Annotated in this window: 50 protein-coding genes (2 of these 50 running past the window's edge); 27 read left to right on the top strand and 23 right to left on the bottom strand. The window is 68.7% G+C overall.

Annotated features, from left to right (window positions below):
* From ACW172_RS01765 to ACW172_RS01740, 6 genes are all read left to right on the top strand, one after another.
* Positions 1–656 carry the 3' portion of a FliH/SctL family protein gene (locus tag ACW172_RS01765; RefSeq protein ID WP_492033481.1) on the top strand. It extends 1 nt beyond the left edge of the window, so only the last 656 of its 657 coding nucleotides appear in the window; its start codon straddles the left edge of the window (only 2 of its three bases are visible, at positions 1–2); its stop codon occupies positions 654–656.
* Positions 656–985 carry a flagellar motor switch protein FliN gene (gene fliN, locus ACW172_RS01760; RefSeq protein WP_492033480.1) on the top strand — a complete coding sequence of 110 codons (330 nt, stop codon included), beginning with the start codon at positions 656–658 and terminating at the stop codon, positions 983–985. The genes ACW172_RS01765 and fliN overlap by 1 nt, the downstream gene beginning before the upstream one ends.
* A 40-nt stretch (positions 986–1,025) precedes the next feature.
* Positions 1,026–2,417, top strand: a complete 1,392-nt coding sequence (gene flbD / locus ACW172_RS01755; protein ID WP_492033479.1) for a sigma-54-dependent transcriptional regulator FlbD — start codon at positions 1,026–1,028, stop codon at positions 2,415–2,417.
* A gap of 3 nt (positions 2,418–2,420) precedes the next feature.
* On the top strand, positions 2,421–3,329 hold the full coding sequence (gene bla, locus ACW172_RS01750; RefSeq protein WP_492033478.1) for a class A beta-lactamase: 909 nt from the start codon (positions 2,421–2,423) through the stop codon (positions 3,327–3,329).
* A 14-nt stretch (positions 3,330–3,343) separates the two neighbouring features.
* Positions 3,344–5,446 (top strand): flagellar biosynthesis protein FlhA, encoded by a 2,103-nt coding sequence (gene flhA, locus ACW172_RS01745; protein ID WP_492034922.1) that lies wholly within the window; start codon positions 3,344–3,346, stop codon positions 5,444–5,446.
* Positions 5,447–5,540: 94 nt separating this feature from the next.
* Positions 5,541–6,107: an SRPBCC family protein gene (locus ACW172_RS01740; protein ID WP_492033477.1), complete on the top strand. Its 567-nt coding sequence runs from the start codon at positions 5,541–5,543 to the stop codon at positions 6,105–6,107.
* Position 6,108: 1 nt separating this feature from the next.
* On the opposite strand, the gene ACW172_RS01735 is transcribed toward ACW172_RS01740, so the two are convergent.
* Positions 6,109–6,873 carry a hypothetical protein gene (locus ACW172_RS01735; protein ID WP_492033476.1) on the bottom strand — a complete coding sequence of 255 codons (765 nt, stop codon included), beginning with the start codon at positions 6,871–6,873 and terminating at the stop codon, positions 6,109–6,111.
* A gap of 89 nt (positions 6,874–6,962) precedes the next feature.
* Between ACW172_RS01735 and ACW172_RS01730 the strand changes: the two genes are divergently transcribed.
* The 6 genes from ACW172_RS01730 (at position 6,963) to ACW172_RS01705 (ending at position 11,169) form a co-directional block, all read left to right on the top strand.
* Positions 6,963–8,507: a sensor histidine kinase gene (locus tag ACW172_RS01730; protein ID WP_492033475.1), complete on the top strand. Its 1,545-nt coding sequence runs from the start codon at positions 6,963–6,965 to the stop codon at positions 8,505–8,507.
* 20 nt (positions 8,508–8,527) lie between these two features.
* Positions 8,528–8,929 carry a response regulator gene (locus ACW172_RS01725; protein ID WP_492034921.1) on the top strand — a complete coding sequence of 134 codons (402 nt, stop codon included), beginning with the start codon at positions 8,528–8,530 and terminating at the stop codon, positions 8,927–8,929.
* Complete coding sequence (locus ACW172_RS01720) at positions 8,926–9,966, top strand: histidine kinase dimerization/phosphoacceptor domain -containing protein (protein ID WP_492033474.1); 1,041 nt, start codon at positions 8,926–8,928, stop codon at positions 9,964–9,966. The genes ACW172_RS01725 and ACW172_RS01720 overlap by 4 nt, the downstream gene beginning before the upstream one ends.
* 8 nt (positions 9,967–9,974) lie before the next feature.
* Positions 9,975–10,412 (top strand): NUDIX domain-containing protein, encoded by a 438-nt coding sequence (locus ACW172_RS01715; RefSeq protein WP_492033473.1) that lies wholly within the window; start codon positions 9,975–9,977, stop codon positions 10,410–10,412.
* Complete coding sequence (locus ACW172_RS01710) at positions 10,397–10,888, top strand: hypothetical protein (RefSeq protein ID WP_492033472.1); 492 nt, start codon at positions 10,397–10,399, stop codon at positions 10,886–10,888. Before ACW172_RS01715 ends, ACW172_RS01710 begins: the two co-directional genes overlap by 16 nt.
* A 92-nt stretch (positions 10,889–10,980) precedes the next feature.
* On the top strand, positions 10,981–11,169 hold the full coding sequence (locus tag ACW172_RS01705) for a CsbD family protein (RefSeq protein ID WP_492033471.1): 189 nt from the start codon (positions 10,981–10,983) through the stop codon (positions 11,167–11,169).
* 54 nt (positions 11,170–11,223) lie between these two features.
* Here ACW172_RS01705 and ACW172_RS01700 read toward each other — a convergent pair whose 3' ends face one another.
* The 3 genes from ACW172_RS01700 to ACW172_RS01690 all read right to left on the bottom strand — a co-directional run bounded on the left by ACW172_RS01700 (position 11,224) and on the right by ACW172_RS01690 (position 13,582).
* The gene (locus ACW172_RS01700; RefSeq protein ID WP_492033470.1) at positions 11,224–11,757 is read right to left on the bottom strand and encodes a hypothetical protein; all 534 of its coding nucleotides are present in this window, start codon (positions 11,755–11,757) and stop codon (positions 11,224–11,226) included.
* Positions 11,758–11,834: 77 nt separating this feature from the next.
* Positions 11,835–13,025, bottom strand: coding sequence for a vWA domain-containing protein (locus tag ACW172_RS01695; RefSeq protein ID WP_492033469.1), 1,191 nt, complete (start codon positions 13,023–13,025; stop codon positions 11,835–11,837).
* A 20-nt stretch (positions 13,026–13,045) separates the two neighbouring features.
* Complete coding sequence (locus ACW172_RS01690) at positions 13,046–13,582, bottom strand: GNAT family N-acetyltransferase (protein WP_492033468.1); 537 nt, start codon at positions 13,580–13,582, stop codon at positions 13,046–13,048.
* A 75-nt stretch (positions 13,583–13,657) separates the two neighbouring features.
* Between ACW172_RS01690 and ACW172_RS01685 the strand changes: the two genes are divergently transcribed.
* The 8 genes from ACW172_RS01685 (at position 13,658) to ACW172_RS01650 (ending at position 21,122) form a co-directional block, all read left to right on the top strand.
* Positions 13,658–14,575 (top strand): histone deacetylase family protein, encoded by a 918-nt coding sequence (locus ACW172_RS01685; protein ID WP_492033467.1) that lies wholly within the window; start codon positions 13,658–13,660, stop codon positions 14,573–14,575.
* A 42-nt stretch (positions 14,576–14,617) separates the two neighbouring features.
* A complete protein-coding gene (locus ACW172_RS01680) occupies positions 14,618–15,265 on the top strand; it encodes a histidine phosphatase family protein (RefSeq protein WP_492033466.1) in 648 nt (215 codons plus the stop codon).
* Between the two features lie 40 nt (positions 15,266–15,305).
* On the top strand, positions 15,306–15,554 hold the full coding sequence (locus ACW172_RS01675) for an exodeoxyribonuclease VII small subunit (RefSeq protein ID WP_492033465.1): 249 nt from the start codon (positions 15,306–15,308) through the stop codon (positions 15,552–15,554).
* Complete coding sequence (locus ACW172_RS01670; protein ID WP_492033464.1) at positions 15,554–15,916, top strand: tRNA-binding protein; 363 nt, start codon at positions 15,554–15,556, stop codon at positions 15,914–15,916. Before ACW172_RS01675 ends, ACW172_RS01670 begins: the two co-directional genes overlap by 1 nt.
* A 44-nt stretch (positions 15,917–15,960) precedes the next feature.
* Complete coding sequence (locus ACW172_RS01665) at positions 15,961–16,833, top strand: polyprenyl synthetase family protein (RefSeq protein WP_492034920.1); 873 nt, start codon at positions 15,961–15,963, stop codon at positions 16,831–16,833.
* A gap of 118 nt (positions 16,834–16,951) precedes the next feature.
* Positions 16,952–18,862 (top strand): 1-deoxy-D-xylulose-5-phosphate synthase, encoded by a 1,911-nt coding sequence (gene dxs, locus ACW172_RS01660; protein ID WP_492033463.1) that lies wholly within the window; start codon positions 16,952–16,954, stop codon positions 18,860–18,862.
* 35 nt (positions 18,863–18,897) lie between these two features.
* On the top strand, positions 18,898–19,443 hold the full coding sequence (locus ACW172_RS01655) for a DUF2239 family protein (RefSeq protein ID WP_492033462.1): 546 nt from the start codon (positions 18,898–18,900) through the stop codon (positions 19,441–19,443).
* Positions 19,440–21,122, top strand: coding sequence for a methyltransferase domain-containing protein (locus ACW172_RS01650; protein ID WP_492033461.1), 1,683 nt, complete (start codon positions 19,440–19,442; stop codon positions 21,120–21,122). Before ACW172_RS01655 ends, ACW172_RS01650 begins: the two co-directional genes overlap by 4 nt.
* Here ACW172_RS01650 and ACW172_RS01645 read toward each other — a convergent pair.
* Genes ACW172_RS01645 through kduI form a run of 3 tightly spaced genes read right to left on the bottom strand, consistent with a single transcriptional unit; the run spans position 21,119 to position 23,758 of the window.
* Positions 21,119–22,138, bottom strand: coding sequence for a PfkB family carbohydrate kinase (locus ACW172_RS01645; RefSeq protein ID WP_492033460.1), 1,020 nt, complete (start codon positions 22,136–22,138; stop codon positions 21,119–21,121). The genes ACW172_RS01650 and ACW172_RS01645 overlap by 4 nt on opposite strands.
* Before the next feature lie 20 nt (positions 22,139–22,158).
* The gene (gene kduD, locus ACW172_RS01640; RefSeq protein ID WP_492033459.1) at positions 22,159–22,917 is read right to left on the bottom strand and encodes a 2-dehydro-3-deoxy-D-gluconate 5-dehydrogenase KduD; all 759 of its coding nucleotides are present in this window, start codon (positions 22,915–22,917) and stop codon (positions 22,159–22,161) included.
* Positions 22,918–22,924: 7 nt separating this feature from the next.
* Complete coding sequence (gene kduI, locus ACW172_RS01635) at positions 22,925–23,758, bottom strand: 5-dehydro-4-deoxy-D-glucuronate isomerase (RefSeq protein WP_492033458.1); 834 nt, start codon at positions 23,756–23,758, stop codon at positions 22,925–22,927.
* A gap of 169 nt (positions 23,759–23,927) precedes the next feature.
* On the opposite strand from kduI, the gene ACW172_RS01630 reads away from it, so the two are divergent.
* The gene (locus ACW172_RS01630) at positions 23,928–24,590 is read left to right on the top strand and encodes an RpiB/LacA/LacB family sugar-phosphate isomerase (RefSeq protein WP_492033457.1); all 663 of its coding nucleotides are present in this window, start codon (positions 23,928–23,930) and stop codon (positions 24,588–24,590) included.
* Between the two features lie 164 nt (positions 24,591–24,754).
* Here the strand turns inward: ACW172_RS01630 and ACW172_RS01625 are convergent, their stop codons facing one another.
* Both ACW172_RS01625 and ACW172_RS01620 read right to left on the bottom strand, forming a co-directional pair.
* On the bottom strand, positions 24,755–24,934 hold the full coding sequence (locus ACW172_RS01625) for a hypothetical protein (RefSeq protein ID WP_492033456.1): 180 nt from the start codon (positions 24,932–24,934) through the stop codon (positions 24,755–24,757).
* 135 nt (positions 24,935–25,069) lie between these two features.
* Complete coding sequence (locus ACW172_RS01620; protein ID WP_492033455.1) at positions 25,070–26,122, bottom strand: LacI family DNA-binding transcriptional regulator; 1,053 nt, start codon at positions 26,120–26,122, stop codon at positions 25,070–25,072.
* A gap of 167 nt (positions 26,123–26,289) precedes the next feature.
* Between ACW172_RS01620 and ACW172_RS01615 the strand changes: the two genes are divergently transcribed.
* Both ACW172_RS01615 and ACW172_RS01610 read left to right on the top strand, forming a co-directional pair.
* A complete protein-coding gene (locus ACW172_RS01615) occupies positions 26,290–27,108 on the top strand; it encodes a 2-keto-4-pentenoate hydratase (protein ID WP_492033454.1) in 819 nt (272 codons plus the stop codon).
* Between the two features lie 91 nt (positions 27,109–27,199).
* Positions 27,200–28,492 carry an MFS transporter gene (locus ACW172_RS01610; RefSeq protein ID WP_492033453.1) on the top strand — a complete coding sequence of 431 codons (1,293 nt, stop codon included), beginning with the start codon at positions 27,200–27,202 and terminating at the stop codon, positions 28,490–28,492.
* 70 nt (positions 28,493–28,562) lie between these two features.
* On the opposite strand, the gene ACW172_RS01605 is transcribed toward ACW172_RS01610, so the two are convergent.
* Positions 28,563–29,825, bottom strand: a complete 1,263-nt coding sequence (locus ACW172_RS01605; protein WP_492033452.1) for an MFS transporter — start codon at positions 29,823–29,825, stop codon at positions 28,563–28,565.
* A gap of 182 nt (positions 29,826–30,007) precedes the next feature.
* Between ACW172_RS01605 and ACW172_RS01600 the strand changes: the two genes are divergently transcribed.
* Positions 30,008–32,620: a glycoside hydrolase family 3 C-terminal domain-containing protein gene (locus ACW172_RS01600; RefSeq protein ID WP_492033451.1), complete on the top strand. Its 2,613-nt coding sequence runs from the start codon at positions 30,008–30,010 to the stop codon at positions 32,618–32,620.
* Between the two features lie 16 nt (positions 32,621–32,636).
* Here ACW172_RS01600 and ACW172_RS01595 read toward each other — a convergent pair whose 3' ends face one another.
* The 8 genes from ACW172_RS01595 to ACW172_RS01560 all read right to left on the bottom strand — a co-directional run bounded on the left by ACW172_RS01595 (position 32,637) and on the right by ACW172_RS01560 (position 47,918).
* Positions 32,637–33,833, bottom strand: a complete 1,197-nt coding sequence (locus ACW172_RS01595; RefSeq protein WP_492033450.1) for a carboxynorspermidine decarboxylase — start codon at positions 33,831–33,833, stop codon at positions 32,637–32,639.
* A gap of 10 nt (positions 33,834–33,843) precedes the next feature.
* Entirely contained in the window at positions 33,844–35,049 is a 1,206-nt protein-coding gene (locus tag ACW172_RS01590; RefSeq protein WP_492033449.1) for a saccharopine dehydrogenase family protein, read from the bottom strand.
* 441 nt (positions 35,050–35,490) lie between these two features.
* On the bottom strand, positions 35,491–36,531 hold the full coding sequence (locus ACW172_RS01585) for an alpha/beta hydrolase (protein ID WP_492033448.1): 1,041 nt from the start codon (positions 36,529–36,531) through the stop codon (positions 35,491–35,493).
* 17 nt (positions 36,532–36,548) lie between these two features.
* Complete coding sequence (locus tag ACW172_RS01580) at positions 36,549–40,454, bottom strand: LamG-like jellyroll fold domain-containing protein (RefSeq protein ID WP_492033447.1); 3,906 nt, start codon at positions 40,452–40,454, stop codon at positions 36,549–36,551.
* A gap of 29 nt (positions 40,455–40,483) precedes the next feature.
* Positions 40,484–42,580, bottom strand: coding sequence for an alpha/beta hydrolase family protein (locus ACW172_RS01575; RefSeq protein ID WP_492033446.1), 2,097 nt, complete (start codon positions 42,578–42,580; stop codon positions 40,484–40,486).
* 13 nt (positions 42,581–42,593) lie between these two features.
* The gene (locus ACW172_RS01570; RefSeq protein WP_492033445.1) at positions 42,594–44,060 is read right to left on the bottom strand and encodes a glycoside hydrolase family 28 protein; all 1,467 of its coding nucleotides are present in this window, start codon (positions 44,058–44,060) and stop codon (positions 42,594–42,596) included.
* Positions 44,061–44,140: 80 nt separating this feature from the next.
* Complete coding sequence (locus ACW172_RS01565; protein WP_492033444.1) at positions 44,141–46,993, bottom strand: TonB-dependent receptor; 2,853 nt, start codon at positions 46,991–46,993, stop codon at positions 44,141–44,143.
* Between the two features lie 403 nt (positions 46,994–47,396).
* A complete protein-coding gene (locus tag ACW172_RS01560; protein WP_492033443.1) occupies positions 47,397–47,918 on the bottom strand; it encodes a PAS domain-containing protein in 522 nt (173 codons plus the stop codon).
* Between the two features lie 164 nt (positions 47,919–48,082).
* On the opposite strand from ACW172_RS01560, the gene ACW172_RS01555 reads away from it, so the two are divergent.
* A complete protein-coding gene (locus ACW172_RS01555; protein ID WP_492033442.1) occupies positions 48,083–49,033 on the top strand; it encodes a hypothetical protein in 951 nt (316 codons plus the stop codon).
* A gap of 134 nt (positions 49,034–49,167) precedes the next feature.
* Here ACW172_RS01555 and ACW172_RS01550 read toward each other — a convergent pair whose 3' ends face one another.
* From ACW172_RS01550 to hfaA, 4 genes are all read right to left on the bottom strand, one after another.
* A complete protein-coding gene (locus ACW172_RS01550; protein WP_492033441.1) occupies positions 49,168–52,089 on the bottom strand; it encodes a M16 family metallopeptidase in 2,922 nt (973 codons plus the stop codon).
* 121 nt (positions 52,090–52,210) lie between these two features.
* Positions 52,211–53,464 (bottom strand): holdfast anchor protein HfaD, encoded by a 1,254-nt coding sequence (hfaD, locus tag ACW172_RS01545; protein ID WP_492033440.1) that lies wholly within the window; start codon positions 53,462–53,464, stop codon positions 52,211–52,213.
* Complete coding sequence (gene hfaB / locus ACW172_RS01540) at positions 53,388–54,416, bottom strand: holdfast anchoring protein HfaB (RefSeq protein ID WP_492033439.1); 1,029 nt, start codon at positions 54,414–54,416, stop codon at positions 53,388–53,390. Before hfaB ends, hfaD begins: the two co-directional genes overlap by 77 nt.
* The gene (gene hfaA / locus ACW172_RS01535) at positions 54,409–54,882 is read right to left on the bottom strand and encodes a holdfast anchoring protein HfaA (RefSeq protein ID WP_492033438.1); all 474 of its coding nucleotides are present in this window, start codon (positions 54,880–54,882) and stop codon (positions 54,409–54,411) included. Before hfaA ends, hfaB begins: the two co-directional genes overlap by 8 nt.
* A gap of 115 nt (positions 54,883–54,997) precedes the next feature.
* On the opposite strand from hfaA, the gene ACW172_RS01530 reads away from it, so the two are divergent.
* Together ACW172_RS01530 and ACW172_RS01525 are read left to right on the top strand one after the other, a co-directional pair.
* Positions 54,998–55,777: a rhomboid family intramembrane serine protease gene (locus tag ACW172_RS01530; RefSeq protein ID WP_492033437.1), complete on the top strand. Its 780-nt coding sequence runs from the start codon at positions 54,998–55,000 to the stop codon at positions 55,775–55,777.
* A 71-nt stretch (positions 55,778–55,848) separates the two neighbouring features.
* The gene (locus ACW172_RS01525; protein WP_492033436.1) at positions 55,849–56,277 is read left to right on the top strand and encodes a CBS domain-containing protein; all 429 of its coding nucleotides are present in this window, start codon (positions 55,849–55,851) and stop codon (positions 56,275–56,277) included.
* Between the two features lie 264 nt (positions 56,278–56,541).
* Here ACW172_RS01525 and ACW172_RS01520 read toward each other — a convergent pair whose 3' ends face one another.
* A protein-coding gene (locus ACW172_RS01520) for a hypothetical protein (protein WP_492033435.1) crosses the window boundary here: on the bottom strand, positions 56,542–56,885 show its 3' portion. It continues 46 nt past the right edge of the window; 344 of the gene's 390 nt are visible here — the last part of the coding sequence; the start codon falls outside the window, past its right edge; the stop codon is at positions 56,542–56,544.

The following is a 56,885-nucleotide window of genomic DNA, read 5'->3' as shown; positions in this document are numbered from 1 at the left end:
TGATCACTTCAACCGCCAACACCCGCCCCTTCAGCTTCGACACCGAGTTCGACGATGCCGGCGGCGTGACCCCGGGTCAGGCCTTCCGTCCGACCAAGCGCGCCTATCTGCCCGCCGAGGTCGAGGCCCTGGTCGCCCAGGCCCGTCTGGAAGGCCGCGAGACCGCCCTGGCCGAGGTCGAGAGCCTGCACGCCATGGCCGTGGTCACCCTGGGCCAGGCCGTCGCCGCCGCCGCCCCCTCGCTGGGCGCCGTGGCCCAGGCCCACCGCGAACAGTCGGCCGAACTGGCCCTGGCCGCCGCCCGGGTCATCGCCGCCGGCGCCCTGGAGCGCTTCCCCGCCGCCCCGATCCAGGCCGCGCTCGAGGCCCTGGGCGCCGAGATCGACGCCACCCCGCGCCTCGTCATCCGCGCCCGCGGTCTGGACGAGGCGGTGCAGGCCAGGCTTCAGGCCATCTGCGTCGACGCCGGCTTCTCGGGCCTGGTGTCCTTCCGCGACGAGCCGGGCATGGCCGCCGCCGCCTTCCAGCTGGAATGGGCCGACGGTCGCGCCGACTTCGATCCCGCCGAGGCCGCGACGCGCATGGCCGAGGCCCTGAACGCCGCCCTGGCCGCCGAGGCCGGACACGCTGAAACCATCAATGGAGGCCACTTCTGATGGCTGAGGATTTCGCCCTGGAGGAATTCGGGACCTCCACCGCCCTGGCGACCATGGAGGACGCCGGCGACAAGAGCGCCGCCGATCTGGCGCCCGTCTTCGACGTGCCGGTCAATATCTCGGCCGTGCTCGGCAAGGCCCATATGACCGTCGCCCAGCTGCTCAAGCTGAACCGCGGCAGCGTGCTGGAGCTGGACCGCAAGGTCGGCGAGGCCATCGATATTTTCGTGAACAACCGTCTGGTCGCCCGCGGGGAGGTCGTCGTCGTCGAGGACCGCCTGGGCGTGACCATGACGGAAATCATCAAGACCGAGGATTCGGCGGCCTGACGGCGGCCGGGTTCTGAGTAGGGATTAAGGGAGAAGACCGATGCGGCTTCTGGTGGTTGGCAGGCTGAGCGGACAGCTCGCGGCGGCGGTGAAGATGGCCATGGCGCACGGCGCCAAGGTCCAGCACGTCGAGCGCACCGATCAGGCGACGGAACAGCTCCGGCGCGGGCAGGGGGCCGACCTGCTGATGGTCGACTACAACCTCGATATCGGGGGCCTGATCGCCAACAACGACGCCGAGCGGATCTTCGTCCCGGTCGTGGCCTGCGGCGTCGACAATGACGCGGACAAGGCCGCCGCCGCCATCCGCGCCGGGGCCAAGGAGTTCATTCCGCTTCCGCCCGAGGCCGATCTGATCGCGGCGGTCCTGTCGGCCGTCGCCGATGACGAGCGTCCGATGATCTCGGCCGACCCGTCGATGCAGGCGGTGGTCAAGCTGGCCGACCAGGTCGCCCGTTCGGAAGCCTCGATCCTGATCACCGGGGAAAGCGGCGTCGGTAAGGAAGTCATGGCGCGCTATCTGCACGTCAACTCCAAGCGCTCGGACCGTCCCTTCATCAGCGTCAACTGCGCCGCCATTCCCGACAACCTGCTCGAGAGCGAACTGTTCGGCCACGAGAAGGGGGCCTTCACCGGCGCCGTCGCCCGCCGGATCGGCAAGTTCGAGGAGGCCGACGGCGGCACCCTGCTGCTGGACGAAATCTCGGAGATGGACGCCCGCCTCCAGGCCAAGCTGCTGCGCGCCATCCAGGAACGGGTCATCGACCGCGTCGGCGGCACCAAGCCGGTTCCGGTCAACATCCGCATCATCGCCACCTCCAACCGCGATCTCGCCAAGTCGGTCGCCGAGGGCAGCTTCCGCGAAGACCTCCTGTACCGTCTGAACGTCGTCAACCTGCGCCTGCCGTCGCTGCGCGAGCGTCCAGGCGACGTCGCCGTCCTCGCCGACCACTTCGTCAAGAAGTACGCCGCCGCCAACGGCGTGCCGGTCCGTCCGCTGTCGGCCGATGCCCGTCGGGCGCTCGCCGCCCACCGCTGGCCCGGCAACGTGCGTGAGCTGGAAAACGCCATGCACCGCGCGGTGCTTCTGGCTGTCGGCAACGAGATCGACGCTGAGGCCATCCGTCTTCCTGACGGTCAGCCGCTGACGGGCGTTGTCGCGGCGACCGACTCGGGCCCTGCTGCGCGCGCCGCCCAGACCGCCGACGCCGTGTCGCGCGCCTATGTGGGCCAGACTGTTGCTCAGATGGAAAAGACCCTGATCCTGGATACCCTGACCCACTGCCTGGGCAATCGCACCCATGCGGCCAATATCCTGGGCATCTCGATCAGGACCCTGCGCAATAAGCTGAACGAATACGCCGACGAGGGCACGGCCATCATGGCCCCCCAGAACGGCGTCGCCGCCAACTACGGCCAGAGCGCGGCCTGATTCATGCCTCTGGTCACGGACCGCAGAAGCGTCCTCGCCGGCCTGACCCTGTTCGGTCTGGGCGGCTGTGAGCGCGAGAAGCAGAGCGCGGCCGCGACCGCGCCCCTGCCGCCGCGCGACGTGGCCTTCGACCTGTCCGACCTCGAGCGCGAGAACGGCGGCCGCATCGGCCTGAGCATCCTGGACGGCCACCGCGCGTCCTGGCGGGCCGACGAGCGGTTCGTCTACTGCTCGACCTTCAAGCTGTTCCTCGCCGCCGCCATGCTCGAGAAGATCCAGCACGGCGATGACAAGGCCGACCGCGCCGTCCCCGTGACCGCCGCCGACATGGTTCCCCATGCGCCCGTCACCGAAGCGGCCGTCGGCCAGACCCTGACCCTGACCGATCTGATGGCCGCCGCCGTCAAGGTCAGCGACAACCCCGCCGCCAACATCCTGATCCGCGAACTCGGCGGCCTCCCGGCGCTGGAGGCCTGGTATCGCCGCGCCGGCGACGACACGACCCGCGTCGACCGCATGGAGCCCATGCTCAACGTCAAGGACGGCGACAAGGACACCACCCAGCCCTTCCGCGCCGCCTCGAACCTGAACTGGATCCTCGAGGCCTATCAGCCCCTGGTCTTCCAGTCGCGCTACCGCCCGCTGTGGGACTGGCTGATCGACAGCCCGACCGGCGAGAAGCGAATCAAGGCCGGCGTCCCCGACGGCTGGACCGTGGCCCACAAGACCGGCACCGGCGGCACGGGCCAGACCAACGACATCGGCGTGGTCTATCCGCCGATGGGCGACCCCATCCCGGTCGCCGTCTTCTATGAGGCGCCCGAGAGCCTGGCGCCCGAGAAGCGTGACCAAGTCATCGCCACGGCCGTGCGCCGCGGCCTGGCCGCCCTGGGTCATGGAGTCGCCGAATGAGCGACGCGACCCTGATGAAGGACGGCATGGCCCGTCCGACCGGCAAGGATATCCAGAGCTGGCTGATGCGCGGCGAGGTCGCCATGGCGCTCGGCGTCATCGGCGTGATCATGCTGCTGATCCTGCCGATCCCGAAGTTTCTTCTGGATGTGCTGCTGGCCCTGTCGCTGACCTCGTCGGTGCTGATCCTGATGACGGCGCTGATGATGAAGCGCCCGCTCGACTTCGCCATCTTCCCGACGGTGCTGCTGGTCTCGACCCTGTTCCGCCTGGGCCTGAACCTGGCCTCGACGCGTCTGATCCTGACCCACGGGCACGAAGGCCACGACGCCGGCGGTCAGGTCATCAATGCCTTCGGTCAGCTGATGATGGGGGGCAGCTTCATCATCGGGATCATCATCTTCGCCATCATCCTGGTGGTGAACTTCGTGGTCATCACCAAGGGCTCGACCCGGATCGCGGAAGTCAGCGCCCGCTTCACCCTGGACTCCATGCCGGGCAAGCAGATGGCCATCGACGCCGACCTGTCGTCCGGCCTGATCAACGAGGAGCAGGCCAAGCTGCGCCGCAAGGAGCTGGAGCAGGAATCGACCTTCTTCGGGGCCATGGACGGTGCGTCGAAGTTCGTGCGCGGCGATGCCGTGGCGGGCCTGATCATCACCTTCATCAACGCCATCGGCGGCATGCTGATCGGCGTCATCCAGCACCAGCTGCCCTTCCAGGAAGCGGCCTCCACCTATGTCCAGCTGACCATCGGCGACGGTCTGGTCACCCAGGTCCCGGCCATCATCATCTCGATCGCCGCCGGCTTCCTGGTGTCCAAGGCCGGCGTCGAGGGCACGGCCGACAAGGCCCTGGTCCAGCAGCTGGCCACCAACCCGGTGAGCCTCGGCATGGTCTCGGGCGCCGCCGGCCTGATCGGCCTGATCCCGGGGATGCCGATTATCCCCTTCGCGGCTCTCGCTCTGGGCACCGGCTTCATGGCCTGGCGTCTGGGCCGGGCCCGGCTCAAGCCCGAGCCGACCGAGGCCGAGAAGGCCGCCGCAGCCGTGGCGGCGGGCGGCAAGCCCAAGGAGGAGGTCGAGGAGCCCATCGGCACCGCCCTGACCATTGACGAGGTCAAGATCGAGCTGGGCTACTCCCTGCTGTCGCTGATCAACGACCTCGAAGGCCGTCGCCTGACCGACCAGATCCGCGCCCTGCGCCGCGCCCTGGCCCAGGAATACGGCTTCGTCATTCCGTCGGTCCGCATCCTCGACAACATGCGTCTGCCCACGCAAGGCTATGCGATCCGCATCAAGGAGATGGAGGCCGGGGCCGGCGAGGTGCGTCTGGGCTCCCTGATGGCCATGGACCCCACCGGCCGTCAGGTCGAACTGCCCGGCGAGCACACCAAGGAGCCCGCCTTCGGCCTGCCCGCGACCTGGATCGACGAAAGCCTGCGCGAGGAGGCCACCTTCCGCGGCTACACCATCGTCGACCCCTCGACGGTCCTGACCACCCACCTGACCGAGATCCTCAAGGAGAACATGGCCGATCTGCTGTCCTATGCAGAGGTCCAGAAGCTCATCAAGGAACTGGGCGAGGAGGAGAAGAAGCTGGTCGACGAACTGGTGCCATCGGTCGTCACCGTCACCACGCTGCAGCGGGTGCTTCAGGCCCTGCTCAAGGAAAAGGTCTCGATCCGCGACCTGGGCGCCATCCTCGAAGGCCTGGCCGAGGCCGCGCCGCATTCCTCGTCGGTCACCACCCTGGTCGAGCACGTCCGCAGCCGTCTGGCGCGTCAGCTGTGCTGGCAGCACAAGGGCGACGACGGCGCCCTGCCGATCGTCACCCTGTCGCCGGAGTGGGAAGCCGCCTTCGCCGAGGCCCTGGTCGGGACGGGCGAGGACAAGCAGCTGGCCATGGCCCCGTCGCGCCTTCAGGACTTCATCCGCAACGTCCGTGACGTCTTCGAACGCGCCGCCATGGCGGGCGAGACCGCCGTCCTGCTGACCGGCCCCCAGATCCGCCCCTACGTCCGCTCCATCATCGAACGCTTCCGCGGCCAGACCGTGGTGATGAGCCAGAACGAGGTCCACCCCAAGGCCCGCCTGAAGACCATCGGCCAGGTCTGATACGGGATTCAGGGGCGCGTCGCGGCGTCGCGCCCCGCTGGACAGCCCGCATCGCCCGTGTCGTCATGGCCGCCGGTCCTTCAGGAGCCGTGACATGATGCGTCAGTTCGCCCTCGCCGCCGTTCTTTGCCTCGCGCTCGCGCCGCCCGCCTCGGCCCGGATGGCCGGCTTTCCCGCCGTGACTGACGCTTCCCGCACCGAGGCGAACGGCGAGCGCATCATCAGCCTCAGCGCCGTCGTCCCGGTCCCTCCCGCCGAGGTCTGGGAGGTGCTGACCACGCCCGAAGGCTGGGTCGCCCATCTCGGCGTCGCCAGGGCCGCGATCGATCTCCGCATCGATGGGGTGATCGAGACCAGCTACGACGCCGCCGTGGCGCTCGGCTCGCCCGGGACCATCAAGAACCAGATCGTCGCCTATGTCCCCGGTCGGCTGCTGGCGATCCGCAACATCCAGGCGCCGGACGGCTTCACCCATGCCGAAGAGTTCGGCCGCACCGTCACCGTCATCACCCTGACCCCGGTCGACGGCGGGACCCGGATCGACCTCCAGGGCGTCGGCTTCGTCCCCGGAGCGGCCTTCGACGCCCTCTATGGCCAGTTCCACGCGGGCGACGCCTGGACGCTGCAGCAGCTCCACGACGGCCTGACGCCCAGGCCCTGATCTAGTTGACCACGCTCCACCCGCCGGCCGAGGCGTTGCGGGCCGCGTCGTTGGCGGGGCGGGCGATCAGGCCGGACTGGGTGATCCAGACCTCATAACGGGCCCCGTCGGCCATCGGCATATAGGCGGCGCCGCCGTACAGGGTGTCGACCGCGTCGACGTAGCGGCGATAGCGGCGCGCGGCGTCCCAGGCGTTGATCTTCCACGGCACGGTCGCGCCCATGACCTTCACGGCCTCGTCGCCGCCGGACAGGGCGTGGACGCTGCGGGCGCCGGTGCGCTCCTGTTCGATGTTCTCGTAGCGGCCAGCCAGCCGTTCCAGCCGGTACTGGGTGTCGAGGCCCAGCACATTGGCCCACGGCTTCCACTTCAGCACCTGGGCCTCGATGCGCCAGTCGTCGCCGTTGACCGGATAGACGGCGATCCGCTCGGGCTCGTCCTTCGACACGGGCGGCTGGATGACGGTGACCTCGAAATACTGGGGCGCCAGCTTCCTCAGCTGGATGGTCGCCACCGGCCGTTCATAGGTCAGCCGGGCATAGGTCTGGACGTTCAGGGCCAGCAGGGTCACGGCCAGCGCCGCCCACAGGAAAACCCCGCCGCCGATCATCTTCAGGATGCCGCTGAACGGCTTGCCCCGGAACAGCGAAACCAGCCCGTTCAGCACGAACAGGGCGCTCACAAAGGCCACCAGGGCCGGAACGACCCACCACCAGGACACCATATCGATCGCGCTCCCCAACGCCGTGACAAACGTCTCGGCCAACCCTTTGGCCTGTCCCTACAGTCGCTTGCGACCCCTCCGGTTGCGTGACGACGCTGGACAGCGACCAAACCCCGGCTAAAGCTTCTCTCATGTCAGTGGAATCCGCCAGCCGCTTCCCCTCAATGGGGCGTTTCTCGAAGTGGCGCGAGTTCCTCAGGACCTCGTCACTGGCCCGTTCGGTCGTGCTTCTGCTGACCGCGGCCCTGGTCCTGCTGCTGCTGGTCAACGTCTCGACCTTCATCATGATCAGCCGCACGGCCGCCTTCAACGCCCAGGTCGACCAGACCTGGCAGTCGCGCCGCGTGGCCCGCAGCATCATCCTCAACATCCAGGGGGCCGAGACCGCGCATCGCGGCTTCCTGCTGACCGGGCAGCCCGGCTTCCTGGTGACCTTCGAGAAGAACAAGGCGGCGCTTCCCGGCGTCTTCGCCGACTTCGAACGTCGCGCCGCCGGCGACGAGGTGTCGCTCGCCTCCGCCGAGGCCCTCACCCGGATCGCCCGCGACAAATACATCGAGATGTCCGCCACCCTCGACCTCGCGCGTCAGGGCCGCATCGGCCAGGCGGTCAGCCGGGTGCGCACGGGGCAGGGACAGGCTCTCACCGAACAGCTCAACGCCGAGATGACGCGCCTGGACGCCCACATCGGCCAGACGCTGGTGGAGCGTCGCGCCCGCTCCGAACGCGGCGCCTTCCTCACCGTGACGATCAACGCCATCGCCGGCCTGCTGATCCTCGTCCTCGCCGTGATCATCCTGATGCTGGTCCGGCGCTATCTGGCCGAGATCAACGCCGCCAAGGCCGAGCTGGACCGCGTCAACGCCGGGCTGGAGGAGACGGTCAAGGCCCGCACCGGCGCCCTGGTCCGCGCCAATGAGGAGGTCCAGCGCTTCGCCTATATCGTCAGCCACGACCTGCGCTCGCCGCTGGTCAACGTCATGGGCTACACCTCCGAGCTGGAGCAGGCGGGCAAGACCATCGACAAGGCCATCGCCAGGGCGGAGACCGAGCGCGAGGTCGATGCCGAGGTCGTCGCCGCCGTGCGCGAGGACATCCCCGAGGCGGTGGGCTTCATCCGCGCCTCGACCGAGAAGATGGATCGGCTGATCAACGCCATCCTCAAGCTTTCGCGCGAAGGCCGCCGCAACCTGACGCCCGAGAGCCTGGACATGACCGCCATGGTCGGCCGTATCGCCGACAGCATGCGTCACCAGACCGAGGAAAAGGGCGCCTCGATCGTCGTCGAGACCCTGCCGGCGTTCGAGAACGACCGGCTGTCGATCGAGCAGGTTTTCGGCAATCTGATCGACAACGCCGTCAAATATCTGGACGCGGCCCGGCCCGGCCATATCGTGGTCTCAGGCCGGATCCTGCCCGGCGGCTGGGTCGAATATTCCGTCGCCGACAATGGCCGCGGCATCGCTCCGCGAGACCACGAACGGGTTTTCGAACTGTTCCGCCGCGCCGGCCGTCAGGACACGCAAGGCGAGGGTCTCGGTCTGGCCTTCGTGCGCAACAGCGTTCGCCGGCTGGGCGGCGACATCACCCTGGAGTCCGCGCTCGGCGAGGGCTCGACATTCCGCCTGAAATTCCCCAAACGCCTGATCCTCGACGAGGCTGGAGACGTACTGTGAGCACCCCTGTGAAGATCGTCATGGTCGAAGACGACCATGGCCACGCCAAGCTGATCGAGAAGAACATACGCCGGGCCAACATCTCCAACGAGATCGTGCATTTCGATTCCGGCCAGCCGGCGCTGGACTATCTCTTCTCGGACGAAGTGCGCTCCAACGGCCCGATGCTGATCCTCCTGGATCTCAACCTGCCCGACATGCAGGGCACGGACATCCTTGCCGAGGTCAAGAAGGACGACCGCCTCAAGCGCGCGCCCGTCGTCGTCCTGACCACCACGGACGACAAGACCGAGATCCAGCGCTGCTACGACCTCGGCTGCAACGTCTACATCACCAAGCCCGTCGACTATGAGAGCTTCGCCGGCGCCATCCGCCAGCTGGGCCTGTTCCTGTCCGTGATGCAGGCGCCCGAGATCGAATGACATCGGAAAAGCCGCCGGTGCGGCTCCTCTACATCGACGATGACGCCGGCCTGTCCCGGCTGGTCCAGAAGGAGCTGGGCCGGCACGGCTATGAGGTCACCTGCGCCGTCGACGGGGATGCCGGGCTGGAGGCCCTGGCGGCGGCGACCTTCGATATCTGCGCGCTCGATCACTATATGCCGGGCCGCGACGGCCTCGACGTCCTGCCCGACATCCTGGCCCTGCCCAGCCCCCCGCCGGTCGTCTATGTGACGGGCGCCCAGGAGGGCCGCATCGCCGTCGCCGCCCTGCGCGCCGGCGCCGCCGACTACGTCATCAAGGACGTCTCCGAAGACTTCACCGCCCTGCTGCGCTCGGCGCTGGAAGACGCCCTGCTGCGCCGACGCCTCCAGCGCGAGAACGACGAGGCGGTCGAACAGGTCCGTCTGGCCCGCGACCGCGCCGAGGCCATGCTGCGTGAGGTCAATCACCGGGTCGGCAACTCCCTGCAGCTGGTCTCGACCTTCATGTCGCTGCAGCTACGCCATCTGGCCGATGACGGCGCCCGCCACGCCCTGCGCGAGGCCCAGGCGCGGATCGAGGCCGTGGCCCACGTCCACCGCCGCCTCTACACCTCCGGCGACATGTCCTCGGTGGCCATGGACGAATACCTGGCCGGCCTGATCGACGAACTGTCCAAGTCGCTGGGCCCGGACGAGGGCTCCCCGACCCTGGTGCTCGAGGCCGCGCCGATGCGGGTCTCGACCGATCAGGCGGTGTCGCTCGGCGTGGTCGTCACCGAACTGGTCACCAACGCGGTCAAATACGCCTATGCGCCGGGGCAGGGGGGCGAGATCCGCGTCATCCTCAGGCCCGACGCCGACGGCCGCGCCCTGCTGACCGTCGAGGACGACGGCCCCGGCATGGGCGAGGGCGCGCCCAAGGGCACGGGCCTCGGCGGCAAGATCATCTCGGCCATGGCCTCGGGCCTCCGCTCGGTCGTCGAGTTCGATCAGGCGCACAAGGGCGTGCGCGCCCGTCTGGCCTTCGACCTCTGACCATGGGCATGGCCCTGCAGTTCGGGCGGGCCGACGAGGGGATCCTCTATCGCGAGCGCCCCACCGCCTTCGGTCTCGTCTTTCATGACCAGAAGCTGGCCTGCGTCCGCGTGGCCCGCGACATCCCCTATCACGACCTGCCCGGCGGGGCCGTCGAGGCCGGCGAGACCGAGCAGCAGGCCCTGATCCGCGAGTTCCTCGAGGAGACCGGCATGACCGTCCGCCCGGTCGGGCGCCTGACCGGGGCCGGCCAGTATTTCCGCAAGTCCGACGGCGAGCCGATCAACAACATCGGCGGCATCTGGATCGCGGAAATGATCTCCATCGACCCGGCCGCCAAGGTCGAGGCCGACCACGAACTGGTCTGGCTTCACCCCCGCACGGCGCTGGCCGACCTGCGCCACGACGCCCACGCCTGGGCGGTGGCGAAATGGCTGAGGACATAGTGCTGCCGATCCGGCACGTGCCGCTGGCGCGCTGGCCTCACGTCGGGATGCTCGTCGTGATCGGCGTGGTGACGACGCTTCTCTGGTGGCGGGGCGAGGCCTGGACAGCGCTCGTGTGTCTGCCGCCTGCCGTATTCGCGATCTGGCGCGTCGTGTGGCCGCCGGAAGTCGTGGTGGATGCAGATGGCTTCTTCTATCCAGGAATGGCGCTCGGCAAGGGCGCCTTCTATTGGTGGAGCGACATTCGGGAGCTGTTTCTGGGCGGTGATCGGGTCTCGCTCCAGACCATGAAGGGCACGGTCTGCTGGACGTTTCGACCGGAGGCGAATCTAAAGTCGCCTGCAGGCTTCCTGATGCGAGGAGCAGGCGTGGACGGGTGCATCCAGTGGCCCCGGGATCCGGCCCCCGAAGTGCTGACGCTAATGGAAGCCTACCGTTCGGCGGCGATGGCGGATGCAGAGCGTACGCTGCCGTAAACACCGTTCGGTTCGGGAACTCGCGCCCCTCACCGGGGTTTGAATATCCGAAGCGCCGCCTCCCTCGCGACGCAGTGCAAACGGAGATTTCCATGCCCGATCAGGATCGTATCGACGGCGCCGTCAAGAACATCGGCGGCAAGATCAAGGAAGCGGCCGGCAAGATGACCGGCGACGAGAAGCTGAAGGCCGAAGGCAAGGCCGACCAGCTGACCGGCAAGGTCCAGAACGCCTTCGGCGGCGCCAAGGACTCGCTCCGCGACGCCGACCGCCGCAACTAGACCTCAGGTTTAGACCCAAAAGACGCCGTCCGTTCGCGGGCGGCGTTTTTGCGTTCAGTCCCCGCCCAGCCGGAACCGCAGCCCATCTTCAGCGGGCCTGGGGCCGGTCGCGGGGGTGCAGCGGCGTTCGAAGTTGACGCCGCCGCTGCCGGTGGCGGAGGGGCGTTCCTCGCAGACCTCGGCGGCCGGGGCGCCAGCGCTTGACGCCATCGCCCGCTGCGGCGGGGCGCAGGTCAGTTCATAGCCGCCCGCGCCGTTCGACACCTGACGGCAGCCCTCGACCCCGCTGGGCTGCAGGCCGGGCGGCAGGCGGTCGCCGAGCGCCGCGGCCAGCTGGGTCCGCACCCGCGCCTGGCACAGCTCCATCGACGCCTCCTTGCGGATCATCGGGCTGCATTGCGACCGCTCCCACGAGAAGGGATCGGCCAGGGCCCAGCCGGGCAACTCAGGCTCACGCGGCGCGGCGCGCGGCGGCGCGGCCTCGGAGGCTTCCGGCGGCATTTCGGCGTCCGCCGCCGGCGGCGGGTTCCAGGAGATCATCCCGGCGGCCTGTTGCAGCATCAGGGCGGCGAAGACGGCGGTCGGCATCACGGATACTCCGGAAAGAGACCCCCAGACTGCACCCGCCGGACGCGAAAATCTACCGCGTGAGGGTCCGCGTCGCCCTAGCGCGTCAGCGCGCGCATGGCTCTGTCCAGCCCATCCAGCGTCAGCGGGAACATCCGCTGGTCCATGACCTCGTCGATCAGCTTCACCGAGGCCGTATAGCTCCAGTATTTCTCCGCGACGGGGTTCAGCCAGACCGACTTGTCCCACTGCTGCCGCGCGCGTCTCAGCCAGACGGCGCCGGCCTCCTCGTTCCAGTGCTCGACCGAGCCGCCGGGCATGGTGACCTCATAGGGGCTCATGGTCGCGTCGCCGACGAAGATGGCCCGCCAGTCGCCCGGATATTTGTTGAGCACCTCCCAGGTCGGGGTCTGCTCGGAATGCCGACGGCGGTTGTCCTTCCAGACCCCCTCGTAGAGGCAGTTGTGGAAGTAGAAGAACTCCAGGTTCTTGAACTCGGTCCGGGCCGCGGAGAACAGCTCCTCGACCAGTTTGATATGGCCGTCCATCGAGCCGCCGACGTCGAGGAACAGCAGGACCTTGATCGTATTGCGCCGCTCGGGCCGCATCTGGATGTCCAGCCAGCCCTGACGCGCCGTACCGTCGATGGTGCCGTCGATGTCCAGCTCGTCCGGGGCCCCTTGCCGCGCGAAGCGGCGCAGACGGCGCAGGGCGACCTTGATGTTGCGCGTGCCCAGTTCGACCGTGTCGTCGAGGTTCTTGTATTCGCGCTTCTCCCAGACCTTGACCGCCCGGCCCTGTTTGCCGGGTCCGCCGATACGCACGCCCTCGGGATTGTAGCCGCCGTGGCCGAAGGGAGAGGTCCCGCCGGTGCCGATCCATTTGGACCCGCCCTCGTGGCGCTCCTTCTGTTCCTCCAGACGCTGCTTCAGCGTCTCCATCAGCTTTTCGAACCCGCCGAGCGCCTCGATCTCGGCCTTCTCCTCGTCGGTCAGGTATTTGTCGGTTAGCAGCCGCAGCCAGTCTTCCGGGATGTCCGTGGTCAGGTCGTCGCCGATGCCGACGCTCTCGACCCCCTTGAACACCTTGCCGAACACCTGGTCGAAGCGGTCGTAGTGCTTCTCGTCCTTGACCAGCACCGCCCGCGACAGGTGGTAGAAGTCCTCGATCCGGCCGCCCGGCCCCGAGCCTGGCAAGCCCTTGTCCATGGCCTCCATCAGGTGGAGCCATTCCTTGGTCGAGACCGGAACCTTGGCCTCGCGCAGGGCGGTGAAGAAGGGCAGGAGCATCGGGCGAACCTGAACCTCGATCAGTCTCGCCGCAAGATGAACTCGTGGTCGCGCCAGTCGCCGACCGGATAGAGGTATTCGCCGGCCTTGGCGAAGCCATAGGCCTCGTACAGCCTCTGGGCCTTCACATTGCCGCTCCAGACCCCGATCCACAGCGGGCCGTCAGTCTCGGCCTCCATCCACTCCAGCGACAGCTTCAGCAGGGTGGTGCCCAGGCCCAGCCCCTGGGCGTGCGTACCGACATAGAGCCGGCGCAGCTCCATATTGGCGGGCGTCGCCTCAGGGTGGGGCAGGCCGTTCGGCCCCGCGTTGGCGAAGGCCAGCAATTCGCCCTCCCGCTCCGCCACCCACCAGGCCGCGCCCGGCTCCGCCAGCTTCCTCGCGGTCGCCGCCACGCCGAAACTCGATTCCAGATAATCCTCCAGATCGGCGGGCGGGTAGGGGATGCCGAAGCCGTCGACGAAGGTCGCCACGAAGGTCTGGCGGCCCAGCGCCGACAGGGCTTGCGCGTCTTCGGCGCGGCCGGGGCGAATGGTGACGTCGGTCAGAGTGCTCATGGCGGGGGATTACCGCGCCCGAAGGCCCTCGTCATCCGCGACAATCCTGATCGGAGGTCCTAACGTATTTATCGCATGGTCTCCCTGTTCACCCATTCGCACATGGTCGCCCACAATGCGGGCGACGGGCATCCCGAGCGGCCGGCGCGGCTGACGGCCGTGCTCGACGCCCTGGCGGATGCCGGTCTGGCCCGCGACCGGCGCGAGGCGACCGAGGCGTCCGTCGCTGATCTGGAACGTGTCCATCCCGCGGACCATGTCGCCCGCCTGCTGGCCGCCGAGCCCATGGTTGGCTTCAACCAGCTCGACGCCGACACCGTTCTGGCCCCCGGCAGCCTGCGCGCCGCCCGTCTGGCCGCCGGAGCCCCGGTCGACGCCGTCCGGGCCGTGGCGGCGGGCGAACTGACGCGCGCCTTCGCTGCCGTCCGCCCGCCCGGCCACCATGCCGAGCCCGACCGGGCCATGGGCTTCTGCCTGTTCTCCAATGTCGCCGTCGCCGCCCGCGTGGCCCAGTCTCTCGGCATGGCCCGGGTCGCCGTGATCGATTTCGACGTCCACCACGGCAACGGCACCCAGGCGGCGTTCGAGGCCGACGACAGCCTGTTTCTCGCCTCCATCCACCAGTCGCCGCTGTATCCGGGCAGCGGCGCCGCGTCCGAGACCGGCGTCGGCAATATCGTCAACGCTCCCATCGCGCCCCATGCGGCCCGCGAACACTGGCGTGCGGCCTTCGCCGGGACCCTGATGCCGGCGCTCGACGCCTTCGCCCCCGACCTGATCCTGATCTCCGCCGGTTTCGACGCCCACCGCCGCGATCCGCTCGCCCACCAGTCGCTGGAGGCCGAGGATTTCGCCTGGGCCACCCGCGCCGTGGTCGAGGTCGCGCGCCGTCGATGTGGCGGCAAGGTTGTGTCCTCGCTCGAGGGCGGTTACGACCTAGAAGGGCTCGGCCGGTCGGCGGTCGCCCATGTTCAGGCTTTGGGGGAGGACTAAGGGACGCAGAACGCAGGGTAATTCCGCGCGCATCCTTTCATCATGACCCTCCCGGCCCGCACTCTCGACACCCCCGATTCCCTGCCTGCCGCTGGCGAGGCGCGCGTTCCGGCGACCAAACCCGGGGCCATCGTCCTGACCCGGCACGGCGAACCGGCCTTGTCGCGCAAATGCATGCTGACCTCGGATCAGTACCGCGACTGGTGGGCCCGCTATGAGGTCGGCGGTCTGCGCCCCGGCCAGACTCCGCCGCCCGAGCTGCTGGCCACCGCCGCCGGCGCGGGGGTGATCTTCGCCTCGACCCGCCAGCGCGCCCAGGAAACCGCCGCCGCCATCTCGGCAGGGCGCGAGGTGACTTCAGACGTCCTCTTCATCGAGGCGCCCCTGCCGCCGCCGCACTTCCCTGCCTGGTTCAAGCTGCCGCCGAAATACTGGGGCGCCGTCGCCCGCTTCTGGTGGCACGCCTTCGACCATCACGAAGGGCAGGAGACCCGCGCCGAGGCCGAAGACCGCGCCGCCCGCGTCGCCGACCTCCTGATCGAGCGGGCCGCGACCGGCGAGGACGTCCTCGTCCTCGCCCACGGCTATTTCAACCACATGGTCGGCGCGTGTCTGAAGGCGCGCGGCTGGGCGCTCGTCCACAATCAGGGCTTCAAATACTGGTCACAGCGTCGCTACGAGAAGCGATGAGGCTTGGCGCGGCCGCCGCGCCCCGCCATAACGGTCCGTGATGACCGACGCCGCTCCCTCCACCGCCGATCTTTCCTTCGAGGACGCCCTCGCGCGCCTGGAAAACATCGTCTCCCGCCTCGAGTCGGGTCAGGCGCCGCTGGAGGAATCGATCACCCTTTATGAGGAGGGCGCGCGTCTGAAGGCCCATTGCGAGGCCCGGCTCAAGGCCGCCCAGCTGCGCGTCGAGAAGATCGTCGTCGGCGCCGACGGCCAGGCCAAGGGCGTCGAGCCCGCCGAGTTCAGCTGATGTCGGGCGTCGCGACAGCGGTGGCTGAGCGCATCGTCTTCGACGACTTCATGAAGGTCGACATCCGCATCGGCCGGGTGCTCAAGGCCGAGGCCTTCCCGGAGGCCCGCAAGCCGGCCTTCAAACTGACCATCGACTTCGGCCCGGACATTGGCGTCAAACGGTCCTCGGCCCAGATCACCAAACTCTACACGATCGAACAGCTGGAAGACCGCAAGGTCGCCGCCGTGGTCAACTTCCCGCCGCGCCAGATCGGGCCCTTCATGTCCGAGGTCCTGACCCTGGGCTTCCCGGACGCCGACGGCGAGGTCGTTCTCGTCGGGGTCGACCGCGACGCCGTGATCGGGGGGAGGCTGTTTTGACCACCGCGAAGCCCCACGCCGCCAACTCGCCCGAACAGTCGGTCATCGACCGTGTCGCCGAGGTCGCCGACCTCGTCACCGTCGCCCTGGACCAGCTTCTGCCCCGCGCCGACGGCCCCGAGTCCCGTCTGACCGAGGCCATGCGCTATGCGGCGCTCGGACCGGGCAAGCGGCTGCGGCCCTATTTCGCCATGGAGGCGGCGCGGCTGTTCGACATCGAGGAGCGGCCGGTGCTGCGCGCCGCCTGCGCCCTGGAATGCGTCCACGCCTACAGCCTTGTCCACGACGACCTGCCGGCCATGGACAATGACGACATGCGTCGCGGCCGTCCGACCCTGCACATCGCCTATGACGAGGCGACGGCCATCCTCGCCGGCGATGCGCTGCAGACCGCCGCCTTCGACATCATCCTGCACGAGGACACGCACGAGGACGCCAATGTCCGCTGCGAACTGGCCCGGCGCCTGTCCTATGCGTCCGGCGCGCGCGGCATGGCCGGCGGCCAGATGATCGACCTGCTGGGCGTGCGCGACGACCTCGGCGGCGTCGCCCGGATGCAGCGCCTCAAGACCGGCGCCCTGTTCACCTACGCCTTCGAAATCCCGCTGATCATCGCCGACGCGCGCGAGATCCATCAGCAGGCCCTGATCAATTTCGCCCACGACATCGGCCTCGCCTATCAGATCGTCGACGACCTGCTGGACGTCGAGGGCGACGAGGACATCCTCGGCAAGGCCGCCGGCGGCAAGGACGCGGCCATGGGCAAGACCAATTTCGTCACCTTGCTGGGCGTCGAACAGGCCCGCCACCGCGTCGCCCATCTGGCCGATCAGGCCCGCAGCCATCTGGACGTCTTCGGCCACGACGCCCTCAACCTCCAGGCCAGCGTCGACTACGTTCTGAACCGGCGTTCCTGATCCGTTTCTGGACGGATTGTCCACGGCGGGAACATCCTGTCTGCCTGAGGCTTGCCTAAAGTCCGTGGCGGCCACATGGACACTCGCGCCTTTTCCGATCTCGGACTACATAGTTGAAATGCCTGAGACCCCTCTGCTCGACACCGTCAACGTCCCCGCCGATATGCGCGGGTTCGACATCGCCCAGCTCAAGCAGCTGGCCGAGGAGGTTCGGGCCGAGACGATCGACGCGGTTTCGGTCACCGGCGGCCATCTGGGCGCGGGTCTGGGCGTGGTCGAGCTGACCACGGCGCTCCACGCCGTCTTCGATACGCCGAAGGACATCCTGATCTGGGACGTCGGCCACCAGTGCTATCCGCACAAGATCCTGACCGGTCGTCGCGACCGCATCCGCACCCTGCGCCAGCCCGGCGGCCTGTCCGGCTTCACCAAGCGTAGCGAGAGCGAATACGACCCCTTCGGTGCGGCTCACGCCTCGACCTCGATCAGCGCCGCCCTCGGTTTCTGCGCCGCCCGCGACCAGAAGGGCGAGACCAACAAGGTCGTCGCGGTCATCGGCGACGGCTCCATGTCGGCGGGCATGGCCTATGAGGCGATGAACAACGCCGCCGAGACGACCAAGCAGCTGGTCGTCATTCTCAACGACAACGACATGTCGATCGCCCCTCCGGTCGGCGGCATGAGCGCCTATCTGGCCAAGCAGGTCTCGGGCGGCGCCTATCAGAACTTCCGCCGTCTGGGCCGCTCGGTCGCCCAGCACATGCCGCGTCCCTTCCGCGAGGCCGCGCGCAAGGCCGAGGAATACGCCCGCGGCATGGTCGTCGGCGGCACCTTCTTCGAGGAACTGGGCTTCTACTACATCGGGCCGATCGACGGCCACGACATGGACAATCTGGTCCCCATCCTGAAGAACGCCGCCGCCATCACCGACCGTCCGGTGCTGGTCCACGTCGTGACGCAGAAAGGAAAGGGCTACGCCCCCGCCGAATCCAGCGCCGACAAGCTGCACGCGGTGGTCAAGTTCGACGTCGTCTCGGGCAAGCAGTCCAAGTCGGTCTCCAACGCCCCCAGCTACACCAAGGTCTTCGGGACCGAGCTGATCAAGCGGGCCGAGCGCGACCCCTCGATCGTGGCCATCACCGCCGCCATGCCCTCGGGCACGGGTCTGGACCTGTTCGGCCAGGCCTTCCCGGCCCGGACCTATGACGTCGGCATCGCCGAGCAGCACGCGGTCACCTTCGCCGCCGGCCTCGCCGCCGACGGGATGAAGCCCTTCTGCGCCATCTATTCGACCTTCCTGCAGCGCGGCTATGACCAGGTCGTCCACGACGTGGCCATCCAGTCCCTGCCGGTGCGCTTCGCCATGGACCGCGCCGGTCTGGTCGGCGCCGACGGCGCGACCCACGCGGGCTCCTTCGACATCGGCTTCATGGGCGCGCTTCCGGGCATGGTCCTGATGGCCGCCGCCGACGAGGCCGATCTGGCCGCCATGATCGCCACCGCCTGCGAGATCGACGACCGCCCCTCGGCCTTCCGCTATCCGCGCGGCGACGGCGTCGGCGTCGAGATCCCCGAGCTGGCCGCCCCGCTGGAGATCGGCAAGGGCCGCATCGTGCGCGAGGGGACGGCCGTCGCCATCCTGTCGCTGGGCACCCGCCTGCAGGAATCGCTCAAGGCCGCCGACCTGCTGGCCGCCCGCGGCGTCTCGGCCACCGTCGCCGACGCCCGCTTCGCCAAGCCGCTCGACGCCGACCTGATCCTGCGTCTGGCCCGCGAGCATGAGTGCCTGATCACGGTGGAGGAGGGCGCCATGGGCGGCTTCGGCGCCTTCGTGCTTCAGCTTCTGGCCGAGAAGGGCGCGCTCGACGCCGGCCTCAAGGTCCGCACCCTGCACCTGCCCGACGTCTTCCAGGACCAGGACACCCCCGCCGGCATGTATGCCACCGCCGGCCTCAACGCCGACCAGATCGCCGCCTCGGCCCTCGTGGCCCTTGGCGTCGCGGACGGGCGGGGTGCGGTAAGGGCCTGATTGCCGTTCTGGTAATATCCGGGTAAATTCTCCGGATGACCGTCAGCTGCACCGCCTTCGCCGGAGACCGCCGTATCGCCTCGGGCGCGCCGCGCGACGTCGTCCCGGCCGTCAAGGCGGCGACCGAGGCCGGTGAGAGCGTCCTGATCTTCGACGACGCCGATGCGAAGCCTGTCGAGTTCGACCTGCGCGGCGACCTCGACGCCGTCCTCGCCCGCCTGCCGGTTCCGGTCGAGGAGAAGCGCGGCCCGGGCCGTCCGAAGCTCGGCGTCACCGCCCGCGAGGTCACCCTTCTGCCGCGGCACTGGGACTGGCTGGCGGCCCAGCCCGGCGGCGCGTCGGTCGCCCTGCGCAAACTCGTCGAGGGCGCCCTGCGTGAGGCCGAGGGCCCCGACCGCGCCCGCAAGGCGAAGGAAGCCGCCTATCGCTTCATGACCGCCATGGCCGGCGACCGCCCGGCCTATGAGGCCGCCGTCCGCGCCCTGTTCGCCGACGACTGGCCCGGCTTCGACGCCGCGACGGGCGGCTGGCCCGCCGACGTCCACGAGATGGCGGCGCGCCTGACCGGTCCGGCCCGTTGAGCGACCCCGACGCCCTTCTCAAGACGGCCCGGGCGCTGGAGGCTGCGGGCGACGACGCGGCCGCTTTCCAGACCTTCAAGGCCTGCGCCCAGACCCATCCCCACACCGCCGCCGCCTGGCTCGGCGCCGCCCGCATCCTGATCCGTCAGGGCGACCGGGGGCTGGCGACCCAGGTGCTCAGCACCGGCCTGCGCGCCGTGGGCGAGACCGACCGGGGCCGCTTGGCCGCCGCCTTCGCCGCCCAGCTCGGCGCCTTCTCCGGCCGGACGTATCACCCGAAGCTGGAGCAGGATCTTCTCGCCTGTTTCGCCGAACCCGCCGTCGAGCATCAGGCCCTCGCCCGCGTCACCGCCGAGCTGCTGCTGGCGCGCGAGGGCTCGGGCGCAGCCCCGGCGGACCTCGACGCCGTCGCCGGCGACCCGCTGTGGCTCGCCTTTCTCTCCCTGTGCCTCAATGTCGAGGCGGCGACGGAGGCGCGGCTGGTCATCCTGCGCGCCTGTCTGATGTCCCGGGTGGGGGAGGGGAGCGTTCCCGCGGCGCTGGAGCCCCTGACCTGCGCCCTCGCGCTTCAGGCCTTCGCCGGCGAGTATCTGGCGCCCGGTTTCGAGGCCAGTGACCCTCTGCTCCGGACCCTTTCGTCGCCCCTCGCCGACCTGAGCCCCGGCCCCGACCTCATGGAGCGGCTGGCCGCCGTTCCCGGCGGGCTCGGAAGCCTGCTGATCAAGCGCACCCTCGACGATCTGGTCGTCGAGCGGCGGCTGGCCCGCGCCTTCCCGACCCTGGCCGAACACAGCGATCATGACACGGAGGACGCCGTCTCCGCCGCCGTGCGTCATCAGTACGAGCTCAACCCCTATCCCCGGTGGTCAGAGCCGCCGACCCCCGATCAGCGTCCCCTGGCCTCCGTCATCGCCGCGCTTGCGGGGATCACCGACCCCGGCCCGATCCGTCGCCTGCTCATCGCCGGCTGCGGCACGGGCTATGAGGCCATCGACCTGGCCCGCACCGATCCGGACCTGCGCATCACCGCCATGGACCTCAGCCGCCCCAGCCTCGCCTATGGCGCGCGCATGGCGACCGAGCTCGGCGTCCGCGCCATCGACTTCCGTCAGGGGGACATCCTCGATCTGGACCGGTTGGAGGGCGCATTCGACGTCGCCGTCTCAACCGGGGTCCTGCATCACATGGACGACCCGGCGGCGGGTCTGGCCTCGGTGGTCGGGACCCTGCGCCCCGGCGGCGTCATCCGCCTTGGCCTCTATTCGGAGCGCGCCCGCGCCGCCGTCCGCGCCGCCCAGGCCGAGATCCGTTCATGCGGCCTGACGCCGACCCCCGACGACATCCGCGCCTTCCGCCGCATCGTCCTCGACGCTTCGCCGGCCTCGCCGCTCGCGCCCCTGCGGACCAGCGACGACTTCTACAGCCTCAGCGGCTGTCGCGATCTCGTCTTCCATGTGCAGGAACGAGCCTATGACCCCTTGGGCCTCATGGACCTGCTGGCGGGCGCCGGCCTGACCCTCGTCGGCTTCGATGCGCCGGAGGAGGCCATCGCCCGGTTCCGCGAGCGTCACGGTCCGTCGGCGAATGCGCTCGACCTGATCCTCTGGGACGCGGTCGAGGCCGACCATCCCGGCTTGTTCGCCGGGATGTATCATTTGTGGGCCCGCAAGCCTGATTAGCGTTTGATGTCGAACCCGTCGGCGTCCATCGCGGCGCGGACCTCGGCGGCGGTGAACAGGTTGAAGTCCCCGTGCACCGAATGCTTCAGCCCCGCAGCCGCCAGGCCGAAGGCCAGGGCCTCTTCATCCGACCAGCCGCTCCAGACGCCGAACAGCACGCCCGAGGCAAAGGCGTCGCCGCCCCCGACCCGGTCGATGACGCCCGTCAGGTGGATCGGATCGGCGTGCACTTCACCATCCCGCGTCAGCATCACCGCCGACAGGGCCTGATCCGCCACGCTCTCCTGAATCCGCAGGGTGCAGCAGATGCGCTCCAGCTTGGGGAAGGCCTCGAAGGCCGCCAGCGCCGCCATCCGCCGCCGCTCATGCGGATCGTCGGACACGAAGGTCTTGCCCAGCACCAGGGCGAAGTCGCGCTCGTCGGCGAAGGCGATCGAGGCGGTCGACAGCATATGACCGAGCGTCTTGGGCGGATCGCCCGCCCATTCGCCCCACAGCTTGCCGCGGAAGTTTCCGTCGAAGGAGACCTTCACCCCGGCCCTGGCGGCGGCGTCCACGGCCTGGATCGCGGCGCGGGTGCCGGTCGGACCGACCGCCGGGGTCACGCCCGAGACGTGCAGCCACTCGACGCCCTCCAGTAGGGCCGGCCAGTCGAAGGCTGTGTCCACATGCTGGACGAAGGCCGAGCCGGCGCGGTCGTACAGCACATCGGCCGGACGGCGCACCGCGCCCGGCGTCATGAAATACAGGCCCATGCGGCCGAGCCGGAACTCCACGCCCGAGGTCTCGACCCCGTGGCGGCGCAGCTCGTCGCGCACGCCATAGCCCAGCGCATTGTCGGGCAGGACGGTGGCGGCGGCCACGGGCGCGCCGAAGCGGGCCAGGGACACGGCCACATTGGCCTCGGCGCCGCCGGGGCGGACCGTCAGGGTGTTGCCCTGCATCAGCAGCTCGCCCTCGGGCGGGTTCAGACGCAGCAGCATTTCGCCGAAGCAGAGGATCTTTTTCGCGGTCATGTCAGGACGCTAGCGCGGTATCAACGCGCCAGCCAGCCGCCGTCGACCGGCAGGGTGATGCCCTGCACATAGTCCGACGCGCTCGACGACAGGAAGACCGCGGCGCCGCCGATGTCCGACGGATCGCCCCAGCGTCCGGCCGGGATGCGGCCCAGGATCTCTTTCGAGCGCACCGGATCGTCCTGCAGGGCCTGGGTGTTGTCCGTGGCGAAATAGCCGGGGGCGATGGCGTTGGCGTTGATGCCGTGCTTGGCCCACTCATTGGCCATCAGCTTGGTCAGGCCCGCGACGCCGGACTTGGACGCGGTATAGGACGGCACCCGGATGCCGCCCTGGTAGGACAGCATGGAGGCGGTGTTGACGATCTTCCCGCCGCGATTGCCCGCGATCATGGTCTTCACCACGGCCTGGCTCAGGAAGAAGACGGTCTTCAGGTTGACGTTCATCACGTCGTCCCAGTCCTGCTCGGTGAAGTCGACCGCGTCGTTGCGGCGGATGATGCCGGCGTTGTTGATCAGGATGTCGATGGGGCCCAGGCCCTTTTCGGCTTCCTCGATGATGCGGCCGATCGGCTCCATCGACATCAGGTCGGCCTGGATGGAGAGGGCGCGGCGGCCCTTGGCCAGGACCTTGCCGACGGTGTCGTCCGAGGCGCGGCGGGCGACCGAGGCGATGTCGGCGCCGGCGTCGGCCAGGGCCAGGGCGATGCCCTGACCGATGCCCACATTGCCGCCGGTGACGAGGGCGACCTTGCCTTCAAGGCTGAACGGATTGGTCATGACAGGCCTACTTGAGTTGACAGATATCGAGCACGTTCATGTCGGTATAGTCGACGTTCTCGCCGCCCATGGCCCAGATGAAGGTGTAGTTGGAAGTTCCGGCGCCCATATGGATCGACCAGGGCGGGCTGATCACGGCCTCACTGTCGGCCATGACGATATGTCGCTGGGCGTCGGGCCGGCCCATGAAGTGATAGAGGCGGTTCTCGTCGCCCAGTTCGAAATAGAAATAGGCCTCGGAGCGACGCTCGTGCACGTGCGGCGGCATGGTGTTCCACACGCTGCCGGGCTTCAGCATCGTCAGCCCCATGACCAGCTGGCACGACTTGCACACGCCGGGGATGATGTACTGGTAGATGGTCCGGTCGTTGGAGGTTTCCAGCGACCCACGCTCCATCGAAATGGCCTGGTCGATGGAGATCTGCTGCACCTCATAGGCCGCATGGGCCGGGGTGGAGACCAGGTAGAAGCGCGTGTCGCCCGCGAAGCTGACCTCGGCCGAACCCATCGGGATATAGAGGCCGTCCTTGGGCTTCAGGGTGAAGGTCCGGCCGTCGACGGTGACGGTTCCCTCGCTCTGGCCGACATTGATCGCGCCCAGCTCGCGGCGCTCCAGATAGGGCTTGCCCGCAGCTGAGGCCGGCTCGATCTGGACGGGCAGGCTGACGGTTCCGCCCGCCGGTTCAGCCCCGCCGATCACCATCCGGTCCATATGGGTGTAGTTGAGCCGCACCTCGCCCGGTGCGAACAGGTCCTGGATCAGGTAGCGGTCGCGCAACTCGTCGGTCGTGGCGCCCGCCATCGACGAGGGATGGGTGGCGTGGTAGGTTTTGCGGTACATTCGGTGATCCTCCCACCTGTCGTTGCGACGGTTGGTAACCGGTGTCATATTCAAATGCAAATACAGGAGCGGTGGTGTAGACCGCCATCTTGATCCCGATACCCCCCAACGCACGCCGGGCGAAGTTCATAACGAACGCGGCCGTCTGCATCCGACCAAGAGGAAACCGATGAAAATCGCCCTGATCGTTGAAAACAGCCAGGCCGCCAAGAGCGCCACCATCCACGACGCCCTGACGTCGGTCGCCGTGCCCCTGGGCCACGAGGTCTTCCACTACGGCATGTACGCGCCGGAGGACAAAGCCTCCCTGACCTACGTCATGAACGGCCTGCTGACCGGCATCCTGCTCAACTCGGGCGCCGCCGACTTCGTCGTCACGGGCTGCGGCACCGGCATGGGCTCCATGCTGGCCGCCAACTCCATGCCCGGCGTCTTCTGCGGCCTGGTCATCGACCCGACCGACGCCTTCCTGTTCGGCCAGATCAACGACGGCAACGCCATCTCCATGCCCTACGCCAAGGGCTTCGGCTGGGCCGCCGAACTGAACCTGCAGGACGTCTACAAGAAGCTGTTCGAAGGCGAGCGCGGCCTGGGCTATCCCAAGGAGCGCGCCGAGATCATGGCGAAGAACCGCGGCATCCTGAAGTCGCTGAAGGCCGTGACCTGCCACGACATGCTGACCGTCCTGAAGACCGTCGACCAGGACCTGCTCAAGGCCGCCATCGCGGGTGAGAAGTTCCAGGAATACTTCTTCGCCAACGCCACGGACGCCGGCATCCGCGACTACATCCAGTCGGTCCTCGCCACTGCGCCGGTGCTTGAGCCCGCCTGAGGCTTTTCAGGCTGAGGCCTGAACGAACGACGCCGGAGACCTGCGGGTCTCCGGCGTTTTTTGTGCTCCGGGTAGAACGCCACGCCACGGAACTTTTCTGGTCTCATGCCTGAAAGCGGACCCTTAGAATGTCTGAGAAGGGTGGGAAGCGGACACGCGGTTGATCACTTACTGACGTCTTCCGGTCCATATCCAACGCCAAACAGCGAGAACGCGCCTATCACAGCGAAGAATCCGAGAAACAGAACCCAGCCTTCCCAAGTTCTGGGAAATAGCGGCTTGCCAATACCCGGCCCGAACCAGTCGAGCGGGTGATTAAAGCGAAAGCGGCGGCGGGTTTTCATAACGCGAGTATGTCTGGTCGCCGCGTCCTCGCCAATGTCCGCAATGGGTCGGATGCCGACAATCGCTCATGCGCCGATAGCATACATCGAGTGAGTTTCGCGGAACGCGCAATACCGGTCGGATCGCGACCGGCCCTAGTTCGGCGTCGCCGGAATGTCCGACTTGCGCACCACCAGCGAGGGCCGGACCTCCGGCTGGTCCAGCTTGGCCGGGTCCTGACCGCGCATCGGGGCCAGCAGCTTCTCGGCCGCCATCCGGCCCATGTCGCGGATCGGCAGGCGCACCGAGGTCAGATTCGGCCAGACGCGCGAGGCCATGGGCAGGTCGTCGAAGCCCACCACCGACAGATCGCGCGGCAGCTCCAGCCCGCGCTCGCGCGCCGCCTGCATGACCCCGATGGCCATGTCGTCGTTCAGGGTGAAGATGGCGGTCGGCGGGGTCGGCATCGCCAGCAGGGCGTGCCCGGCCTCGACCCCCGATTCGAAGGTATAGGCGCCCTCGATCTCGTAATCCGGGTTCATCGGGATGCCGCGCTCGGCCAGGGCGTCGCGGAAGCCGCCCCCGCGCACGGTCGAGGAGCGGAACAGGGCAGGGCCGCGCACCAGACCGATTCGGGTATGCCCCAGGTCGGCGAGACGCCGGGCGGCCTCGGCGGCGCCCAGATGGTCATTGGTCACCACCATCGACCCCGGCTCGTCCAGTGAGATCGATGCGATCCGGACATAGGGACAGTCGAGTTCGCGCAACAATGCGATGACCCGCTCGTCCTCCGACATCGACGGCGGCATGATCACGCCGAACAGCCGTTGGCGCTCGATGAAGCCCCGGATGTCATCGATCAGGGTCTCGGAATTGCGGTTGCAGGGGTGGACGACCAGCTCCAGCCCGGAGCCCTTCAGGGCGTCCAGCACGCCCTGCTGCATGTTCACGACATAGGTCGGCGAAGGGTTGTCGTAGATCAGCCCGACCAGGAAGGACCGGCGGAAGGCCAGGCCCCGCGCCTGCGGGTCCGGGGTGAAGCCCAGCTCCGCGATCGCCTTCTCGACGCGCTCGCGGGTGTCGCCCTTCACGAAGGGCGACTGGTTGATGACGCGCGACACCGTCTTCTTGGACACCCGGGCGACCCGGGCGACATCGTTGATGGTGGCGCGCTTGCCGGACTTCGCGCCGCGCGGATCGTCTGTCACCCAAGCTTCCTCGTTATCGTGTTTCGCCAAGGCATAGCCGTGTCCGGAGCAAAGCGCCACGGGTGTCGCAAGAACCGCATTGACACCGGTTTCCATGCCCGCCCATATTCCGCGCCTTATCGAGGGTCTTTCGTGTTCGCGACGACGTTTTCAAAGGGAGGGGCGCAATGAACGCCTCCAGTGCCGCCGCCGCTACGGGCGCTCAGGATCCGGCGGCCACCGCCGAGGCCTTCGTCTCGGCGCGTCTGGCCGCGCGGGCGACGCCTGACTATCCGGGCGTGCTGCCGACCACCATGGACGAGGGCTATGCGGTCCAGGAGATCGCCATCGGCCTGTATCCCGACCAGATCATCGGCTGGAAGGTCGGCGGCGTCGCCCCGGCCCGTCAGTCCGCCCTGGGCACGCACCGTCTGGCCGGCCCGATCTTCGCCCGCAACAAATGGCCCATCGAAGGCGACGTCGTGGTCAAGGCGATCGAGGGCGGCTTCACGGCTATCGAGGCCGAATTCCTGGTCCGCATCGGCCCGAACGTCGATCCGGCCAAGACCGAATGGACCATCGAGGAGGCGACCGCCGCCGTCGACGGCGTCTTCATCGGCCTGGAAATCGCCGGCAGCCCCCTGTCGGCCATCAATGATCTGGGCCCGCCCATCGTAGCCTCCGACTTCGGCAACAACGCCGGCATCTTCGTCGGCCCGGCCCTGACCGACTGGCAGACGCAACTGCCGGCGATCCAGGTCGAGAGCATTATCGACGGAGTGTCGGTTGGAACCGGCGGCTCGCCGTCGCTCGAGGGCGGCGCCCTCGAATCGGTGCGCTTCCTGCTGGGGCACTGCGCAAAGCGCGGCCGTCCGCTGACGGCGGGGATGCTGGTTTCCTCCGGCGCCGTCACCGGCGTGCACCGGATCCATGCCGGCAGTGACTTCACCTGCGACTTCAAGGGCGTGGGCATCATCAAGGGCACGGTCGTCAAGGCTGAAGCCTAGAGCTATCATCGTAGCGCCAACCCGCCGGCCCGCATGACGCGGGGACAGGTCGGGACGCGCGAGGAATACAGTACGGGAACGGGGTTTCATCATGACCGACACGACGACCACGCCGCCGCCGATCACGGTGAAAGCGCCGGCGCCGGGCAAATACCGCTGGATCATCATGTGGCTGCTGTTCGCGGCCATGGTGATCAACTACGTCGACCGTCAGATGATCGGCTTCCTGAAGCCGACCCTGTCCAAGGAGATGGGCTGGTCCGAGACGGACTATGCCGACATCGTCTTCTACTTCCAGGCCACCTACGCCCTGTTCTACGCGATCTGGGGCCGGCTGATGGACAAGATCGGCGCCCGCTTCGGCCTGGGCATCGCCTTCCTCATCTGGCAGATCGGCCACATGTTCCATGGCGCGGCCAAGGACCTCAGCCACTTCATCTTCGCCCGCATGCTGCTGGGCGTCGGCGAGGCCGGCGGCTTCCCCGGCGGCATCAAGGCCGTCGCCGAATGGTTCCCCAAGAAGGAACGCGCCTTCGCCACCGGCCTGTTCAACGCCGGCACCAACATCGGCGCCATCGTCACCCCGCTGATCGTTCCGGTCCTGGTCCTGGCCTTCGGCTGGCAGATGGCCTTCGTCATCACCGGCGTCCTGGGCCTGATCTGGCTGCCGATCTGGCTGCTGGTCTACCGCAAGCCGCGCGACCAGAAGCGCCTGTCCGCCGCCGAACTCGCCTATATCGAACAGGATCCGGCCGATACCGAAGCCAAGATCGGCTGGGGCAAGCTGCTCACCGTCAAGGAAACCTGGGCCTATGCCGCCGGCAAGTTCCTGATCGACCCGATCTGGTGGATGTTCCTGTTCTGGCTGCCGGACTTCCTGGGCAAGCGTTACGGCCTGGACCTGAAGACCTTCGGTCCGCCGATCGTCGCCATCTATCTGCTGTCGGACTTCGGTTCGGTCGGCTTCGGCTGGCTGTCCTCGCGGATGATGCATATGGGCGTCAGCCTGAATGCGGCGCGCAAGATCACCATGCTGATCTGCGCCCTGCTGGCCGTGCCCGTCATGTTCGCCGCCATGGCCTCCAGCCTGTGGATCGCCGTCCTGATCATCGGCGTCGCCACCGCGGCCCACCAGGGCTTCTCGGCCAACCTCTACGCCCTGCCGGGCGACGTCTTCCCGCGCAAGGCCGTGGGCTCGGTCGTCGGCATCGGCGGGATGATCGGCGGCATCGGCGGCATGGTCTTCTCGAAGTACGTCGGCCAGATCCTGGAGACGATCGGCACCTACACCCCCATCTTCATCGTGGCGGGCTCGGTCTATCTGATCGCCCTTCTGGTCATCCACCTGATCATGCCGAAGTACGCCCCCGCCAAGGTGGATTAGCCAAGGATCAGGGTCGGACTTCAATCCAACGACTGACGGCGCCGCTCCCCGGAGCGGCGCCGTTTTCGTATCAGGCGGCGGCCACGGCCGGCCTGGGCCGGAAGCCGCCGATGAAGACCAGCGACGCCGCCACCGCGAAGGCCCCGGCCAGCAGGAAGGCGGGGTTGTAGGTCCCCGTGGCCTCCCGGATCGCCCCGGCGCCGAAGGCCGCGACCGCCGCCCCCATCTGGTGCGCCACCAGCACCCAGCCGAAGACGATCGGGGCGTCGCGCTCGCCGAACGACTGGTTGGCCAGCTTGACCGTCGGCGGCACCGTCGCGATCCAGTCCAGGCCGTAGAAGACCGCGAACCCCGTCAGACTGGCCGGGCCGAAGTCGATGAAGGGCAGGGCCAGCAGCGACAGCCCTCTCAGCCCGTAATAGACGGCCAGCAGCCGCCGGGGATCGTACCGGTCGGTCAGCCAGCCCGAGGCCGTGGTCCCGATCAGGTCGAAGAAGCCCATCATCGACAGCAGGCCCGCCGCCGCCACCGGCGCGATGCCGTGGTCGCCGCAGAAGGCGATCATATGGGTCCCGACCAGCCCGTTGGTCGTCAGGCCGCAGACGAAGAAGGTCCCGGCCAGCAGCCAGAAGACCGGCGTCTTACCCGCGCGCACCAGAGCCTCGATGGCCAGCCAGGGCGTTGCCGCCTGTTTCATCGGCGGGGCGGGCGGGGTGTCGGCGGCCTCGCCGAAGCGCCGCGTCGCCCGGTCCTCGGGCCGCTCGGGCACCAGCAGGGCCACCAGCGGGATCAGCACCGCGCAGCTGGCGCTGACGGTCAGCACCACCGGCTTCCACGCCCCCGTCTCCGAAAGCCAGGCCAGCACGGGCAGGAAGACCAGGGCCCCGGTCGCCGTCGAGGCGCTGAGCAGCCCCATGACCAGTCCCTGCCGCGTGGCGAACCAGCGATTGACCACCGCCGCCCCCAGCACCGAGGCCACGGCGCCCGATCCGATCCCCGACAGCAGGCCCCAGGTCAGGATGTAGTGCCAGGGCTGGCTCATCCACTGGCTGGCGAAGGTGGCGACCGCCATCAGGGCCAGACCCGCCAGCATGGTCCGCTTGATGCCGAAACTGATCATCAGGGCCGCCGCGAACGGTCCGACCGCCCCGTACAGCAGGATGCCGATCGCCGCCGCCAGCGAGATGGTCGCCCTGTCCCAGCCGAAAGCCAGTTCCAGCGGGACCATCAGCACCCCGGGCGCGGACCTCAGCCCGGCTGAGAACAGCAAAGCAAGAAAGGTCACCGCGACCACCAGCAGGGCGGGGTGGAAACGCTTGGGCAGGGTCGGCATCGGCAGCCTCGCTCGGAGAAGGCGCGACCCTAACCGCAACCGCCGCGATGGCCGAACGAGGAAACTTCGCCGCGCCTGTGAGCCGGCTTATGGATCGGGTGCGCTGCCATTCCGATGTGGCGCGTCATTTGTATGATGATATGGTCATTCCAGACGCGACGAACGCGCATGGGAGACGCCGGATGATCCTCAGACCCTTGCTGACGGCGCTCGCCCTCGCTCTCGCCCTGACGGCTCCCGTCGCCCGCGCCCAGACCGCGCCGGCCCAGCCCTCCGCCGAGGCCCGCGCCGCCGAACTGGTCGCGCGCATGACGCTCGCCGAGAAGGCCTCCCAGATCCAGCACGACGCCCCGGCCATCCCGCGCCTCGGCGTGCCCGCCTACAACTGGTGGAGCGAGGGTCTGCACGGCGTCGCCCGCGCCGACGTCGCCACCGTCTTCCCCCAGGCCATCGGCATGGCCGCCACCTGGGATACCGGCCTGATCCATCAGGTCGCCGACGTCATCGGCACGGAGTTCCGCGCCAAATACCTGGCCGGCCTCGCGCCCGACGGAAGCTCGCGCCAGTATCGCGGCCTGACCGTCTGGTCGCCCAATGTGAACATCTTCCGCGACCCGCGCTGGGGCCGGGGGCAGGAGACCTGGGGCGAGGATCCGTATCTGACGTCGCGCTTCGGCGTCGCCTTCATCGAAGGGCTGCAGGGTGACGATCCCCTGCATCCCAAGACCATCGCCGCCGTCAAACATTTCGCCGTCCACAGCGGTCCCGAGGCCGGCCGCCACCGCGACGACATCCACCCTTCGGCGCGCGACCTGACCGAGACCTATCTGCCCGCCTTCCACGCCGCGATCACCGAAGCCCACGCCCGGGCCCTGATGTGCGCCTACAACGCCGTCGACGGCCTGCCGGCCTGCGCCAGTCCGGCCCTGCTGCACGACCGGCTGCGCACCGACTGGGGCTTCGACGGCCATGTCGTCTCCGACTGCGCCGCCGTCGCCGACATCTATCTGCCGACCTCCCACGCCACCGTCGCCACGCCCGAGGAGGCGGCGGCCCTCGCGCTGAAGTCGGGCACGGACCTGTTCTGCGACTTCGTCGCCAACGGCACCGCCCGGCCCGAGACCACCGTCCGCGCTGTCGAGCAGGGCCTCGTCAGCGAGCAAACCCTCGACGCCGCCCTGATCCGCCTGTTCACCGCCCGCTACCGCCTCGGCACGCTGGATGCGCCCTCCGCCGGCGCCTTCGCCGACATCAAGGCCACCGACTTCGATACCCCCGAGCACCGTGCCCTGGCGCTCGAGACCGCGCGCCGTTCGCTGGTTCTGCTCAGGAACGACGGCCTCCTGCCGCTGAAGAGCGCGCCGCGCCGCATCGCCGTCATTGGCCCCAACGCCGACAGCCTCGACGCCCTGACCGGCAATTACAACGGCACGCCCTCCGCCCCCGTCACCCTGCTGGCCGGTCTGAAGGCGCGCTTCCCCGACAGCCAGGTGACCTTCGTCGAGGGCACGGGCTGGGTCGCCCCGCCGCTGGAGGACATTCCCGACGCCGCCTTCTGCCGCGACGCCGCCTGCGCCCAGCCGGGTCTGCGCGCCGAAGAGTTCTCCGGCCCCGAGCTCGACGGAACCTCCGTCGTCCGCGACGACGTCAACGTCGCCTTCAGCTGGGGTCGCCCGACCCGTCAGGAGCGCCAGACCTCGATCCGCTGGACCGGCTTCCTCAAGGTGACCGAGCCCGGCGAGTACCGCTTCCGCTACACCGGCGACAGCGGCTACCGCGTCTATGTCGACGACAGGCTGATCGCCGACGTCTGGGACGCCGCCTGGCCCACGTCGGACACCGCCGTCACCCTCGAGGCCGGCCGCACCTACGCCTTCCGTGTCGAGGCCTCCCAGAAGGGCTCACGCGCCACCCACCGCCTGCGCTGGAGCCGCCCCGGCACGGGCGACGCCACGGCTCTGGCCGCGGCCCGTGACGCCGATCTGATCGTCTTCGCCGGCGGCCTGACCGCCCGTCTGGAAGGTGAGGAGATGTCCGTTCAGGCCCCGGGCTTCGCCGGCGGCGACCGCACCAGCCTCGACCTGCCCGCGCCGCAGGAACAGCTGCTGGAGCGCCTCCACGCCCTCGGCAAGCCCGTCATCCTCGTCACCATGAACGGCTCGGCCATGAGCCTGAACTGGGCCAGTCAGAACCTGCCCGCCGTCATCGAGGCCTGGTATCCGGGCGGGGAGGGCGGCCGCGCCGTCGCCGAGCTGATCGCGGGCGACTTCAGCCCCGCCGGCCGTCTGCCCCTGACCTTCTACCGCTCGGCTGACGACCTCCCGGCCTTCACCGACTATTCGATGGACGGCCGCACCTACCGCCGCTTCACCGGGACGCCGCTGTACCCGTTCGGCTACGGCCTCAGCTACACCCGCTTCGCCTATGGCGCGGCTCGACTGGATCACGCCCGCATCGCCGCCGGCGCCCCGGCCCGGGTCTCAATCGAGGTCACCAACGCCGGTGATCGCGACGGCGACGAGGTGGTTCAGCTCTATATCTCCCGCCCCGTGGCGGGCGCCCCCATCCGCAGCCTCGCGGGCTTCCAGCGCATCGCCCTGAAGGCCGGTGAGGCCCGCCGCGTCACTTTCGACATCCCGGCCGTGGCTCTGGGCGTCGTCGATGACGCAGGCAAACGTCAGGTCCCCGCGGGCGACGCCGCTCTGTGGATCGGCGGCGGCCAGCCGGGCACGGGCGCGCAAGGGTCTGCCGCGACCCTGACGATCACCGGCTCGACGGAGGTCGCCGCCTTCTGAAGCTTAGGCCAAAAACCTAGGAAAGCCGGTCCCGGAACTCGGTCCAGCCGAACGCCTTGACCACCTTCAGCGCGTCCGTCGCCGAGTTCCACAGCACGATGGCCGGCAGGGGCACGCCGTTGAAGGTGTTGGTCTTCACCATCGAATAGTGGGCCTGGTCGAGGAAGGCGATGCGCGTCCCGGCGACCGGCGGCGTGGCGAAGACATAGTCGCCGAGGATGTCGCCGGCCAGGCAGGACGGCCCGCCCAGACGGTAGCGCACGCCCTCGGCCGGTTCGCCCAGCATCGCCGGCCGATAGGGGGCCTCGATCACATCGGGCATGTGGCAGGTCGCCGAGATGTCGGTGATGGCGATCGGCAGGCTGTTCTCGAAGGTGTCCAGCACCTCGCCCACCAGAATGCCCGTATCGAGCGCGATGGCCTCGCCCGGCTCGATATAGACCTCGACCCCGTGGGTCTCGCCCAGCGCCTTCAGGAAGGCCGCCAGACCGTCGCGGTCATAGTCGGCGCGAGTGACGTGGTGACCGCCGCCCAGATTGACCCATTTCACATGCGCAAGCAGCGGCGTCAGCTTCGGCTCGATGGCGCCCCAGACGCGCGACAGCGGCTCGAACCCCTGTTCGCACAGGGCGTGCAGATGCAGGCCGTCGACACCCTCCAGATGCTCGGGCTTCAGCTGCGAGATGGGGAAGCCCAGCCGCGAACCGAACTGGCAGGGATCGTATTTCGCGACCTCGGCCTCGGAGTGTTCGGGGTTCAGACGCAGGCCGATGTCGAACACCGATCCCGCCGCCCGCGCCTCGGCGATCAGGTCGGCGAAGCGCGCCACCTGGGTCGGGGTGTTGAAGATCACGCTGTCCGAAATCCGCAGGATCTCGGGCAGGTCCTCGGGCTTGTAGGCCGGGGAGTAGGTGGTCAGGTGGCCCTTGTAGAACTCCCGCGCCAGCCGCGCCTCCCACAGGCCCGAGGCGCAGACCCCGTCCAGATACTCGCCGACCACATCGGCCAGCGACCACATGGAAAAGGCCTTGAGCGCCAGCAGCACCCGCGCGCCGCCGCGCACCCCGACATCCTTCAGGACGCCGAGGTTGCGCCGCACCGCCGCCTCGTCGACCACGAAGGCCGGCGAGGGGACGCGGTTCAGATCGAAACGGGCGAAGGCGCCGGGATCGCCGGCCTTCGTTTCCATGGCGGCGGTCGGGGTGTGCGACATGTCGGTCCGATCAGAACGCCAGAGGCGCGTCCAGTTCCTGCACCTTCCAGGGCAGGCCGTGCTTGTTCAGCATGTCCATGAAGGGATCGGGATCCAGCTGCTCCATGTTGAACACGCCCTCGCCCTTCCAGGCGCCGGTCACCATCAGGGCCGCGCCGATCATGGCCGGGACGCCGGTGGTGTAGCTGACGGCCTGGTTGCCGGTCTCGGCATAGGCTTCTTCGTGGTCGCAGATGTTGTTGATGTAGACCGTCTTCTGCACCCCGTCCTTCAGGCCGGTGGCGATGGTGCCGATGTTGGTCTTGCCCTTGGTCAGCGGGCCCAGCGACGACGGCTCGGGCAGCAGGGCCTTGAGCAGCTCCATCGGGATGATCTCGCGGCCTTGGAACATCATCGGCTCGATCGACAGCATGCCGACGTTGCCCAGCACGTCGAGGTGCTTGAGGTAGCTGTCGCCGAACGTCATCCAGAAGCGGATGCGCTTGATCTCGGGATAGAACTTGGCCAGCGACTCCAGCTCCTCATGGTACATGAGGTACATGTTCTTCGGGCCGACGCCCTCGAAGTCATAGACCTGCTTGTTGGTCAGGGCCGGGCCTTCGATCCACTGGCCGTTGTCCCAGTGGCGCGACGGCGCGGTCACTTCGCGCAGGTTGATCTCGGGGTTGAAGTTGGTCGCGAACGGCAGGCCGGTGTCGCCGCCGTTGCAGTCCAGGATGTCCAGCGTCTCGATCGAGTCGAGCAGGTGCTTCTTGGTGTAGGTGGTGAACACCGAGGTCACGCCGGGGTCGAAGCCCGAGCCGAGCAGGGCCATCAGACCGGCTTCCTTGAAGCGCTCCTGATAGGCCCACTGCCAGCTGTATTCGAACTTGGCCTCGTCGCGCGGCTCGTAGTTGGCGGTGTCCAGATAGTTGACCCCGGCCGCCAGACAGGCGTCCATCAGGGTCAGGTCCTGGTAGGGCAGGGCCAGGTTGACGAGCAGAACCGGGTTGACCTGTTTGATCAGGGCCGTGGTCGCCGCCACGTCGTCGGCGTCGATGGCGGCGGTGTCGATGGTCACGCCGAAGCGTTCCTTCACCGAGGCGGCGATGGCGTCGCACTTGGACTTGGTCCGGCTCGCCACGGTGATGTGCGAGAAGATGTCGCTGTTCATCGCCATCTTGTGGACCGCGACCGAACTCACGCCGCCGGCGCCGATCACCAGAACCCTGCTCATCTCACGCACTCCATGAAGTCAAAAAAGGAAGTCTGAAACCCTGACGGTCGCCGCCGCCTTCGTCGAAGCGCGGGGCCTTAGCACGGTCCGTCCCGCTTCGCTAACCCGCGAGGAGACCGATTCCGCCGACGGTATAACCGCCGACCCGTGAAGGGGATATGTCCGTGGCCAGAAGCGAAATCGGCCTCGCATCCCCGACGCCGCCCTCACAGGGTTTGAACCCTTTTCGCGCCATTCGGTTCGGCGCCCTTTCAGGGTGTGGGATACTGCCGGATCGCCTTGCCGCCCGTGCCCGGGCGCGTGCAGGCGGATGCACTTGAGTGCAAACCGAGTGCAAAGGATCTGCGAAATTTTAAGCCTTTGAAATCAACCGAAAGGATCACACTTCTAAGGTCTAACTTTCAAAATTGCACCTTTTGCACTCGCCTTTTTTGAGTGCAATCAGGCCGGATTGAAGAAGCCCGACCGCCGGGCCCAGGCCTCGAAGGCGTCGGGCCAGTGGGAGGCCGGCCGGTCGCCGGGAAGGCTGAAGCCGAAGCCGTGTCCGCCCTCCTGATAGATATGCATCTCGCAGGGAACGTCGGCGGCCTTCAGCGCCTGGAACATGTTCAGGCTGTTGGCCACGGGCACGGTGCGGTCGTCCGCCGCATGCACCAGGAAGGTCGGCGCCAGACCCGGCTTCACGCGCTCAGTCAATGATTGACGCGCCTCGGCGTCCGGGCCCGGGAACTGGCCCGCGCCCGAGCCCACGCTCATCAGGGCATAGCCGAGGCAGACGAGGTCCGGCCGGGCCGAGGTCTGGTCCACCGCGTCCACCGGCTCATAGACCGCGTCGTCGTATCGGGTCAGGGAGGCGGCGGCCAGATGCCCTCCGGCGGAGAAGCCCATGACCCCGATCCGCTTGACGTCCAGCGCCCACTCGGCCGCCCGCGACCGGACCAGCCGCACCGCCCTCTGGACGTCCTGCAGCGGGGCGTCATAGCCCGCCGCCCAGCCGTCGCCGGGCAGGCGGTAGTTCAGGACGAAGACCGTCACCCCGCACTGGTTCAGCCGCCGCGCGGCGCCAGCCCCTTCCTTGTCGATAGCCAGCCGGACATAGCCGCCGCCGGGCGCGACCACCATGGCCGAGCCGTTGGGGTTGGCCGGTCGGAAGACCTCGAGGAGGGGCTGGGAGACGTGCATCACCGCCCGGTCGTGGGCCGCGGGCGAGCCCCGCTCCAGCACCAGCCGACGCGCCGTCACCCCCCGCGATCCCGGGACCTTGCCCTCGGGCCAGATGGGGAAGGACGCGTCGGACAGCAGCCCCCTGGGCTCGTCCGGCGCCGGGATGACCACCGGCGCCGATGGCGTCCCCGTCAGGTCCGGCCCGGCCGCCGGCCAGGTCTGCGGCGCGCGCGGCGCGGGCGCGGTCTGGGCCTTGGCGCCGAGCGCGACGCTGGTCGCGGCGGCAGCGCCGAGGAGGGTGCGGCGGTTCCACATCATGGCGGGTCCTCAGAAGGTCAGGGGAGGGTGACGACGTTGTTGGCGGGACTGATCTCGACCGGTTCGCCGTTCAGCGCCAGCCTCACGCGCAGCCCGGTCAGGCTTGTACGCGGCAGCGCCACCCGAACCGTCGCCGTCTTCGGCAGCAGGTCCTCGGGCGCGGCGAGCGCAGGGAAGGGCGCACGGCCTACCACCTGCCCCGAGGCGTCCTCGATCCGCACCTCGCCGGCCGGAGAGGCGACGCCGCCCAGACCATGCACGGTCACCCGCGCCGAGCGGCCCGCAACCACCACATCCCCCGGATCCAGCCCGACGTCGGGCCGCTGGGCCATCGGCGTCCCGGCCTCGGTCAGGGCCAGATCCAGCACCACCGCCTGCTTCGGCGGCAGGGTCAGGGCGACCTCCGCCCCCGGTTCGAACGTGATCGTGGAGGTCGCCGGCGCTTCGGCGTGATCGTCGCCGTCGGCGTCCACGCCCTGGCTCAGAGACCACCGTCCCGGCGTCACCCCGGCCCCGATCAGGGTCGCCTGAACCGGCCGGTCGGTGACGTTGAAGGCGATGACCTTGAACCGCTCGGGCGTCGCCTCGGGCAGCAGGATGGCCACGCTGTCGGCCCCGGCCCCCGATCCTGGAGAGCCGCCGTCAGACCCGGCGAACCGCCACGACACGACGTTGCCGGGGAAGATCTGGCCCCGCCGCGCGCCGACCCCGCCGAGGCGCGAGCGCTGCAGCATCTCCGACGGCATCTGGACCCGGTCGGTCCACAGCTCGCCGGTGGTCATCATCCCCATCCTCTGGGTCCCGGACTGGATCTCGGCGGCGTAGAGGGTCTCCAGATAGCGCTTGTCGCCCGTGGTCTGCCAGGCGCCGAAGCGGGCCATATTGACCGGGCTGCCCTGACCGCCGGTGTTGGATAGCCGGTAGCTGTCGGGCGCGCCCGCCGCCGTCACGAACATCGGCCCCCAGACGTCGCGCTTGCCCAGCACCGACATGGCGTCCGGCCCCAGACCGTTCAGCCCGCCGGTCCCCGCGCCCAGCAACGGCGCCAGGTACCGGTCCTCATGGGTCCAGCTCCAAGCGGCCCAGAAGGCCGTCGTCGAGCCGCCCAGACCCCCGCCGGTGGTGTTGCCCAGCGGCCCGTTGACGGTGAAGCTCTGGTCGCTCGTCCAGTCGATCGGACTGTCCAGCACCACGCCCGTCCCGTTCGCCGCCGGCCGCTGGTGCGCCAGGAAGCCGTCGAGGGTCTCGAGGATGACCTGTTTGGTCCGGGGCGAGCCGTTCCACTGGACGAGCAGGACCCCGGGGTGGAACATCAGGAAGTTGTTGCCCCTCTGCCGCCCCCACGGCCCCTCCGACGAGAAGTCGTGCGTTGAGAAGGAGTTGGACAGGAAGTGGCGGTGCCCGGCCGCGTTGACCGCCGTCATCTCCGGATAGCGCCGCGCCGTCGCCATCAGCCGCTCGATGGCCCGGGGGCTGCCTCGGTTCATCTGGCCGTACTGGGCGATGGTGTTGATCCCCTCCTCATAGGAGTGGAGCTCGTCGGCGCGGATGGTGTTCAGCCCGTCGGTGATCATGCCCGAGCGGTAGATGGCCTCCAGCGCCGCCGCCTGGCTGGCCCGGACCTTCTCCGGCTCCGAGCCCATCATCCACAGCGGCACCCACTGGTGCAGAAGGTCACTGTCGTCCGACAGGCCGCCGCCCAGCTCTCCCGAGCCATTCTGACCGGCCGGGATCTGGCGGTTGTCGATCCACCAGTTCACGAACCGCTCGACCAGCTTCAGGTCCTCGATCTGCCGATGCGCCCAAAGCGGCACGCCGGGCGCCGGCTGGGTCTGGGCGAAGGCGGGGTAAGGCTGGCCGCCGTTCTGCTCGTTCCAGTAGATGCGGGCCGTGACGTTGTCGGGATCGACGCGCAGCAGGTCGGTCACGTCGCGGTCGAACCGCTCATAGACGGGCAGCAGGCGGTTGTTCGGCTGCTCCTCCACGAACCAGGCCAGGTTGGCCTTCACCTGCTCCTCGCGGTCGGCGACGTGCTCGGCCAGGGCCTGTTCGCGCGGCTTGAACACCAGCCGGACCTTCATCCCGTTCAGGCTCTGCGCCCCGAAGTCCGGGCTGGCCGAGGCCACGGTCAGATACAGGCTCCGGTCGTTGGGCAGGAAGCGGTCGCGGGTGTCCAGCCACAGGGTCCGCGCCTCGCCCGGCTTGACCGAGACGTTGACGTCCAGCAGGTCGCGGTCCGGCCAGATCGGGTCCTTGATGCGGATGTTGAGCGGGATCAGGCCATCGTGGGTGGGCGTCGACGTCAGGGCCGGGATCTGCAGGACGAAGCCGTCCAGCCCGTCCCTCATGTTCGCCCAGCCATAGTCCAGCCGCGCCGGCTCCCCGCCGGGCCGGACGTTCCTGAAGTCCGCCGGGATCAGGACGTGGACCAGGGGCATCGAGGCGCCGGACGCCGGTCGCGGGGCGCGGGCCGCCGGGGCGGACCTCCCGAACCGGGGCGCCGCGTTGGGCATGGCGACCACGGTCGCGCGCTCGTCGGGCACGAAGCGGCCGGCGATCCAGGTGTTGAGCTCATCCAGCGTCGGCCAGGTCGTCGCCGCCTGGGCGTCCACGACATAGTCCAGAGCGGCAGATCCGGCGGGCGCCTCGCCCGGCCGGACGTCATAGACGCCGATCTCGCGGATGGGGGTCTCCTGGACCCGGTTGTCGAAGCGGACGGCCCCGCCGGTGCGCTCGGCGCCCAGCTGCAGCGTGGTCCGCTCCTGCCCCCGCGCCCGCTCGCCGATGCGGGTCTCGGTGGTCCCGTCCACGGCGGTCAGCGTCCCGTCGGCCGCCCCCTGGATCTCGATCCGGTTCCACGGCTGGTCGGGCAGGGACAGGGTCAGGGCCTTGCCGCCGGCCTCATAGACGTTCCAGTCGGGCAGGACGAAGTAGTCGTGCCGTCCCGCCAGACGCGAGCGGTTGTAGACCCCCGGCCAGGTGCTCTCGCGGATGCCGTCGGTCCCCTTGGAGAACAGGGCCCGGATGTCGCGGGCCTCGGTCGGCCGCACCACCCGGATGGCCGTCGAGGCCGCGTCCAGATAGGGCGGCGGGTCGTTCGGCCGGTTGAAGCCATAGCGCATCCGCCACTCGTCCCGCGTCGCCGGATCGGCCATATCGCGGGCGGGGAAGGCAGTTCCTGTCGGGGTTTGGTGCGCCGCCAGCGCCGCCACCTCGGCGTCGCCCAGCCGGTGGTCGAAGGTCGAGACCTCGTCGACGTCGCCGCCCCTCTGGTAGTCGTAGGCGCTCTGGACCTGATAGCCCGAGATGATCCGGCTGTGCGGGCCGAAGGCGAACAGGCCGTTGTCCAGCACCGCCGTCTGGCTGGTCTTCGCCGCCGGCTTGCCGTTGACGTAGAGGGTGAGACCGCTGGTCTCGTCCCAGGCCACGGCCAGATGGGTCCAGGCCTCCGGATCGGGCGCCGGGGCGTCGAACGACACCCTGACCCGGGCGAGGCTCGCATCCGTCACGAAGGCGTCGAAGCCATGCCCGTTCCAGTCCAGCCGCAGGAAGGTCATGTCCCAGCTGGTGTGATCGGGATAGCCGACGCGGAAGATGACGAACTGGCGCGGCCCGATCGGCTGGTGCGAGCGCCAGAAGAAGCTCAGCGTCCCCCTCTGTGCATAGAGATTGCCCGGCGCCGCCCAGGCCAGGATCTGGGCGTCCGACGCGCGCACCGCGCCACCCTGCGCTCCGTCCGGCGTTAGCTCGACCTGATCCACGAACAGGGGCGCGGCGATCCCCCCCGCCTGATCCGCCGCATAGCCGCTGTCGAGCGGGGCGTGGAACAGCCGCCCGTCCGGACCCGCCGTCTGGGCGAGCGCGGGCAGGGCGACCGAGGCCATCAGGGCGCTCAGCAAGAGGGCAGGCGAGGAACGCAGCATGGGGACGGCCTTCGCTTGAGATTGGAACGCTAGCGGGCGGGCGGCGGCGCGATCGGATCGCGGGCGCCGCGCAGGACGACGGTCGCCTTCGGAGCCCGGGCAGCGACCTCGGCGGCGGTCATCAGGTCACCGATCGAACTCACCGGGTTCACCAGCGTCAGCCGGTCGCCCAGCACCGCCATCAGGTCGGGCAGGTCATAGCGGCGCAGCACGCCGGGCAGGTTGACCTCGGCCATGTTCAGGCTGATCGGCCGGTCCAGGAACTCGCGGTAGCTGGTGACGGAGCTGTCGGCGGTGACCCGGCGGATGCGGTCGTCCAGCACGGCGGCGTGCAGGGCCACCGGCCCCAGGGCGCCGACCCCCATGACGTCGATACGGGCCGGATCGACCTCGGCCTGCGCCACCAGCCAGTTCATCGCCGCGACGGCGTCGTCGGTGCGCATCCCGACCGGGGTCTTGCCGACCAGAAGCGCGCGCAGCGACAACAGGGTCCAGTCCCCGGTCAGCGGCGACTTGGCCTCCTCGGTCCCACCGGCGCCGCGGGGCTCCAGCCACAGGACGTTCCATCCGGCCGCCGTATAGGCCGAGACCAGCGCCGGATTGGCGGCGGGCGCCAGCAGCAGCAGGGTCGGACGGCGTTCCGTGGCCGCGCCGACAGTGTAGGTCGCGCGGACCTCCATGCCGGGCGCCATCTCGAAGGTCAGAGGCGTTGTCGCCCCGTCGGCGCCCCTCGCCACCGTCGGCGCAGCGCCGGGCTTCACACTGGTCCGGGCGATGTCGGCGATGGCGACCCGCAGCCGCGCCAGGGTCTGGGCCGGGGTCTCACCGGCGACCGGGGCCGGGGCCGTCGGCGCGTCGGCGGCGATGACCTGCTGCAGCGACAGGCCGATATTGGAGGTCGACAGCTGGCCCGTCGGGGTGACGATCAACCGCGCGGCGTCGCCCAGCGGCACGGGCGTGAACGGCCGCTCGGCCGGGCTGTCCATCAGGGTCTTCGTGAAGAAGGCCACGATCTGTGGCGCGATCGGCCCCAGATTGCCGTGCCCGCCCGGCCCCTCGATCATGGTGATCCGGTCCTCGGCGCCCATCAGGCCGTAGAACCGCTTCGCCTCGGCATAGGCCGCGCGGGCGCCGTCGATGGGGAACATGTCCGAGGTGGTGGAGACCACGGCATAGGGGCGGGGCGCCGCCGCCTCGACCCAGTCCGCAAGGTCCAGACCCCGCTCGATGAAGAAGGGGATCGACTGCTCCGCGTCCTGCGGCCCGGTCACGCCCGGCGCCAGCAGATGGTCGAAGTCGGTGACGTAGCAGGCGGTCGCGGTCGCCTTGATGCGCTGGTCGATGGCCGCCAGATAGGCCGTCATCGTGCCGCCGCCGGAGCAGCCGAATGCCCCGATCTTCTGGTCGTCCACGTCGGGCCGGGCCATGAGGTAGTCCACGCCGCGCATGGCGTCCTGCAGGAAGTAGCGCGAGACGTGGCCGCCGATCGGCAGGGCCTGTTCGAAGGCCATGGAGTGTTCGCCGGTCGGCCGGCCGACCTTGGACGATCCGATCTCCGGGTCGAAGTGCTGGATGCGCTCGCCCTCGCCGACGATGTCCATGTTCAGGACCACGAAGCCCGCGCGGGCGAAGTTGGCGGCGAAGCTGAAGTTGCCCAGCTTGCCGTCTACCCCGTGCCCGGGCTGGATGATGATGGCCGGGTGGGGACCTTCCGTCTTGGGCGTGAAGACATTGGCCGTGACCCAGTAGCCGGGCAGGCTCTGGTAGCGGACCCGCTCGACGTCGAACCCGTCCTCATGGCTGACGCCGGCGCTCTCGGACACGACGGGACCCGCCGCGCTCTCGAACTCGACCATCTCGGCCAGCAGGGAGCGGACGCGGACCTGACGCTGGCGCGCCTCGGCCTCGGTGGTCAGGGTGGCGATGGCCGCGCGGCGCTCGGCCGCGTGCTGCCGCGCCAGATCGGTCAGCCAGGCGATCAGCCGGTCGCGGCCGGTGGTCGGCGCGGGAGCGGAAGCCGCTGCGGGCGCCGCCCCACTTCCCGTTGTCTGGGCAAGCGCGGGCAGGGGAGAAAGGGCGGCCAGAAGCGCCGCCGTCATCATCAGGGGACGGGCGTGGTTCGACATGATGGAGGTGTCCTCAACCGGAACGGTCTGCAGGGTTGCCGTGGCCGCCGGGAGAAGGGCCGTCGACGGCCCGGGCGTTGCGGCGCACGCCCGAATAGGTGAGGCCCTCGACGTGCTCGATGATGTCGAGCTCGGCGGCGCGGACGAAGTCGCAGTCCTTCAGGGCGATGTTGCGGATCGGGGCGGTCTCGAAGCCCTGCAGGTCCAGCACCCGCTCGCAGCGACCGACGGTCAGCCGCTCGATGGTCAGGCCGTCGAACACCGGGGTGAAGCCGCCGTTGGCCCCCTCGGCGTAGTTGTAGTCGATGGTGATGGCGGCATGGGCGACCTGGCCCACCGTCACGTCGCGGACGTGGACGTTCGTCAGGGTCCCGCCGCGCGCGGCGTTGTTCTTGAACCGGATGGCGGTGTTCAGCCGGGGGCTGTCCATGCGGCAGTTCTCGACGAAGACGTTCCTGACCCCGCCGGTGATCTCGCTGCCGAGGGTCACCCCGCCGTGGCCGTCCAGCATGGTGCAGCCCGAGACGATCAGGTTCTCGGTCGGCTTGTTCAGCCGCCGCCCGTCGCCGTTGCGGCCGGACTTGATGGCGATGCAGTCGTCGCCCGTGTCGAAGACGCAGTCCTCGATCAGGACGTCGCGGCAGCTCTCCGGGTCGCAGCCGTCATTGTTCGGCCCGTGGCTGGAGATGGTCAGCCGGCGCACGGTGACGTTCTCGCACTCCACCGGATGCACCTCCCACATGGGCGAGCGCAGGATGGTCAGGTCCGAGATCAGGACGTTCTTGCAGCGGTAGGGCTGAATGAACTGCGGGCGGATGGTCGCCTCCGGACCGAAGACGCGTTCGGCGACCGGCTTGCCCTCCTCGGCCCAGCGGCGCAGGCGGCCGTTGTCGCTCTCCTGACCGTCGGCGACCCGCTTCTGCCGCCACCAGTTCTCGCGGCTGGCCTGACCGTCCAGGATGCCGTGCCCGGTGATGGCGATGTTCTCGCAGCCGTAGGCGTAGATGAAGGGCGAGATCCCCATGAACTCCGTCCCCTCGTAGCGGGTCAGGACGGCGGGGAAGTAGGCCTCGGGCTCCGTGCGGAAGCGGATGGTGCTCTCGCGCGAGACGTGCAGCTCGACGTTGGACTTCAGATGGATGGCGCCGGTCAGCCAGACGGTCCCGTCCGCCGTGCCCTCGACCACCACCCGACCGCCGCCGGGCGCCTTCGAGGCTGCGTCGATGGCGCGGCGGAAGGCCTCGGTGTTGTCGGTGACGCCGTCCGCCTTGCCGCCGAACTGCTCGGGCCCGAAGCGGTTGGCGCGCGGGAAGACCGGCGGGCGGATGCGGGCGCGGATGGCCCGCGCCTCGGCCCACGGCTCATCAGGATCGTCGGCGGGTCGCGCGAGGGCGGCGGTCGGCAGGGCGGCGGCCAGCAGGCCGCCGAGCCCGGCCTTCGCGAGATCGCGACGCCCGGGCTTCATCGGAGAAGGGGACATGGGGGGACAGCGCCTGAGGGGGACGGGCTACAAAGAAGAACGGCGGCCCCGTCAGGGACCGCCGTTGGCAGAGGTTCGGATCAGAAGGCGTAGCGGACGCCGGCGTAGAACTGCCGCCCGCTCTGGAAGTAGTCGCTGAGCCGTTCGGCCGTGGAGTCGGTGTAGGTGATCGTCGGCTCGTTGGTCAGGTTGATCCCTTCCACCGAGAAGGTGAGGTGATCGCCCCATTTGTACGAGCTCGAGAAGTCGATGAAGGTCGAGCCCTTGGTCCCCGCCACGTCGGTGGCGTAGGCGGCGGGCACAGCCGTCAGGAAGTTGCTGCGCTGGTTCAGCGAGACGCGGGCCTGGAAGGGACCTTCCTCGTAGTAGACCGTGGCGTTGAACACGTTCTTGGACAGGTTCAGCAGCGGCTGGGTGGTGGTCGCCGCAGCGCCGCCCGTCGCCGTCAGGAAGTAGTCGATCTCGGCCTCGATATAGGTCGCGTTCAGCAGGACGCCGAGATTGGAGAACTTCCACGGCAGGAAGGTCAGGGCCTGCTGCACGTTGAGCTCGATGCCCTTGACCGGTCCGCCGGGGGTGTTGACCACATTGGAGATCTGGAAGGGATCGGTCGCGGCGACGCCGGTGCCAGCCAGCAGAGAGCTGGGCAGGCCGGTGCTGGCGAAGGTTCCGGTGGTCGTCAGGTTCTGGATGTAGGTCGAGATGTCCTTGTAGAAGACCGCCGCCGACAGGATCGAGCCCCGGGCCGGGTACCATTCGACCGCGAGGTCATAGGTCTTGGCGCGATAGGGCTCGAGGTAGGGGTTGCCGGTCGTGACCGTGCGCGAACCGCCGGCGACCGAGACGTTGGTCGCCGCAGAGATCGACGCCAGGCCGGCGCGCGCCATCACCTTGGCCGCGCCGAAGCGCACCAGAACGTTCTCGGCGGGCTCGAAGACCAGGTTCAGCGAGGGCAGGTCGTCGGTGTAGTCGTGTTTGACGGTGGTCCACTGGAAGCCCGAGGGATCCACTGTGACCGGTACGGTCGAGTAGAAGCCCGACTGCTGTTTGGTCTGAACGCGGCGGAAGCCGGCGTCGCCGCGAACCGGCATGCCGAAGGCGGTGAACTTGAACTTGGCTTCCAGATACAGGCCGAAGTCGTCTTCGTTGACCGTGCGGTTGTCGCCGCGGGCGCTGGCGACGGTCTCCGACAGCAGGAACCGGCCCGAGTTGGAGAAGACGCCATAGGCGTCCGCGACGGCGTTGAGGTTCGGCGTGCGCCAGCAGTTGGGCGTACCCGCCGGCAGGGACAGGCCCTGGAAGCCGCAGTAGAGCTCGGTCAGGCTGGTGATGGTGCTGCCGGTCGGAATGGCCGGGATGTTGGTCTCGCCCGAGGCCAGACGCTGACCGCGGCCTACGAACTCGTAGCTCTTGACCTGGGCGCCGCCGATGAAGGTCAGGTTGTCGGACAGCTCGTATTCGAAGTCGACCTGACCGGTCTTGTAGATGTTGTCGTTCCAGTTCGGACGCAGGCGGATGTCCGGGCCGCTGGCGCCGGTGCCGCCGGCCGCCGTCGTGGTCGGGCCCATGTACCACTGGGTCGCGTCGGTAACGTCGAAGCCGTAGTTGATGGCGGGGGCGTATTCGCCGCCCGGGCGGAAGTCGTAGGAATAGCCGTCGGCGTTCTGGCGATCCATCTGGGCGATGTAGTCGACGGCGTTGTTGAAGTCGTTCTTCACATAGCCGAACAGACCCGTCACCTTCAGCTTGTCGCCGAACTGCTGCTCCAGGTTCAGGGTGTATTGCTGGAAGGTGGTGTCATAGATGTCGATGTAGTTCTCGGAACGGACATCGACGTTGTCCAGCGCCATGTAGACGGCGGTGCCGTTGGAATCGACGACGATGTCGCGCACGACGGTCTCGGGCTTGCCGCCCTGGGAGGCCGCGCGGCTCAGGCCGATGGCCTCGAGCTGACGCTCGTTCCGCTCCCCTTCGAACTTCGAGTACAGGACGTCGAAGGTGACCAGGGTCGACTCCTGCGGACGCCATTGCAGGGTGCCGGTGATGCCGGTCCGCTTGGTCTCCAGCCGGTAGTCCTGATAGCGCAGGAAGCGGGGATAGCGGGTGCTGTCCAGGGTGGCCGTGGCGCGAGCGGCGGTGTTGGTGCCTGCGCAGAGCGTCGGGCGGGCGACCGGGTCGCACCAGCCGCCGTCCGCAGAGCCGAAGTTCCACTGGCCCGTCGAGGCGCCGTTCTGAAGAGTGGTCTTCTCGGAATAGGCGATCGAGGCGGCGATGCCGATCTCGCCGATCGGCGTGTCCCAGCGGTTGGAGATCAGGCCGGCGATGCGCGGGTTGGTCGCTTCCGACAGGTCGTTCCAGCCGCCTTGGGCCGCCAGGGCGCCGACAAAGCCGCGCGCGTTGAAGGGGCGGGCGGTATGAAGATCGACGGTCGCGCCCAGCGAGCCTTCCTCGACGTTGGCCGAGGGCGTCTTGCGCACGTCCAGCTGGCTGAACAGCTCGGAGGCGAAGACGTTGAAGTCGAAGCCGCGGCCGCGGTTCGAGCCGGTGGTGGCCTGGCCCTCGATGCCGTTGATGCGAACGCGGGTGAAGTCGGGGCCCATGCCGCGCACCGAGATCTGCGACCCTTCGCCGCCCGAGCGGGTGATGGTCACCCCGGGGACGCGCTGCATGGACTCGGCCAGGTTGTTGTCCGGGAACTTGGCGATGTCCTCGGCGACGATGGTGTCGACCATGTCGTTGGAGTTGCGCTTGATGGCGATCGCCCGCTCGACGCTGGCGCGGAAGCCGGTGACCACGACTTCCTCGACCTGGGTCGCCCCGTCGTCGGTTTGCGGCGCTTGCGCCGGAGCGGTTTGGGCCAAGGCCGGCGCGGCCATGCCTAGCGCGGTGATCAGCGCCGAAGTGGCGAGCAGGCGCGAGCGTACGGTAGTCATTCAGAGATCCTCCCCAGGTTCAAATGTCCGGCGCCGTCTGGTCCGTTCCCCTTATTCGGGATGAGTGGACTCTTTGCGATGACACCGGTGTCTATAGCTCGCAGTGTTCTCCCTTATTCCACCGGTGTCAAACCCCGGCGGGCCTGAAGTCGCCACGGATGTGCCCGTGTTGCGTCGAAATCGAAACGGCGGCGTCATTCCGATAGTCCCGTTTCGTGAACCTTTCCTTGTGGGGAGTGCTCCGGCGCGGTCAGAATATTATGAACAAGTGCAACGAGTTAACGTCCATTTTCGGCGGCGTCTCAAGGATGACTTCACGGGGCTCAGTGGCGATGTCGTTCAACCCTGAGGTATAGTCACAAAATATCGACAGATCATCGATAATGGCGGCATTTGGACGTGTTCAGGCGATCCTGCGGCCGTCGACGGCGGCCAGACTCAGGGGGGCGCGGGCGATCGGGCCGACACCTATCGACAGTCTTGCGGCAAGGGCGCCGACGTCTTCGGCCTCGCGGTCGATGCGGTTCAGCGGCTGGTAGAGGCCGACCAGCCGGTCCGCCTCTCCGGCCGCGTTCCTCAGGGGCGCCACGACGATTTCCAGCACCCCCTCCATGCGTTCGGCGTCGGCGGCGAGGACGACCGGGCGGGCCTCGCGCACGGCCTGGACCATGGCGGCGAGGACCATCTGCCGGCTGTCCTCGCGCCAGACCGACAGCCAGTCGACGCCCCGCAGCGGCCGGCCGTGCACCCGCTCGACCCAACCGCCGGCCAGCCGCAGCCGCGCGCCTTCGCGCTCAACCATGAACAGCTGCGGCGTCAGGGGACCGAAGGCCATCGGCTGGAAGGCCGCCCGCGCGGGAATGCGCCGCGCCTCGGGCAGGGCGGTCCAGTGATCGATCAGGGTCTGGGTGCCGGAATGGAACATGACGCGCCTTTCGCCGCTGTCCGCCGCAAGTCCCGGGCCGTGCGACGAAATTGGCCAGACGTGGCTAACGGAAACGCAAGGGTTTGGCGGCCAAATGTGAGGCTGGACCGGCGCGCCCGTCGCGGACCGGTCGCGCGTGAACGAATTCTCGGGGAGCCCAGCCCATGCGGGTGCGGATCAAGACCTGGCTGGCGGCGATCGTCGGCCTGACGGCCTTCGGGGCCGTCGGCGGCTCTGCGGTCGCCCAGTGCGGCAGTTGCACGCCGACGCCGCCGTCCTGCTGCCAGGCCCCTCCTGCGCCGACCCCGCCGTCGCCGCCCAGCAGCTGTTGCCAGGCCCCGCCGCCGCCGAACTATCCGTCGGGCAACGGGAACTTCAACGTCAATGTGAACGTCAACGTGAACGGCAATGCGAACGCCAACGCCAACGCGAGTTCGTTGATCAACGCCCACGGACAAGGCGACACCTACGTCAACTCGAACGGCGGGGCCTATTTCAGCGTCGCCCAGCCCTATCCGACCGTGATCGAGGGGCTGAACGTCGAGGGCGCCGCCGTGGCCCAGGTGGTGCGCACTCCCTATACCGCCTCGCGCTGGGCCTTCAGCCGCGTGGTCATCCAGGCCGTCTGCATCGACGATCGCGACATTCCCCACCCCGCCTCGCAGGTCCAGCCGGGCCGCGACATCGCCGACGGCTATGAGGGCGAGATCTACCGCTGCATCGCCGGGACGCGGCTGCAGGTCACCTGGGCCGACTTCGTCGACCAGATCAGCTTCGACCATGGCCAGACCATGAGCTGCCGCAAGGGCGAGAGCCTGTGGTACGGCCGTAGCGCGGAAGCGGCCGCCTATGCCGCCGCCAGCTACGCCGGCGGCGCCGCGGGCCCCGGCGCCCCGATCGGCGGCGGCGTCATGGAATGCCGCCCGCAGAAGCCCGAGCGCGACTGCAACGAGCGGTCTCTGCTTCGCCGCTACGGCGCGGGCGTCAAGGTCCTGACCCTGTGGCGTGAGGAGACCTATACGGAATACCGCGAAGAGACGGTCCAGGCCTCGAGCATGGCCATCTCGACCGCGACCATGACCCTGGACGGCGGCGTCGGCGGCCGGGTCTTCTGATCCGACAACGCAGCCATAACGGCCCGTTCAGCCTGCGGACAGGTCGGCTTCGATAGATTGCGGATGTCGGTTCATCGCCGGCGATCCTGAGAGTAACGACTGGCCCCGGAGCGTAAGCCCCGGGGCCTTTTTCGTTATTGGGCCGCCGGGGTCGTTGTCGCGGAAGCGGCAGCGCCGGCGGGCGTCTCGGCGGTCACCTCGGCGCGCCAGGCGCGGCCGGGCTGGAGATAGATCTGGGCGGCCTTCTGCAGGTCGGCGGGTGTGATGGATTCCAGGTCGGAGATGATCGTCCGGACGGCCTCCACCTGGGTCGGATCGGTCTGGACGTTCTTCAGGGCGTTGAGCCAATAGCCGTTGCCGGCCTGGCCGCGGCGGATCGACTCGATCGTCGACAGCCGGGCGCGGTTCAGCTCGTCCTCGCTGACGGGGGCGTCGCGCAGGCCGGCGGCGATGGCGTCGGCGGTCTGGAAGAAGACGGGCAGGGCCTCGGGCGGGGTTTCCACCTGGATGAAGACATAGCCGTAGTCGGGGAAGACCAGTGACGAGGTCGCCGAGGCGCCCGGCGAATAGGCCGCGCCCTGTTTCTCGCGGATTTCGTCGGTGACGCGCAGCTGCAGCACCCGGGCCAGGAGGTTGACGATCCGGGCCGGCTTGCGGTCGCCGATGGAGTCCACGGTCGGCCAGGCGACATAGCCCAGGGCCTGGCTGGGCAGGCCGCTGTGGTGGAACTGAAGCGGTTCGGCCGTCGGGGCGGGGAAGGCGAGGTGCAGGGCCTGGGGCGACGGCGCAGCGGCCGGGGTGCGCGCGGGCAGGGCGGCGAAGGTCGAGCCCACGGCGGCGATGGCGTCGGCCACGGTGACGTCGCCGACGACCACGATCTCGATCGGGCCCCGCGCGATGGCGCGGTTCACGATGTCACGCATGTCGTCCAGGCTGGCGGAGGCGATCTGTTCCTCGGTCGGCACGCCGAAGCGGGGGTCGCCGCTGTACAGAAGCTTGGTCGCAGCCAGGCTGAAGGCGCCCGACGGCAGGGCGCGGGCCTGGGCCAGGGCCTGGGGCATGGCGCTCTTGGTGCGGGTGAAGGGCTCGGGCCGCCAGGCGGCGTCGGTGAAGTAGGCGGCCATCAGCTGCATCTGCAGGGTCAGGTCCTCGGGCCGGGTCGAGCCGCCGTACTGGAAGGCGTTCTGGTCCATGCCGAAGTTGACGCCGACGACGTTACCGGCGGTGACCTGATCCAGCTGGATGGCGGTGAGCTTGCCCAGACCGCCCTCGATCACCTCACTGCCCGCCGCCCAGGGCACGGGGCTCGCACGGTCCAGCGGCAGGTCCAGATAGCCGCCGCCGACGCGCACGCTGATCAGGATCTGCTTGTCGGCGAAGGTCGTCGGCTTGATCGTCAGGCGCACGCCGTTGGGGAAGGTCACCAGGGTCGCGCCCAGGTCGGCGATCTCGCTCTGGCTGGACGGCTGGGCGGCCGCGCCGAAGTCGGCGTAGGGCCATTGGACGGCGGCGGCGATGACGGGGGCCGAGACCGGCGTCTGGCGCGAAGCCTCGAGCGCGGCGGTGACCGCGGCCTCGCCGCCCTCGATGGCGACCGGGGTGGTGACGAAGACGAGGGGGCCGTTGCCGCTGAAGGTCTTGCGGGCGGCGGCGTTGACCTCCTCGACCGTGATGGTCGGGGCGATTTCCGTGAACCGCTTCAGGTCGTCATTGGGGTTGGTGAAGACCTCATTGTCATTGACCGCCTCGGCCAGGCCCGAGGCCAGCGAAGGCGTCTGGCGCGTCGCGGCGCCGGCGGCGACCGCGGTCAGGGCGGTGCGGAACTCGGTCAGTTCGCGATCCAGTTCGGACTGGGCGACGCCGTACTGGACCAGACGCCGTTCTTCCTGCTCGACCGTCTCGATGGCGGGCTTCCAGGCGCCGGGGTTGAAGCTGACCGACAGGCTGCCGGCGTCCAGGGCGTTGAACAGGGACTGATAGCCGCCGCCCGCGCTCAGGAAGGGCGGGTTGGGGTTGCGGGCGATGTCACTGAGGCGGCGGTTGAGCACGGCCGAGGCCAGGCTGCGCACGACCGACTTGCGGCGCTCGGCGGCGGTGTCCGGCGCATCGTCGTGCGGCACGGTCCAGAAGATCTGGGCCGAGGACTGGGCGCCCGGCTCGACGTGGATCAGGGTCTCGGGCTGACGCGGCCGAATCTGCCCCAGATCCGGATCGGCGCCGGCCGGGGCCGGATTGGTCCAGTCGCCGAACTTCGCCCTGATCTTCGCTTCCATGGCGTCGACATCGAAGTCGCCCACCGCGACCAGGGTCGCCCGCTCCGGCCGGTAGTAGGCGCGGTAGAAGTCGACGAAGCGGTCGCGCGGCGCGGTCTTGATGATGTTCAGGTCGCCGATGGGCAGGCGGTCGGCCAGGCGCTGACCGGGGGCGAGGAAGGGCAGCAGGGCCTTGAGCGAGCGCAGGCCCGGGCTGTCGCTGGTGCGCTCCTCGCCCTCGATGACGCCGCGCTCGCGGTCCACGGCCTCGGCGTTGAACAGCAGTTCCGACGCCACCTCGCGCAGGGAGAACAGGCTGGCGTCCACCACCTCGTCGGAGGTGTTGGGCAGGTTCAGCATATAGGTGGTCTGGTCGAAGCTGGTCTGGGCGTTGGTGTCGCCGCCGAAGGACATGCCCAGCCGTTCGAGGTTCTTGGTCATGTCGCCCTCGGCGATATGGGTCGAACCGTTGAAGGCCATATGTTCGAGGAAGTGGGCCAGACCCTGCTGATCGTCACGCTCGGCCAGGGAGCCGGCGTCGAAACGCAGACGCAGGGCCGCCTGATGCGGCGGGGTGGCGTTGTGCAGAATGGCGTACTGCATGCCGTTGGGCAGGACGCCGAAGCGGACGGCGGCGTCGGGCGCCAGGTCGCTGGCCGTCTGGGCCCAGGGATCGGTCGGCTTGCCGGCGGCGGGCGCGGCGGTGACGGCGGGGGCCGTTTGGGCGATGGCGGGAAGGGCCGCCCCGGTCAGAAGAGCCGCGCTCGAGGCGGCGAGCAGCAGCAGGCGGCGAAGGGAAGTCATGCGGGGTCGCTCCGGGTAATCGGGAATCGCCCGAACGCCGTCAGTCGACCGGACCCCTAACCCTTAGGGCAGGGTCACATCGGCTCAAGCGATTTCGTCACAAGGACTTATTGGCCGCGGATCACTGGCCGGGGCGCGAGACGTAGAAGGTCGCAGCGTTGCCCACGGCGTTGGAGCCGGTGATGACGTTGCGGTTGGCGCCCGAGATGGTCGTGCTGGCCGAGGCGCTGACGTTTCCGTCGTTGGTCTGGCTGTTGGTCGCGTTCAGCGTGGCCTGGCATTCGGCGCAGGCGTAGCCCGTGACCGAGTTGCCGGCCGCATTGGCCGAGACATAGGCGTCGTACCCTTGCGCCCCCGCGAACTCGGCCCGGACCTCGACCCCGCCCGAGTTGATCTGGCTGTTGTCCAGCTCGAGGTATTTGTCGTTGTTGCCGACCGAGGCGGCGTTGCCCGTGCCCTCGGCCGAGGCCACGGCGCGGCCGTAGTCATAGGCGGTGGTGACGGCGGTGGAGGCGACGGCGGAGAAGTTCTCCTGTTGGGTCCGGGCCACGACCGAGCCGCCCTTGTTGGCGACGACCGCCTGGTTGGCCGTGGCGACCGAGGCCCCGGTCAGGTCCCAGGCGTTGCCGGCATTGGCGCTGGTGTTGGCGGTGACCGCGTCGCCGGTCGAGCGCTGGCCGATGTAGATCGACTGGCCCGACTGGTCCGTGCCGTTGACGGCGGCGGCGTTGTTGATGGCCTGGGCGCCGAAGACGGCGGTCGCCGGAATGTACTGTGTCTCGGCCAGGTTCTCGGCCCGCACCGAGGCGTCCGACACCTGATGCACAGCGCCGGAGATGACCCCGACATTGCCGGCGAGGGCGGCGGCGTTGCCGGTGGCGGCGGCGGTGACATTGGCGCCGCCCAGCAGGCGGGCGGTCCCGCCGCGGATGGCGGTCGAGGCCGTGACCTCCGACGGGCCGACGCGCTGGTCGGAATCGATGGCCAGATCGCCGCCGTAGCCGCCCGCGGCCAGATAGTTGCCGTTGGCCTGGGTGGTGGCGTTGACGATGCCGCCCGTGTCGCCGGTCGGATTGATCTGCGTCGTGGCGCGGGTGTTCCCGTTCATCGTCTGGACGTTGCGGATGTCCAGATTCACGCCCTCGGTCGCGCCCGACAGGCTGTTGCCGGTCGCGGCGTTGGACACGGTCACCTGATCGGTCGCGCCCTCGACGTTGAGGGTCTGGCCGCTGATGACGTCGCCGAGCTGCAGCTGATTGTTCAGGACCAGGGCGCCGGGAGCGCTCTGGGCGGAAGCCTCAGTAGCGGCTGCTGCGGCGCACATCACCGTCGCGGCCAGAATGCCAGCGGTTCGGGTCAGCGCGGGTCTGGCCATTGTTGGTGTCCGTGTTTGCATAGGCGGGGTAGTAGCCGCCGGTCGGGCCGACAGAGCCCAGCGGATCGTGTGCGGCGTCGAGGCAGACCTGAGGGCCCGGCGCGCCGTAGAGGTTGGCCATCATCTCCAGCGTGCCGCGCTCGATCAGCGAACGGACCGCCAGTTGGACCGGCTCCATCCCGCCCGACCCGGCCGAGATGTCGAAGACATTGCCGTCAAGGAAGTCGAAGACGCCGGCCGAGATCTCGCGGCCGATGATCTGCTTCTGGTAGGAGATGACATCGACCACCTCCATCGAGGTCGTCTGGACCAGACGCAGGTCGATGGCGACGTTCATGACGAAGATCTTGCCCTGCAGCAGGGCGGAGCCCGGACGGGCCGAGTCGACCTCGCCCTGGCCGATGTCCACGCCCGCGGAGCGGATGTTGTAGTTCACCTCGGTCACGCCGCCGACGATGTAGAAGTCCGAGCCGGGCACCTGGCCGGCCAGGATGCGGCGGTAGGTGTTGCTGTCCGGGTTGGCTCCGGCGCTCGCGCCGTCCTCGCCGATCAGCTTGTTGTTGGCGTAGCGGAGCTCCAGCTCCGAGATCGACGTGTCGTAGCGTTCGACCATCCGGGCGCCGGCCTTGGCGAGGGCCGAATAGGCCATCAGCGAAGCGCCCTGGGTGATCTGGCGGCCGCCGTCCGACGAGACCGAGCCGGTGTAGTCGCTGATCCGGCCGATCGCGATGCGCGGCGAGGGCAGGTTGTAGCGCCGGGCGTAGTCCGAAAGGCAGTACAGCGCCGCGGAATAGGGCGTCGGATTGGCCGTCACCGGCGCATTGCCGATGGGGGTGGCGTACTGGCCGCTGGGGCCGGCCACCGGGCTGACGGCGCAGCCGGCCAGAAGGGCGGTCACGGCCGAGGCCACGCCGAGGATGCGCATGCGCTTGGAGAAGGTGCGGTCAGTCATCGAGGTCCAGGGTCCCGTTCAGCACCGTACCCGCGGTGATGTTGCCGGTGTTCGTCTGCCGGGAGTTGACGATCACGGTGTTATGGTTGCCCTGAACCACGACGTTCAGGCTATTGCCGATGGCGGTCGCCCCGCCGATGGCTGTGCCGCCGCTCGAGGACGATCCCGAACCGGAATAGCTGGAGGAGGCGCCCGAGCTGGCGCTGGAATAGCTGGAGGCCCCGCTCTGGATGATGCCGTCGACGATCAGGCGGTTGCCGTTGGCGTCGCGCGTCGATCCGCTCGACGGCTGGGTCACCGCATAGCGGGCGTTGCCGTATCCGGCCTGGAAGCTGGAGGCGGTCGCCGATCCCGTGGTCTGGGCCAGGGCGAGTGTGGGGGCGAGCGTGGAGGCCAAGGCCGCGAGGCACACGGTCCCGAGGAGGGCTCCCGAGCGGGCCGTCCGGCGCATCCTGGCAGTGGTCATTCCGGGTCTCCGCACGGAATTGGTTGATGGGTCGGTAAGCAACCCGCGTGCCAGAATGGGTCACGGTTATTAAGAAGCGCTTGAGATTGCAGAATTCTCCGCGCATTCCATCGACATGGGCTCCGAGAACGACAGATTCGACACTCCCCCGCCTGCGGTCCCGCCCACACCGCCGTCGCCGTGGGGCGCCCCCGCGTCTGCGCCGGAACGAGAGGGCGGTGAAGGCGGCGGGGAGGGGCGCGAGCGCATCTTCAACGCCCCCCTGCCGCCTTTGCTGGTCGCCCTGTCGATGCCGATCCTGTTCTTCCTGCAGGAAAGACTGCCCGATGAGGGGCTGCGCTGGGCCTTCTTCCCGAACACCCTGGTGAACGGCGGCTGGTGGCCGGGCGTTCTGACCAGCATGGCCCTGCACGGCGGCTGGGCTCACGCCCTGATGAACGCCGGTTTCGCCCTGGCCTTCGGCCCGCCCGTGGCCCGGCTTTTCAGGGGGCTGAAAGGCGGATTCATCTTTTTCGCCTATTATATTGTCTGCGGCCTCGTCGGGACGCTCGGTTACGGCCTTGTCCACCTGGGCGGAGATGCGCCCATGGTGGGGGCGTCCGGCGCCGTCACCGGCCTGCTCGGCGGGGCGATCCGGCTGCTGGGAACCGGCGGGCGTCTGCGGCCCCTGACCGACCGCACCGTGGTGACGACAGGCGCCGTCATCCTGATCCTCAATGCAGCGACCGGCCTGATCGGCTTCGCGCCGGGGGTGGAGGGCGCCGGCATCGCCTGGGAGGCGCACGCCTTCGGCTTCCTCGCGGGGCTTCTGCTGATCGGGCCGCTGAACCGCTGGTTCGGAAAACCGCCGGCGGGATTTGCGTCTTCGGCCGGTCTGGGCGATCCTCGCGGCTGAAGCGGCCCGACAGGCCCGATCGCGAGCCCGCTGGCAGCCGTTCTCTACAACGATAGAGAAGGAAACGCCTGATGCTCGTCGCCGAAATCCTCAAGGGCAAGGGAGGGGCGGTCTTCACCCTCGCGCCCGCCGCCACCGTCGCTGAAGCCTGCAAGGAACTGGACAGTAAACGGGTGGGGGCCCTGATCGTCTGTGACGGCGACCGGGTCGCCGGCGTCTTCTCCGAGCGCGACGTGGTCAAGGCCGTCGCCGCCGACGGGGCGGCCGCGCTCGGCAAGCCGGTCTCCGACTATATGACCGCCGAGGTGGTCTTCGCCAAACCCGGCGAGACCGTCGCCATCCTGATGGGCCGGATGACCGATCGCCGGATCCGCCATCTCCCGGTGATGAGCGACAGCCGCCTGACCGGGGTGATCTCGATCGGCGACGTCGTCAAATGCCAGATCGCCGAGGCCACCCATGAGGCCGAAAGCCTCAGGACCTATATCGCGGCAGGGTAGGGGCGGCTCCTCCGGGGCTCATTGTCAGAGCAATGTCCGGCGAGCGGGACTCGGTGAGAAAGTCGACTTGCCGCGAAAAAGCCGCTTGCCCTGCGCCGGGGCCGGGCGTACACCGCCGCCTCGCTCGGAGACGGGCTGGCCAGCGGGGCCTTTGAGGCGAAAGCCTGAAGGTTCCACCGGAAACGGGAAGTTCAAAAAACTTCTTGCTTCTGTAGTCCAGCTGACATAGTTTCCGCGCTCCAATCGAATCGCTCGGCGACGAAATCAGAGGGAAGCCTCGCTTCTCCTGGCGGTTTTTTGCGGTCTGAAGGCTTTGTTCTTCAACGTAAAATGGTCTGAAAAGACCCGGTTGACACGGAGATCGGCCTTCCTTAGAGAGCCGCCTCCGCCGACCTCCAGGGGTTGGGCGAGCTGATCCTCCGGGGTTGGCGACGGTGTCGAAATCCTCTTCGGAGGGCGGTTGACACGGACTTCCGAGGCGACTAAATCGCCGCCTCCGCCGAGATCGGGCGTTAAACGATTGGGCCGCTTCGGTGGTTCTAGGGTCTTTGACATTGTTGATTTGGAAAGAGAAACGCAGGCGGCGGTGTTCTTGCGGTGGTTAGAGA

This window comes from Brevundimonas sp. ALps5, assembly GCF_058681645.1.
The sequence above is the reverse complement of the archived record's forward strand: the minus strand, read 5'-3'. Positions and strand labels throughout refer to the sequence as shown.

Coding starts and splice junctions, on each gene's coding strand:
- dxs (WP_492033463.1), top strand. CDS start 16,952: ATGCCTGAGACCCCTCTGCTCGACACCGTCAACGTCCCCGCCGATATG.
- ACW172_RS01740 (WP_492033477.1), top strand. CDS start 5,541: ATGATGCGTCAGTTCGCCCTCGCCGCCGTTCTTTGCCTCGCGCTCGCG.
- ACW172_RS01655 (WP_492033462.1), top strand. CDS start 18,898: ATGACCGTCAGCTGCACCGCCTTCGCCGGAGACCGCCGTATCGCCTCG.
- ACW172_RS01675 (WP_492033465.1), top strand. CDS start 15,306: ATGACCGACGCCGCTCCCTCCACCGCCGATCTTTCCTTCGAGGACGCC.
- ACW172_RS01595 (WP_492033450.1), bottom strand. CDS start 33,833: ATGTCGCACACCCCGACCGCCGCCATGGAAACGAAGGCCGGCGATCCC.
- bla (WP_492033478.1), top strand. CDS start 2,421: ATGCCTCTGGTCACGGACCGCAGAAGCGTCCTCGCCGGCCTGACCCTG.
- ACW172_RS01730 (WP_492033475.1), top strand. CDS start 6,963: ATGTCAGTGGAATCCGCCAGCCGCTTCCCCTCAATGGGGCGTTTCTCG.
- ACW172_RS01700 (WP_492033470.1), bottom strand. CDS start 11,757: ATGCCGACCGCCGTCTTCGCCGCCCTGATGCTGCAACAGGCCGCCGGG.
- ACW172_RS01525 (WP_492033436.1), top strand. CDS start 55,849: ATGCTCGTCGCCGAAATCCTCAAGGGCAAGGGAGGGGCGGTCTTCACC.
- ACW172_RS01550 (WP_492033441.1), bottom strand. CDS start 52,089: ATGACTTCCCTTCGCCGCCTGCTGCTGCTCGCCGCCTCGAGCGCGGCT.
- kduD (WP_492033459.1), bottom strand. CDS start 22,917: ATGACCAATCCGTTCAGCCTTGAAGGCAAGGTCGCCCTCGTCACCGGC.
- ACW172_RS01720 (WP_492033474.1), top strand. CDS start 8,926: ATGACATCGGAAAAGCCGCCGGTGCGGCTCCTCTACATCGACGATGAC.
- ACW172_RS01585 (WP_492033448.1), bottom strand. CDS start 36,531: ATGATGTGGAACCGCCGCACCCTCCTCGGCGCTGCCGCCGCGACCAGC.
- ACW172_RS01725 (WP_492034921.1), top strand. CDS start 8,528: ATGGTCGAAGACGACCATGGCCACGCCAAGCTGATCGAGAAGAACATA.
- ACW172_RS01630 (WP_492033457.1), top strand. CDS start 23,928: ATGAAAATCGCCCTGATCGTTGAAAACAGCCAGGCCGCCAAGAGCGCC.
- ACW172_RS01570 (WP_492033445.1), bottom strand. CDS start 44,060: ATGTCCCCTTCTCCGATGAAGCCCGGGCGTCGCGATCTCGCGAAGGCC.
- ACW172_RS01710 (WP_492033472.1), top strand. CDS start 10,397: ATGGCTGAGGACATAGTGCTGCCGATCCGGCACGTGCCGCTGGCGCGC.
- ACW172_RS01590 (WP_492033449.1), bottom strand. CDS start 35,049: ATGAGCAGGGTTCTGGTGATCGGCGCCGGCGGCGTGAGTTCGGTCGCG.
- ACW172_RS01605 (WP_492033452.1), bottom strand. CDS start 29,825: ATGCCGACCCTGCCCAAGCGTTTCCACCCCGCCCTGCTGGTGGTCGCG.
- ACW172_RS01615 (WP_492033454.1), top strand. CDS start 26,290: ATGAACGCCTCCAGTGCCGCCGCCGCTACGGGCGCTCAGGATCCGGCG.
- ACW172_RS01645 (WP_492033460.1), bottom strand. CDS start 22,138: ATGACCGCGAAAAAGATCCTCTGCTTCGGCGAAATGCTGCTGCGTCTG.
- kduI (WP_492033458.1), bottom strand. CDS start 23,758: ATGTACCGCAAAACCTACCACGCCACCCATCCCTCGTCGATGGCGGGC.
- ACW172_RS01625 (WP_492033456.1), bottom strand. CDS start 24,934: ATGAAAACCCGCCGCCGCTTTCGCTTTAATCACCCGCTCGACTGGTTC.
- ACW172_RS01705 (WP_492033471.1), top strand. CDS start 10,981: ATGCCCGATCAGGATCGTATCGACGGCGCCGTCAAGAACATCGGCGGC.
- ACW172_RS01575 (WP_492033446.1), bottom strand. CDS start 42,580: ATGTCGAACCACGCCCGTCCCCTGATGATGACGGCGGCGCTTCTGGCC.
- ACW172_RS01610 (WP_492033453.1), top strand. CDS start 27,200: ATGACCGACACGACGACCACGCCGCCGCCGATCACGGTGAAAGCGCCG.
- ACW172_RS01685 (WP_492033467.1), top strand. CDS start 13,658: ATGGTCTCCCTGTTCACCCATTCGCACATGGTCGCCCACAATGCGGGC.
- ACW172_RS01580 (WP_492033447.1), bottom strand. CDS start 40,454: ATGCTGCGTTCCTCGCCTGCCCTCTTGCTGAGCGCCCTGATGGCCTCG.
- ACW172_RS01560 (WP_492033443.1), bottom strand. CDS start 47,918: ATGTTCCATTCCGGCACCCAGACCCTGATCGATCACTGGACCGCCCTG.
- fliN (WP_492033480.1), top strand. CDS start 656: ATGGCTGAGGATTTCGCCCTGGAGGAATTCGGGACCTCCACCGCCCTG.
- ACW172_RS01695 (WP_492033469.1), bottom strand. CDS start 13,025: ATGCTCCTGCCCTTCTTCACCGCCCTGCGCGAGGCCAAGGTTCCGGTC.
- ACW172_RS01670 (WP_492033464.1), top strand. CDS start 15,554: ATGTCGGGCGTCGCGACAGCGGTGGCTGAGCGCATCGTCTTCGACGAC.
- ACW172_RS01530 (WP_492033437.1), top strand. CDS start 54,998: ATGGGCTCCGAGAACGACAGATTCGACACTCCCCCGCCTGCGGTCCCG.
- ACW172_RS01715 (WP_492033473.1), top strand. CDS start 9,975: ATGGCCCTGCAGTTCGGGCGGGCCGACGAGGGGATCCTCTATCGCGAG.
- ACW172_RS01680 (WP_492033466.1), top strand. CDS start 14,618: ATGACCCTCCCGGCCCGCACTCTCGACACCCCCGATTCCCTGCCTGCC.
- ACW172_RS01600 (WP_492033451.1), top strand. CDS start 30,008: ATGATCCTCAGACCCTTGCTGACGGCGCTCGCCCTCGCTCTCGCCCTG.
- hfaD (WP_492033440.1), bottom strand. CDS start 53,464: ATGGCCAGACCCGCGCTGACCCGAACCGCTGGCATTCTGGCCGCGACG.
- ACW172_RS01690 (WP_492033468.1), bottom strand. CDS start 13,582: ATGAGCACTCTGACCGACGTCACCATTCGCCCCGGCCGCGCCGAAGAC.
- flhA (WP_492034922.1), top strand. CDS start 3,344: ATGAAGGACGGCATGGCCCGTCCGACCGGCAAGGATATCCAGAGCTGG.
- hfaB (WP_492033439.1), bottom strand. CDS start 54,416: ATGACTGACCGCACCTTCTCCAAGCGCATGCGCATCCTCGGCGTGGCC.
- ACW172_RS01555 (WP_492033442.1), top strand. CDS start 48,083: ATGCGGGTGCGGATCAAGACCTGGCTGGCGGCGATCGTCGGCCTGACG.
- ACW172_RS01565 (WP_492033444.1), bottom strand. CDS start 46,993: ATGACTACCGTACGCTCGCGCCTGCTCGCCACTTCGGCGCTGATCACC.
- flbD (WP_492033479.1), top strand. CDS start 1,026: ATGCGGCTTCTGGTGGTTGGCAGGCTGAGCGGACAGCTCGCGGCGGCG.
- hfaA (WP_492033438.1), bottom strand. CDS start 54,882: ATGACCACTGCCAGGATGCGCCGGACGGCCCGCTCGGGAGCCCTCCTC.